This window comes from Streptomyces sp. NPDC037421, from assembly GCF_055602105.1.
The window spans coordinates 30,137-87,076 of record NZ_JBVJWV010000028.1 but is presented as its reverse complement, the minus strand read 5'-3'; the positions used below and the strand labels follow the sequence as shown (position 1 = coordinate 87,076).

The following is a 56,940-nucleotide window of genomic DNA, read 5'->3' as shown; positions in this document are numbered from 1 at the left end:
GCTTGAGCTCCAGCAGCCGGTGCACGGTGGAGGCCTCGGCCCCGGTCAGCTCGGACAGCCGCTTCGCCGCGCGGCCGGTGGGCGCTGCGAGCACCACCTTGGCCTTCTTGGCCCGGGCCAGCTCCACGATGGAGCGCACGGTGAAGGACTTGCCGCAGCCGGGCCCGCCGGTGAGCACCGCCACCCGGCGGGTGAGGGCCAGCCTGACCGCGTCCCGCTGCTCGGGGGCGAGGCTGGCCCCGGTGCGGCCGGCGAGCCAGCCGAGGGCCTTGTCCCAGTCCACGTCCCGGAAGCCGGGCATCCGGTCCTCCTCGGCGTTCAGCAGCCGGCGGACCTGGCCGACCAGCGACAGCTCGGCCCGGTGGAAGGGGACCAGGTACACCGCGGTGAGGGGGTCCGGGCCGCCCTGGGGGTCGGGCACAGGCTCCCGTACGACCCCCTCCGGATCGGCGGCGAGCTCGGCCAGGCACTCGATGACCAGCCCGGTGTCCACCTGGAGCAGCTTCACCCCGTCGGCGATGAGGCGCTCCTCGGGGAGGAAGCAGTGCCCCTGGTCGGTGGACTGGGACAGGGCGTACTGGAGGCCGGCCTTGACCCGCTCGGGGCTGTCGTGCGGGATGCCGACGGCCTGGGCGATGCGGTCGGCGGTGAGGAAGCCGATGCCCCAGACGTCGGCGGCGAGCCGGTACGGCTGGTTCCTCACCACCGAGATGGAGGCGTCCCCGTACTTCTTGTAGATGCGGACCGCGATGGAGGTGGAGACGCCGACGCCCTGGAGGAAGACCATGACCTCCTTGATGGCCTTCTGCTCCTCCCAGGCGGCTCCGATGAGCCTGGTCCGCTTGGGGCCGAGGCCGGGGACCTCGATCAGCCGCTTCGGCTCGCCCTCGATGACGTCGAGGGTGTCGAGGCCGAAGTGCTCGACGATGCGGTCGGCGATCCTCGGGCCGATGCCCTTGATGAGGCCGGAGCCGAGGTAGCGGCGGATGCCCTGGATGGTGGCGGGCAGGACCGTCGAGTAGTTCTCGACGCTGAACTGCCTGCCGTACTGCGGGTGCGAGCCCCAGCGGCCCTCCATGCGCAGGGATTCGCCGGGCTGCGCGCCGAGCAGCGAGCCGACGACGGTCAGCAGGTCTCCGGCGCCCCGGCCGGTGTCGACCCGGGCGACCGTGTAGCCGCTCTCCTCGTTGGCGTAGGTGATGCGCTCCAGCACCCCCTCGACCACCGCCAGTTGCACCGCCCCGTTGTTCACCATGGCAAGAAGCTACAGTCCGCCGCCGACAGGGCGCCGGGGCCTGTGGACAACGGCCGCGGGACCGGCGGGGTCTTCCGGGGAAACGAAAGGGGGTCCGGCCTCGCGGCCGGACCCCCTCACGGTTACCCCTCCCTCGTCGGACTTCCCGATCCCCCCGGATCCCCACCCGGAAGTCCCGACGCAACATACGACCCGCGTGCCGCCCGGAGGGTTGCATGCGGAATCACGGCTTTACCTTTCCGTTACATTCAGCCACCCCGGGAGTACTCCGAGGTGCCATGAAATCGCCGCACAAGTAGCGTTTCCGGCATGAGCGACTCTTCCTTCGAGGACGACGTACTGGGCGAGCTCGGCGACGACAAGCTGAACGAGATCGCCTCCCTGCTCGGCACCGACGCCGACGGCGCCCGCGAGACCGTCACCCAGACCGTCGGGGCGATGACCGGCGGCCTCCAGGAGAAGGCCGAGGCCGACGACGACGAGGTCCGCCAGGCCTTCGCGGAGGTGTCCGAGGCCCCCCTCCAGGGCGTGGCCACCCTCGGCGGCGGCCTCGGCGGCCTGCTCGGCGGCGGGATGATGGCCGGGGTGCTCGCCAAGGTGAGCAAGCCCGTGGCGGAGGCCGTCTCGAAGCGGACCGGCATCCCCGCCGCGACCGTCCTGCGCGTCATCGAGCTGCTGATCCCGGTGCTGATGGCCGTCTTCGCCAAGCGGGCCGCCGCCGGCAAGGGCGCGGGCGCCCCTGCCCCGGGGGGGGGGAGGCGGGGGGGGGGGGGGGGGAGGGAGGGGGGGGGGGGGGGGGTGGGGGGGGGGGGGGGGGGGGGGGGGGGGGGGGGGGGGAGTGCGTACCCCCCCCCCCCCCCCCCCCCCCCCCCCCCCCCCCCCCCCCCCCCCCCCCCCTGCCCCCCCCCCCCCCCCCCCCCCCCCCCCCCCCCCCCGGCGCCGCGGCCCCCGGCGCGGGCGGCCTCGGCGACCTGCTGGGACAGATCCTGGGCGGCGGGAAGAAGTAGCCCCGCCCGGCGGACCGCCCCGCGCTATCCTCGGCAGCCATGGAGACTTCCGGCGCGGCGGTGCGGCTGCGGGATCCCGGGCCCGGCGAGCTGGGCTGGATCGTGCAGCGCCACGGCGCGCTCTACGCCGCCGAGTACGGCTGGAACCAGGAGTTCGAGGGCCTGGTGGCCCGGATCGTCGCGGACTTCGCCGAGGACCACGACCCCCATCTGGAGCGGGTCTGGATCGCCGAGCACGAGGGCGAGCCGGTCGGCTCGGTGATGTGCGTGCGCGAGGACGGCTCGCCCGGCACGGCCCGGCTGCGGCTGCTGCTCGTGGAGCCGGCCGGGCGCGGGCTCGGGGTCGGCACCCTGCTGGTCGACACCGTCGTCGCCTTCGCCCGTTCGGCGGGCTACCGCGAGCTGGTGCTGTGGACCAACGACGTACTGGCCGCGGCCCGTTCGCTCTACGAGCGGGCCGGCTTCACGCTGGTCGCCGAGCGCCCGCACCGCTCGTACGGGGCCTGCCTCACGGGGCAGGACTGGCGGCTGCCGCTGCGCGAGGGCTCCCCGCGCTGACGGTGCCCGTACGGGCCTTCGCGCGCGCGGGTGCCAGCGAGGTCAGGCCCACCCCGCCGACCAGCAGGACCGCCGCCAGCCAGCCCGGCCCGGAGACCCCCTCGCCGAGCACCAGGGCGGCCGAGGACATCCCGAACACCGGCACCAGCAGCGAGAACGGCGCCACGGCCGAGGCCGGGTAGCGGCGCAGCAGGTAGGCCCAGACCCCGAAGCCGAACACCGTGGACACCCAGGCGACGTAGCCGATGACGGCCAGCCCGGACCAGTCCAGGGCGCGCAGCGCGGCCAGGTCCCGCTCGGGTCCCTCCAGCAGCAGCGAGAGCGCGAACAGCGGGACCACCGGGACGACGCACACCCACACCTGGAAGTTCATGGCGTCGGGCGGGGCGGCCTTGCGGGTGAGCACGTTGGACACGCCCCAGCAGGCGGCGGCCGCCACCACCAGGACGAAGCCGGTGACGGGCCCGGACAGGCCCCGGTCCACGGCGGCCACCGCGATCCCGGCCAGCGCCACGGCCATGCCCAGCACCCGCACCCGGCCGGGCCGCTCGCGCAGCACGGCGGCGGCGAGCACGGCGGTGAAGACGGCCTGGATCTGGAGCACGAGCGAGGACAGCCCGGCCGGCATCCCGGCGGCCATCCCCGTGAACAGCAGCCCGAACTTGGCGATGCCGAGGGCGGCCCCGACCCCGAGGATCCACTTCCAGGCGACCTTGGGGCGCCCCACGAAGAACACGGCGGGCAGCGCGGCGACGAGGAAGCGCAGCGCGGACAGCAGCAGCGGCGGGAAGTGGCCGAGGCCGATCTCGATGACGACGAAGTTGAACCCCCAGACGGCGGCGACGAGTACGGCGAGTGCGGTGTGTACGGGACGCATGCTCCGAGCATCGGCGCCCGGACCATGTAGCACCAGCGCGGATCCCTACCGGGATGGATGAAGCAGTGCTTACGATTGGCGGATGCTCGACCTGTCCCGGCTGCGCGCCCTGCACGCCGTCTCCGTCCACGGTTCGGTCGCGGGCGCGGCGGCCGCCCTCGGCTACACCCCCTCCGCGGTCTCGCAGCAGATCGCCAAGCTGGAGCGGGAGACCCGCACCACGCTGCTGGAGCGGCGCGGGCGCGGGGTCGCGCTCACCGAGGAGGCCCGGCACCTGGCCGACACCGCCCGGGAGCTGCTGGCGATCGTGGAGCGGGCGGAGACCACCCTGGAGGAGCGGCGGGGGTGCCCGAGCGGGCTGCTGACGGTGGCCGCCTTCGCCTCGGCGGCGCGCGGGCTGCTGCCGGGGGTGCTGGCCGAGCTGGCGGGCCGTCATCCGGCGCTGGACGTACGCCTCACGGAGGTCGATCCCCACCTGTCGGTGGACCTGGTCGCCCGGGGCGTCACCGACCTGGCGGTGGCCCACGACTGGGACATCGCCCCGCTGCCCGCCCCCGAGGGCGTGGAGCAGGCGGTCATCGGGGACGACCCCTGCGATCTGGTGGTCCCGGCCGGACACCCCTTCACCACGCGGCGGGTGGTGCGCCGGACGGACCTCGGGGGCCAGCGGTGGGTGTGCCAGCCGCCCGGCCGGGTGTGCCACGACTGGCTGGTGCGGACCGTGCGCACGGCCGGGTTCGAGCCCGACATCACGCACACCGCCGAGGAGAACCACACCATCGTCGCGCTGGTCGCGGCCGGCCTCGGGGTCGCGGTCGTGCCCCGGCTGGGTACGGGCGCGCTGCCGCCGGGCGCGGTGGCCGTACCGCTGGAGCCGGGACCGGTACGCAGGCTGTACGCCCTGTGGCGGACGGGAGCGGCCCGCCGGCCCGCGATCACCGAGACCGTACGGACCCTCCGGGAGCACTGGGCGGCGCGGGAGCGTACCTAACGGGCCATTCCCGAGTGTCCGTCAGGCATGGCGCGGGGTACGGCAGTAGGGTCCCACAGGTGCCGAACCACGCCTCCCGCCGGGCCCTGCTCGCCGCCGCCGCCATGGCCGCCGTCACGGCCGCCGGAGCCGCCGGTGCCGCCTCCACGGCCTCCACCGCCGCCCCCCGGACCCCGGACGACTCCCGCGCCCCCGCCGGGCCGCCCGGCCGCCGCCCGGACCGGGAGCGGCTGCGGGCGCTGGTGTCCGGGCTCGGGCTGCCCGAGCTGGTGGGGCAGCTGTTCGTGTCCCGGGCCTACGGGCATTCGGCGACCGACCCCGATCCGGCGGACGCCGAGCTGAACCTGAAGCACTTCGGGGTGCGCACCGCCGCCGAGCTGGTGGCCCGCTACCACCTGGGCGGGGTCGTCTACTTCGCGTGGGCGCACAACACCCGCGCCCCGCACCAGATCGCCGCCCTGTCCAACGGGCTCCAGCGGGCCGCCGCGGACTCGGGGGCGGGGCTCCCGCTGCTGCTGTCGGTGGACCAGGAGCACGGGGCCGTCGCCCGGATCGGCCGGCCGGCGACCCTGCTGCCCGGGGCGATGGCCCTGGGCGCGGCGGGCTCCGCCGAGGGGGCGCACCGGGCGGCCCGGGTCGCGGGGACGGAGCTGGCGGCGCTGGGCATCCGGCAGGACTGGGCGCCGGTGGCCGACGTGAACGTGAACCCGGCCAACCCGGTGATCGGCGTGCGCTCCTTCGGCTCCGACCCGGCCGCCGTCGCGGCCCTGGCCGCGGCCCAGGTGCGCGGTTACCAGGGGGCGGGGGTGGCGGCCGCGGCGAAGCACTTCCCGGGCCACGGGGACACCGAGACCGACAGCCACGTCGGGCTGCCGGTGATGAGGCACACCCGCGCCCAGTGGGAGGAGCTGGACGCACCGCCGTTCCGGGCGGCGGTGCGCGCGGGCGTGGACGTGGTCATGACGGCGCACATCGTCTTCCCCGCGCTCGACCCCTCGGGGGACCCGGCCACCCTCTCGCGGCCCATCGTGACCGGCCTCCTGCGCGAACACCTCGGCTTCGAGGGGGTGGTGGTCACCGACGCCCTCGACATGGCCGGGGTCCGGCAGAAGTACGGGGAAGACCGGGTGCCGGTGCTGGCCCTGAAGGCGGGCTGCGACCTGCTGCTGAACGCGCCGGACCTGGGGCTGGCCCAGCGCAGCGTGCTGGCGGCGGTGGAGTCGGGCGAGCTGGCGCGCGGCCGGATCGAGGAGTCGGTGCTGCGGATCCTGGAGCTGAAGGCCCGCCGGGGCCTGTTCGAGGACCCGTACACCTCCGACGCGGCGGTGGACGCGGTGGTGGGGACCGGCGGGCACCTGGCGGCCGCCGACGCCGTCGCGGCGGGTACGACGACCCTGCTGGCCAATCCGCGCGGGCTGCTGCCACTGGACGCGTCGGCCCGGCCGCGGCTGCTGGTGACGGGCACCGACCCGGTCTCCCCCACGGGCACCACGGGACCCTCCACGGCGGTCCTGGCGCGGGAGCTGACCGCCCTGGGGTGCCGGGCACAGGCGCTCCCGTCCGAGCGGGCGGTGGCGGCCGCCCCGGGGCACGCGGCGGTGCTGGTGTGCACGTACAACGTCCCGGAGGGGGAGAGTCCGCAGCGCACGCTGGTGGCGGAGCTGGCCGCGACGGGCGTCCCGGTGGTGCTGGTGGCGGTCCGCAATCCGTACGATCCGGCGCGGCTGCCCGAGTGCGCGGCCGAGGTGGCCACGTACACCTGGACGGACGTGGAGATGCGGGCGGCGGCCCGGGTGCTGACGGGCGCGAGCCGGCCGTCGGGCCGGCTCCCGGTGCCCGTCCCGGGCCGCTACCCGCTGGGCCACGGGCTGTCGTACTGAGGTACGCGTACCCCGGTACGACAGTCCGTCGGGGCCCCTTACCGGCGCAGCGACTCGCGGCGCAGGTCGGTCTGGTCGAGCACCGGGTCCGGCGCGGCGAGCGGCGCCACCGCCTGCGGGGCGGCCCCCTCGGTGCTGAACACGTTGGCGGCGGGGGCCACTCCGGCCCACTGGAGGATCCGCGCGGTGGCCAGGTTCTTCTCGCCTTCCTGGAGCTTGGCGACGTTCGCCCCGTGGTTGGCGCCCGGAGCGGTCATCACGTGGCTGTCGCGGACCCCGTACCCGAGGCGGAAGGGCTCGGCGCCCCACGGGTCGTTCTGCCCGTACACGAACAGCATCCGGTCGGCGTTGTTGCGGACCCAGGTGTCCACGTCCGCCATGGCCGCCGGCTGGAAGGTCATGGGGATGTCGCGCGGCACGAAGTTGCGCGGCGGCTGGTAGCCGTAGCGGCTCAGGCCCTTCAGGTGCGGCTGCTTGATGTCGGGCGAGCCGAGCTGGGTGCCTGCCTGGTAGTAGTACGGCGTGTACGTCTCAAGACCCTGGTCGGCGTAGGCCGAGAAGCCGGAGATCGTGTCGACCGTGTCCCAGATCTGCTGGTCGGTGGCGGTCTTGGCGTCCGGGATGGCGGCGCAGTCGGAGAGCAGGCTGTACTGCCAGAAGGCCCAGGTGTAGTCGAGGACCACGGCCTCGAAGGCCTTGTCGAGGCTGCCGACGGTGTTGAAGGTCCAGCCGTTCTCGGCGGCGGCGGCCCGGTACTTGGCCTCCAGCGGCTCACGGCGGACCAGGGCCTCGCGCTGGACGCCGCCCAGCTTGTCGCGGCACTCCTTGGTGCCGACCTTGTTCAGGAACCGGTCGTAGGCCGAGTCCTCCTTGTTGACGACGTCGTTGGGCGCCACGTAGGCGACGACACCGTCCATGTCGTGCGGGTAGAAGCGCTCGAAGTACGTCGCCGTCATGCCGCCCTTGCTGGCGCCCGTGGACAGCCAGTTCTTGGGGTAGACCTTCTTCAGAGCGGTGAAGAGGCGGTGCTGGTCGCTGGCGGCCTGCCAGATGTCCAGCTTCGACCAGTCCGCCGGGTCGGGGCGGGACGGGTTGAAGAATCGATACTCCATGGACAGCTGGTTGCCGTCGATTATGGTCGTCGGCTCCGCGCGGCGCGGGTTGGTGTTGACGTTGTAGCCCGAGGTGTGGAACACCGTGGGCCGGGAGACGTCCTTGTGCAGCAGGGTGATGCGCTGCTTGAAGGTGCCCTTCCACGGCTGCCGGTGGTCGACCGGCTGCTCGTAGTTCAGTACGAAGAATCTGTAGCCGGGGTACGGCTTCTCCTCGATCAGGCTCATGCCCGGGATCGCGAGGATCTGGTCCTTGATGTCCGCTGCGGAGCCCTGTCCGGCGGTGGCCTGCGCGGCGGCGGCCGGCTCTGCGGCGGTGGCCGTCTGAGCCGTGAAACCGGCCGTGCCCATGGTGCCGATCAGCACCGCGACGGGCAGCACCCGGCCAAGCGTCTTGCGCATTCACCCTCCCCTTGAGTTCACTGTGGTCGCCCGTGAACCTAGCGGGGTCAACACTCCTGTGAACAGTCCCAGTTGGGACGCGGCCTCAGCACAGGATCCAGCCAGATTCGACGGATCCGGCCGCCACTTCACCCCTTACGTACACACACCGGTTGATCGCGCCCACGGTGACGGGGCCCGCGTACCGGGTGAATTGCCCCACATCGCCCACCGGGACGCCTCCGCGCGGCTGAACGCTCACCGCCATGTGACGGTGCTCCCCGGGATGCAGGGCGACGGTCATCGCGCAGACCTGGGTCCGGCTCTTGAACACCCGCACCTCGGCGCCGGGCAGCGGCATCGTCCTGACCAGCTGCCCCCCGCAGCCGCCGGTCGCCGCCGACGCGGCCGGCGCCGCGAAGACGCCCCCCATCGCGAGCCACAGCGCGCCCCCGAACACCCCCAGCGACACGACCCGCCCCCGCCGCCTGCGGCCCTGCCCCATCCTGCCCCCCCGATCGGTCGTACGTAACACGTACTCACGTACGACGCTCAGTCGCCCCGGAAGGTTGCACTACCCTGGGCGATCGACCGAATGCACAACGTAGCCGTGAAAGGCAGCCGACATGACGACCGATCTGCTCGACCGCAAGCTGGAGCGCGCGTTCGCACACCTGGACGCCGACGACAACGGCGTGATCGACGAGAAGGACATGATCGCGCTCGGGTCGCGGCTGCTGACGGCGCTGTCGGAGCCCGCCGACTCCCCCAAGGCGACCGAGGTGTTCCGCGGACTCACCGACTTCTGGGTGGACCTCTTCAACGAGCTCGGCGTCGGCCAGGACCAGAAGCTGACCCCCGTGCAGTACCGGGACGGCATGACCCGCCTGTACAAGGACGGCGGCCCGGCCTACGAGAAGTCCTTCCGGCCGATGATGAAGGCGATCCTCACGGTCGTCGACACCAACGGCGACGGGCACATCAGCCCCGAGGAGTTCCACAAGGCACAGCTGGCCTTCGACACCCGGCTGGAGCCCGCCGACGCGGACACCCTCTTCGCGAAGATCGACAAGAACCACGACGGCTACCTGTCGGTGGACGAACTCCTCGACGCCGTGCGCGAGTACTACACCGGTGACGACGAGGACGCCCCCGGGAACCTGCTCTTCGGCGAGCTCTGATCCCGGGGGCGCCCCTGTGGCCGCGGCCGCGCGGCTACGCGGCCGCGGCCGCCTCGTCCTCGCCGGAGAAGGTCCGCCACAGCACCGCGTACCGCCCGCCGCGGGCCAGCAGTTCCGCGTGGCTGCCGTCCTCGACGACCCGGCCCCGGTCCATGACCACCACCCGGTCGGCCCGGGCCGCCGTGGTCAGCCGGTGGGCCACCACGAGGGTGGTGCGCTTGCCGGCGAGGCGCTCGGTGGCCTGGTTGACCTGCGCCTCGGTGGCCAGGTCCAGGGCCGCGGTGGCCTCGTCGAGCAGCAGCACGTCCGGGTCGACCAGCTCGGCGCGGGCCAGCGCGATCAGCTGGCGCTGTCCGGCCGAGAGGTTGCGGCCGCGCTCGGCGACGGCGTGCAGGTAGCCGCCGTCGAGGGTGGCGATCATGTCGTGGGCGCCGACCGCGCGGGCGGCGGCCTCCACCTCGGCGTCGCTCGCCCCGGGCCGGCCGTAGGCGATGGCGTCGCGGACCGTCCCCGGGAAGAGGTACGGCTCCTGGGGGACGACGCCGAGCCGGTGGCGGTACGCCGTCAAGTCCAGCTCCCGCAGGTCGGTGCCGTCTGCGGTGACCCGGCCGGAGGTCGGGTCGTAGAACCGGGCCACCATCTTGACCAGCGTGGACTTGCCCGCCCCGGTCTCGCCGACGAAGGCGACGGTCTGCCCGGCGGGTATCCGCAGGCTGATCCCGGCCAGCGCCTCGCCCTTCGTCCCGCGCTCCTCGGCGGTGCCGTACCGGAAGCGCACTCCCTCGAAGGCGATCTCACCGCGCAGCGCGGTGACCTCGCGGGGGTCTGCCGGACGGGGGGTGGTGGTCGGCTCGCGCAGCAGGTCCTGGATCCGGCCGAGGGAGACCGTGGCCTGCTGGTAGCCGTCGAAGACCTGGGAGAGCTGCTGGACCGGGGCGAAGAACAGGTCGATGTAGAGCAGGTACGCCACCAGCGCGCCGGTGGTGAGGGTGGCCGCCTCGACCCGGCCCGCGCCGACGATCAGCACGGCCGCCGCCGCGCCCGAGGAGAGCAGCTGCACGAAGGGGAAGTAGACCGATATCAGCCACTGGCCGCGCACCCGCGCCTCGCGGTACGAATCGCTGCGCTCGGCGAACCGGGCCCGGCCCGCGTCCTGCCGGCGGAAGGCCTGCACCAGCCGGATCCCGGCCACGGACTCCTGGAGGTCCGCGTTGACCAGGCTGACCCGGTCGCGCGCCAGCTCGTACGCGGCCACCGACTTGCGGCGGAACACGATCGTGCCGAGGACCAGCACGGGCAGGGTCGCGAAGACGATCAGCGCGAGCTCGACGTCGAGGACGAGCAGGGCGATCAGGATGCCGAAGAAGGTCAGCACGGAGACGACGGCGGTGACGAGCCCGGTCTGCAGGAAGCTCGACAGGGAGTCCACGTCGGTGGTCATCCGGGTCATGATCTTGCCGGTGAGCTCGCGCTCGTAGTAGTCCAGGCCGAGCCGCTGGAGCTGAGCGAAGATCTTGACGCGCAGGGAGTAGAGCACGCGCTCCCCGGTGCGCCCGGTCATCCGGGTCTCCGCGAACTGCGCGGCCCACTGCCCGACGACCACGGCGAGGGCGAGCAGGGACGCCGCCCACACCGCGCCGAGGGCGGCCTGCTCCACGCCCTGGTCGATGCCGTGCCGGATCAGGACGGGCAGCAGCAGCCCGGAGCCCGCGTCGAGGGCGACCAGGCCCAGGCTGACGGCGAGCGGGGCCCAGAAGCCGCCCAGCAGCCTGCGCAGGCCGTAGCTCTCCTCGGCGGCCGCGGACCGGGCCTCGTCCACCGCGGGCTCGTCGTCGGCGGGCGGCAGCGCGGCCACCTGCGCCAGCAGTTCGGGGGTGGCGCCCGGCACCGGGTCGGCTTCGGACTGCTCCCCGCGGCGCCACAGCTCGGGGGTGACCCCGTCGGCGACGCGCCGCTTGGCGCTCACCTGCTCGGAGTCGATCTCCGCTTCGAGCTCGATGTCCTTCTCCAGGTCCCGCTCGAACTCCGCCATGGACGGCGCGTCGGGGGTGCGAGGCGAGTGCGCCCCGAGGACCTCGGGGTCGGTGAGCAGCCGCCGGTACAGCGGGGAGCGGCGCTCCAGCTCCTCGTGCGTGCCGATGTCGGCGAGCCGCCCGTGCTCCAGTACGGCGATCCGGTCGGCGAGCGCGAGGGTGGAGCGGCGGTGGGCGATCAGCAGGGTGGTGCGGCCGGCCATGACGGCCCGCAGCGCCTCGTGGATCTCGTGCTCCACGCGGGCGTCGACGGCCGAGGTGGCGTCGTCCAGGAGCAGCAGGCGGGGGTCGGTGAGGATGGCGCGGGCGAGCGCGACGCGCTGGCGCTGGCCGCCGGAGAGGGTCAGGCCCTGCTCGCCGACCTTGGTGTCGTAGCCGGCGGGGAGGGCCTCGATGAACCCTTCCGCCTGGGCGGCGCGGGCGGCGGCGCGGATCTCCTCCTCGCCGGCGCCCGGACGTCCGTAGGCGATGTTGGCGCGGATGGTGTCGGAGAAGAGGAACGAGTCCTCGGGCACCAGGCCGATGGCGCCCCGCAGCGAGTCGTAGGTCAGCTCGCGCACGTCGTGGCCGCCGACGCGGACGGTGCCGTGGTCCGCGTCGTAGAAGCGCGGCAGGAGCAGGGAGACGGTGGACTTGCCGCTGCCGGAGGCGCCGACGAGGGCGACGGTCTCGCCCTCGGCCAGGGCGAGGGAGAACCCGTCGAGGACGGGGCGGCCGGGCTCGTAGCCGAAGCGGACGTCCTCGAACTCGACGGTGGCGGGCGCGTCGGCGGGGAGTTCCCTCGTCCCCTCGCGGATCTCGGGCTCGGTGTCGATGAGCTCGAAGACCCGCTCCGCGCCGGCGCGGGCCTGCTGGCCGACGGTGAGCACCATGGCGAGCATGCGGACGGGGCCGACGAGCTGGGCGAGGTAGGTGGAGAAGGCGACGAAGGTGCCGAGGGTGACCTGTCCCCGGGTGGCCATCCAGCCGCCGAGGGCGAGCATGGCGACCTGCGCGAGGGCGGGGACGGCCTGGAGGGCCGGGGTGTAGCGGGAGTTCAGGCGGATGGCGCGCATCCGCCCGCCGAAGAGCCGGCGGCCGGCCGCGCGGAGCTTGCCGGTCTCCTGCTCCTCCTGCCCGAAGCCCTTGACGACGCGTACGCCGGTCACCGCTCCGTCGACGACGGAGGCGACGGCCGCGGCCTGCTGCTGGGCGTACCAGGTGGCGGGGAAGAGCTTCTTGCGGCTGCGCTTGGCGATGAACCAGAGGGCGGGGGCCATCAGCAGCGCGACGAGGGTCAGCAGCGGGGAGAGCCACAGCATGACGCCGAGGGATATCCCGAAGAGGAGGAAGTTCCCGATGGTCATGGGCAGCATGAAGAGCAGCCCCTGGATCAGCTGGAGGTCGCTCGTCGCCCGGCCGACGACCTGACCGGTGGACAGCTCGTCCTGCCGGCGCCCGTCGAGGCGGGCGATGGTGTCGTACATGTCGGTGCGCAGGTCGTGCTGCACGTCGAGGGCGAGGCGCCCGCCGTAGTACCTGCGTATGTAGGTCAGTACGTAGACCAGCAGGGCGGCGCCCAAGAGCATGCCGGCCCAGGGACCCATGGGCTTGCTCTCGTCGCCGATGACGTCGTCGATGATGACCCGGGTCACGAGGGGGACGAGCGCCATGACGGCCATGCCCGCCAGTGAGGACCCGAGCGCGAGGAGCACGTTGGCCTTGTACCGCCAGGTGTAGGCGGCCAGCCGCCTGCCCCACCCCTGTTTCTCCCCAGCCTGCGCCGCCGTCACGTGAGTGCCTCCCCGTCGGTCCTGTCCTGCCGCCTCCCCCAACGCCCCCACCGGCGGATTTCATCCCACCGCAACAATCGCACCGGTGTCCGGGGAGCGCTCGGGGGGCTCGTCCGTCCAGGGGACCGCCGGCCGCTCGACCCTCGCTGGAACGGGCTCGGGCCGGGGAACCGTTGTGCCCCGCGGGCGCTCTAGCCGGGTGCGCACCGGTTGGCGGTGCTCTGGGCTTCTTGGAAGGGTTCGCCGGTTCATGGGACTGACGAGTGGCACGCTCCTGGCGAGCGCCGTGCTGTGCACGGTGCTGGCGTTCGCGGCGACGGTGTGGCTGTGGCCGCGGCTGGGGGGAGGGGGCCGGGGACCGGTCCTGGGGCGCTTCGGGCTGCTGCTCCTGGTCCAGGTGTTCCTGTTGGCCTCCGTCGCGCTCACGGCGAACCGCAGCTTCCTGATCTACGGCTCGTGGGAGGACCTGGCCGCCGGAGCGCCGCGCCAGGAGGCCGTGGCCGGCGGGGCGGCCGTGCAGGTGCTGGGGCGGCAGGCGCCGGACGTGCCGGGCGGGCGCGACCCCCGCACGGGCGGGGTGATCGAGAAGGTGACCCTGCACGGGCAGCGGTCGGGGGTGGCGGCCCAGGCGTACGTGTACCTGCCGCCGGAGTACTTCCAGAAGGGCTCCGAGCAGCGCAGGTTCCCGGCGGCCGTGGTCCTGACGGGCTACCCGGGCACGGCGGAGAACCTGTTGAAGGGGCTGCGGTACCCGAAGACGGCCTGGACGCAGGCCAGGCAGAAGAAGGCCCAGCCGATGATCCTGGTGATGATGCGGCCGGTGGTCGGCCCGACCAACAGCCAGTGCGTCGACGTCCCGGGCGGCGGCCCGCGGAGCGAGACCTTCTTCGGCACGGACGTCCCCAGGACCGTCGCGAGCCACTACCGGGTGGGCACCGCCGCCCGGAACTGGGCGATCATCGGCGACTCGACGGGCGGCTACTGCGCCCTGAAGATGACCCTCCAGCACCCGGAGACGTACGCGGCCGGGGTCGGTCTCTCGGCGGACTACAAGCCGGAGGTCGACGCGGACTCCGGCGACCTCTTCCACGGGAACAAGGACGAGGAGAAACGGTCCGACCTGCTGTGGCACCTGGCCAACCGGCCCCAGCCGAACGCGTCGTTCCTGGTCACCACCTCGCTCCAGGGCGAGGGCAACCTCCGGCCGACCCAGCAGTTCGTCAAGGCCGTGAAGGACCCGGCCCACGTCTCGTCGATCACCCTCGACCGCGGCGGCCACAACTTCAACACCTGGAACCGCGAGATCCCCCCGGCCCTGGAATGGACCAGCGCCCGGCTGAAGGCCGACTGACGGCCAGGACACCCCCTATACGTGCGTCGGGGCGAACATCTTGAGGGTCGCGGGCAGGACCAGGACCGAGGGGCCCGGGGTCTTGAGGGCACGGGCCAGGTCCTCGCGGAGGGTGTCCGGGGTGGTGGCGGCCGCCGGGACGCCGAAGGAGGCCGCCAGGGCGGTGAAGTCGGGACGGGCCAGTTCCGTGGCCGTCGTGCGGCCGCCGAAGGAGGCCGTCATGTACTCGCGCAGGATGCCGTAGCCCCCGTCGTCCACGATCAGCCAGGTGACGTCCAGGCCGTGTTCCTTCGCGGTGGCCAGCTCCGAGAGGGAGTACATCGCCCCGCCGTCGCCGGAGACCGCGAGGACCGGGGTGCCGGGCTCGGCGACCGCCGCGCCCAGGGCCGCCGGGAAGGCGTAGCCGAGGCCGCCCGCGCCCTGCGCCGAGTGCATGGTGTTCGGGTGCTTCGGGTCGAACGCGGACCAGGCCCAGTAGGACAGGATCGTCATGTCCCAGAAGGACGGGGAGCGCGGCGGGAGGGCCTGCCTGATGGAGGCCAGGAGTTCCCGTTCGAGGGTGACGTCCTGCGGGGCGAGGCGGTCCTCGACCGCGGCGAGGAGCGCGCGGACCCGCTCGGGGGCCCCGTCGTCCTCGCGGGGTTCGACCGTCTCCAGGAGCGCCTGGAGGGCGAGGCGGGCGTCGGCGTGGATGCCGAGGGCCGGGTGGTTGGACTCCAGCTTGCCGAGGTCCGCCTCGATCTGGACGACCCGGCCCGTGGGGAAGAACGTGTGGTAGTTCGAGGACAGCTCGCCGAGCCCGGAGCCGACCACCAGCAGGACGTCCGCGTCCTCCAGGAAGTCCGTCGTGTGGCGGTCCTCCAGCCAGGACCGCAGGGACAGCGGGTGGGTCCAGGGGAAGGCGCCCTTGCCGCCGAAGGTGGTGACCACGGGGGCGTTCAGGCGCTCCGCGAGCTGCCGCAGCTTGCCGGCGGCGTCGGCGCGGACCACCCCGCCGCCCGCGATGATCACGGGGCGGGAGGCCTCGGAGAGCCAGTGCGCGGCCAGCGCGGTGAGCTCCGGCCGCGGGGCCAGCTCGTGCGGGGTCGCGTCCATGCCGGTGACCTGCGGGATCAGCGTCTCGGCGCGCAGCACGTCCTCGGGGATCTCCACCCAGACCGGGCCGTGCGGGGCGGTGATCGCCGACTCCCAGGCCTCGGCGACCACGGAGGGGATCTGGGAGGGGGTGCGGGCGGTGTGGACGGACTTCACCACGTCGCGGAAGGACGCGGACTGGTCCCGCAGCTCGTGCAGGTGGCCCCGGCGGCCCCCGCCCAGGCCCGCCGTGGGGACCTGGGAGGAGATCGCGAGGACCGGGGCGGAGGCGGCCGCCGCCTCCGCGAGGGCGGGCAGGGACATCAGTGCCCCGGGCCCGGTGGAGAGCAGCAGCGGCACCGCCTCGCCCGTGAGGCGCCCGTACGCGTCGGCGGCGAAGCCCGCGTTGTTCTCCGTGCGCAGGGTGACCAGGCGCAGGTCGGAGCGGCCGACCGCGTCGAAGAGGCCCAGCGCGTGCTGGCCCGGCAGGCCGAAGACGGTGGTCGCGCCGAGGCCGCGCAGCGTCTCCACGACCAGGTCCCCGCCCGTGCGGCCCGGCGGCGGCGCCAGGGCGGCCGCCGTCTGGGCCTCGGTGGGACGGAGTACCAGGTCGTGGTCGTGCGTCACGGGTGTGTGGTGCCCTTCGTGCTCGGCTGCCGCTCCGTCTTCGCCGCCGTGCCGGGGGTCAGCCCTGGCGGGAGGCGGCGATCTGACGGCTCATGATCGTGGTCAGCTCGTACGCGGTGTGCGAGGCCGCGACCGAGGTGATCTCCGCGTGATCGTACGCCGGGGCGACCTCGACGACGTCGGCCGAAACCAGGTTGCAGGACGACAGGCCGCGGATGATCTCCAGCAGCTCGCGGGAGGTCATGCCGCCCGCCTCCGGCGTGCCGGTGCCGGGCGCGTGGGCCGGGTCGAGCACGTCGATGTCGATGGAGATGTACAGCGGGCGGTCGCCGATGCGCTGGCGCAGCTGGTCGGCGACCTCGTCGGCGCCGCGGCGGTAGACGTCGGCGGAGGTGACGATGCCGAAGCCCATCTTGGCGTCGTCGTCGAGGTCCTGCTTGCCGTACAGCGGGCCGCGGGTGCCGACGTGGGAGAGCGCCTCGGTGTCGAGGATGCCCTCTTCGACGGCGCGGCGGAACGGGGTGCCGTGGGTGTACTCGGCGCCGAAGTAGGTGTCCCAGGTGTCGAGGTGGGCGTCGAAGTGGAGCAGGGCGACGGGGCCGTGCTTCTTCGCGACCGAACGCAGCAGGGGGAGCGCGATGGTGTGGTCGCCGCCGAGGGTCATCAGGCGGGAGCCGGAGGAGAGGAGCTCGTCGGCGGCGGCCTCGACCGTCTCGACGGCCTCGTTGATGTTGAAGGGGTTCACGGCGATGTCACCGGCGTCCGCGACCTGCGCGAGGGCGAACGGGGAGGCGTCCTGGGCCGGGTTGTACGGGCGCAGCAGGCGGGAGGCCTCGCGGATGGCGTTGCCGCCGAAGCGGGCGCCGGGGCGGTAGGAGACGCCGGAGTCGAAGGGCACGCCGACCACGGCGACGTCGGCGGAGCCGACCTCGTCGAGTCGCGGCAGGCGGGCGAAGGTCGCCGGGCCCGCGTAGCGCGGGATGCGGGAGGAGTCGACGGGGCCGCGCGGCTGCGTGCTCATGGGGGGTGCCCTTCTGGTGGTCCTGCTGGTGCGGTCCTTCGAGCGTAAGCGTGCCGCGCGGGGGTGGGGAGGGTACGTTTCATCCATCTGGCAGCACCGAAATGTACGGAGTATCCATGGCCGACGTCCCGGTCCCCCCGAACCCCGGCAACGGGCCGGCGGCGGCGCCCGCCGGGGAGCCGATGACGCCGCCCGTGGGGCTCGCGGGGCTGCTCGGTGAGCGGGGGCTCGGGCTGCGGCACCTCGCGGGACCGGCGGTCGCGGAGGTGCACGGGGTGCACGCCTCCGAGATGGCGGACCCGTCCCCGTACCTGCTGGGCGGCGAGCTCCTGCTGACGGCCGGGGCCGCGCTGACGGAGGCCGGGGCCTCCGCCTACGTCGGCAGGCTCGCCCGCGCCGGGGCCGCCGCGCTCGGCTTCGGGGTGACCCCGGTGCACGAGGTGGTCCCGCCCGGTCTGGCCGAGGCGTGCGAGCGGTACGGCCTCCCGCTCGTCGAGGTCCCGCCCGGGACCCCGTTCACGGCGGTCGCCCGCAGCGTCGGGCGGCTGATGGCGGAGGCGCGTACGCGGGAACTGCGCCGGGTCGCGGAGGCGCAGCAGGCCCTGGCGGCGGCCGCGGCCCGCCCGGATCCGGTCCCGGCGGTGCTGTCCCGGCTGGCGGCGAGCCTGGGCGGGTGGGCCGCGCTGCTCGACCCGGGTGCCGATGCCGCCGGAGCGGCCGGGACGGCCGGAGCCGCCGGCGCCGCCCGGGGCGCCGTCGCGGCCGCGGGGGCGGCTCCCGGCGCGGGCGTGCTCGACGCCGTGGCCGCCCTGGCCCGCCGCGTGGCCCCGGGGGCCGCGGCCACCGCCACGGACGCGCTCGGTGCCGTGAGCCTGGCCGCGTACGCCGTGGGCGGCGGGCGCGTGCTGGCCCTGGCCACCCCGGGGCGGACCCCCGGCGATCACACCATCGCCTCCATCGCCGCCGTCCTGCTGACCCTGGTCACCGCGGAGCGCCCCGCGGGGGACGAGGCGGCGGCCCTGACCCGGCTGCTGCTGGACGGGGATCCGGCCGGGGCCCTCGCCCCCGGGCCCTGGTACGCGGTCCACGCCCGGGGCGGCGGCGACCCGCAGGCCCTCGCCGCCGCGCTGGGCACCGTACTGCTGGACCCGCGCGGGGACGGCGTACGCCTGCTCACCGACCGCGAGCCCGGCCCGCAGCCCGGATGGCGGCTCGGGGTCAGCGCCCCGGCCGCACCCGGCGCCCTGGCCACCGCCGCGGCGCAGGCCCGCCGCGCCCTCACCCGCGCCGAGGCGGCGCGGACCCCGCTGTCCCGGCACACGGACCCCGGCTTCGCGGGGCTGGTCGGCGAGGCGGAGGCGCGGGCCCACGCCGAGGCCCTGCTGGAGCCCCTCTCCCCCGCCCTGCGGGACACCCTGCGCGGCTGGCTGGCCCACCACGGCGGCTGGGACCGCAGCGCGGCGGCCCTGGGCGTGCACCGCAACACGGTCCGCCAGCGCGTCGCCCGCTGCGCGGCGCTGCTGGACCGGGACCTCGACGACCCGGACGTCCGGATGGAGCTGTGGTTCGCGCTGCGCCTGTCCGGCCGGCCGACGCCACCGGCGGCCGGTGTGACCGACCCGCTATGGACAGGATCGACAACCCGCCGGTAACTTAGCTATGAGCAAGCGCTTAGACATGGGCGGCGGACCGCCGCGACGAAGGGAGCCGGCCGTGCGCCGTACGGTGTTCAACGAGGACCACGAGGCGTTCCGCGAGACCCTCCGCGCCTTCATCGAGGCCGAGGTCGTCCCCGTCTACGACGAGTGGTTCCAGGCCGGCCAGGCGCCGCGCGACTTCTACTACAAGCTCGGCGAGCTGGGCATCTTCGGCATCAACGTGCCCGAGGAGTTCGGCGGCGCGGGCCTGGACACCCACAAGTTCGAGGCCGTCCTCTACGAGGAGACCTCCCGCGCGGGCGTCAACTTCGGCGGCTCCGGCGTGCACGTGCTGCTCGCCCTGCCCTACATCAAGATGCTCTCCACCGACGAGCAGAAGAAGCGTTTCCTCCCGAAGTTCGTCTCCGGTGAGGAGATGTGGGCGCTGGCGATGACCGAGCCGGGCACCGGCTCCGACGTCGCGGGCATGAAGACCACCGCCAAGCTCTCCGAGGACGGCACCCACTACGTCCTCAACGGCTCCAAGACCTTCATCACCGGCGGCGTGCACGCCGACCGCGTGATCGTCTGCGCCCGCACCTCCGCCCCGTCGGCCGAGGACCGCCGCTTCGGCATCTCCCTCTTCGCCGTGGACACCAAGTCCGAGGGCTACTCGATCGGCCGCAAGCTCGACAAGCTGGGCCTGAAGACCTCCGACACCGCCGAGCTGGCGTTCGTCGACGTCAAGGTCCCGGTCGAGGACCTGCTCGGCGAGGAGGGCAAGGGCTTCTACTACCTCGGCCACAACCTCGCCTCCGAGCGCTGGGGCATCGCCTTCGGCGCGTACGCCCAGGCCGCCGCGGCCGTCCGGTTCGCCCAGCAGTACGTCACGGACCGCACCGTCTTCGGCAAGCCGGTCGCGCACTTCCAGAACACCAAGTTCGAGCTGGCCGCCTGCCAGGCCGAGGTGGACGCGGCCCAGGCCGTCGCCGACCGCGCCCTGGAGGCCCTGGACGCCGGCGAGCTGACCCCGGCCGAGGCCGCCTCCGCGAAGCTCTTCTGCACCGAGGTCGCGCACCGCGTCATCGACCGCTGCCTCCAGCTGCACGGCGGCTACGGCTACATGAACGAGTACCCGATCGCCCGCCTGTACGCCGACAACCGCGTCAACCGCATCTACGGCGGCACCAGCGAGATCATGAAGTCGATCATCGCCAAGTCGATGGGTCTGTAACCCACTTGGCCGAGTTCGCAAGAGACGCGGCCCTGGCCGACCTCCTCGATCTGCTCGACCTGGAGCAGATCGAGGAGAACATCTTCCGGGGCACGAGCCGCACCTCCCTGGTGCCGCGCGTGTTCGGCGGCCAGGTCGCGGCCCAGGCCCTGGTCGCGGCCGGCCGCACGGTGCCCGCGGACCGGCTGCCGCACTCGCTCCACTCGTACTTCCTGCGCACCGGCGACTCCGGCGCGCCGATCGTGTACTCCGTGGACCGGATCCGCGACGGGCGGTCCTTCACCACCCGCCGCGTGGTCGCCGTCCAGCACGGCCAGCCGATCTTCCACCTCTCCGCGTCCTTCCAGACGTACGAGGAGGGCATGGAGCACCAGGCCGCGATGCCTGCCGCGCCGGACCCCGAGACCCTGCCGACGGCCGCCGAGGCACTGCCGGCGTACCGCTCGATCTTCCGAGACCCCGGCACCGTCGAACGGCTGCTCGAGGCGCGCGGCGCCGTGGACCTGCGGTACGCGACCACCCCGCCGTGGGGGTCGGTCGGCGAACCGCTGGAGCCGCGCTCCCAGGTCTGGTTCCGCACCCGGGGCAAGCTCGCGGACGACCCGCTGCTCCACATCTGCCTGGCCACCTACGTGTCCGACATGACCCTGCTGGACTCGGTGCTGCTCGCGCACGGCCGGGGCGGCTGGGCGGTCGGCGACGTGGTCGGCGCCTCCCTCGACCACGCCATGTGGTTCCACCGGCCCTTCCGCGCCGACGAGTGGCTCCTGTACGACCAGGAGTCCCCTTCGGCGTCCGCCGGCCGGGGCCTGGGCCAGGCCCGCATCTGGACCCAGGACGGCCGCCTGGCGGTCACCGTGATCCAAGAGGGTGTCGTGCGCGTCCCGCGCGGCTGAGCGGACATACCGTCGCCCCATGCCGGTCGAAGCCGATGCCGAAGCCTCGGGCGCGGGGGCGGGATCCGAGAGCGTGACCACGGTGGTCGTCGCCGTGGTCACCAACCTGGCCATCGCCGCCGCGAAGGCCGTCGCCGGGATCGTCAGCGGGTCCAGCGCGATGCTGTCCGAGGCCGCGCACTCGGTGGCCGACACGGTCACCGAGGTGCTGCTGCTGGCCTCCCTGAAGCGCAGCGCCCGGCCCGCCGACGAGGCGCACCCGCTGGGGTACGGGCCCGAGCGCTACATCTGGGCGCTGCTCGCCTCGATCGCCACGTTCGCGGGCGGCGCGGTCTTCGCCTTCTACGACGGCGTCCACACCCTGGTGCACGGGGAGGAGCCCGGCGACCCGGTGTTCTCGTACGCCGTCCTCGCCGTCGCGTTCGTCCTGGAGGGGTACTCGCTGCTGGTGGCCTGGCGGCAGGTGACGGGCGAGGCGGCGCGGATGCGGGCGCCGCTCGGGCTGTACGTGAAGCACACCCCGGACACGGCCGTGAAGGCGGTCCTGCTGGAGAACGCCGCCGCGCTGGCCGGCCTCGCGCTGGCGGCGGGCGGGCTGCTCGGGGCGCAGCTGACGGGGTCGGGCGTCTACGACGGGGTGGCCTCGCTGCTGATCGGGGTGCTGCTGGTGGCGGTGGCGTGGGAGCTGGGGCGCTCGAACGCGCAGTACCTGATCGGGCGGCCGCTGCCCGCGCCGATGCGGGCGGAGGTGCGCGAGGAGCTGCTGTCGGTCCTGCACATCGAGGGGGTGCTGGAGCTGACCACCCTGGTGCAGGGGCCGGACGAGGTGCTGATCGCGGCGAAGGTGGACTTCCACGACCTGGCGTCGGCCCGGCAGGTGGAGGCGGCCTGCGAGGACGCGGAGGACCAGCTGCGGGAGCGGTGGCCGGCGATCCGCCGGGTCTACCTGGACCCGACGCCCACCCCGCCGCCCGCATCCCCCGCGGAACCTTCGGTACCGCCCGGGGCTGTGCAAGGCTGAACGGGTGAACCTGGAGGACCTCGCCCGGCTGCGCCGGGCCCGCGACCTGATGGACCGCAACTACGCGGAGCCGCTCGACGTCGCCGCGCTGGCGCAGGTCGCCCTGATGTCGGCGGGGCACTTCTCGCGCAGCTTCCGCGCCGCGTACGGGGAGACCCCGTACAGCTACCTGATGACGCGCCGGATCGAGCGGGCCAAGGCGCTGCTGCGGCGGGGCGACCAGTCGGTGACGGAGGTCTGCTTCGCGGTGGGCTGCACCTCGCTGGGGTCCTTCAGCGCGCGGTTCACGGAGCTGGTGGGCGAGAGCCCGAGCGCGTACCGGGCCCGCGACCACGAGGCCGACGCGGCCCTGCCGGCCTGCCTGTCGAAGATCCACACGCGGCCGGTCAGGAACGGCCCCAACGCCGGCTGACCGGTCCCGTCCTCAGTCCCACCAGAAGGACCAGTGGGCCTGGCCCACCAGCGCCTCCTCGGCGTACGCGCGGACGGTGCCGGAGCCCTGCCAGACGTTGTCGGGGCAGAACGCGAAGTGCTCGGCGGCGACCGGGAGGGCCTCGGCGAGCGTCCGGGGCGGGGCCGCCACCGACAGGTCGAGCGTGGCGAAGCCGAGCGAGAGGACGCGGGCGCCGAAGCGGTCCTCCCAGGAGCGCAGGACGGCACTGATGCGGGCGGTGTCGTTCTCGTGGTTGGCGGGGCCGCACCAGCCGATCGCGGCCGGTATGTCCGCCCCGCGTCCGGCGGGGACCAGTGCGAGCCTGGGGCCGTCGCCCAGCCACCCCTGCGCGAGCAGTTCGCCCGCCACCGCGGCGGCGGCCGCCGCGGGCTCGGCGGCCGGGGTGCCGGGCCAGGCGGTCCCGGGCCAGGACCGGCCGAAGGGGGCGATGAGCTCCTCGCCCTCCTCCCCCTCCTCGGGGTCGGGGACGACCGCGTCCCAGTACTCCCGCAGCACGGTCTCGGCGTCGTGGTCGTCCGGGTCCGAGCAGCGCGCCGGCTCCGCGTAGTCCTCGTCCTCCCACCACCGCTCGGGCCCGTGCCGGTCGTGCAGCAGTACGCCCCGCAGCCCGGCGGGTGCGGGGTACGCGGCGGCCGGGGCGTCCACCGGCCCGTCGGAGAGCCACAGCAGCGGCTCCCGGCGCGTCCGCCGCAGCCGTCCGCGCACCGCGCGGGTGATCAGCCCGCCCGGCGGCAGCCCGGGAACGGCGGTACCGGAGTCCAGTGCGGACAGGGGGTTCGCGGCGTCGGTCACACGGCCGACCGTAGGCGGGGCCACTGACAACGCCCCCGCCCGCGGGCACCCGCCGCCCGAGACCGGGGGCCGGGGCTACAACAGGCCCGCCGCCGAGAGGAGGTACGCCACCATCGGGTCGTAGTAGCGCGGGTCGCGGACGTGGTCGTCCAGCGGGACGGCGACCTGGAGGGTGCCTTCCGCCTCGCCGAGGAACAGCGCCGGGTCGTTGCAGTCCGCGTACCCCACCGCGTCCAGCCCGCGCTGCGCCGCGCAGCCCGCCCAGCCGTGGTCGGCGACGACCAGGTCCGGCTGCGGGCGGCCCTCCGCCGCGAGACCGTCCAGGATCGCGGCCATCGGGGCCGGGGAGTGGGTGTGCCACAGGGTCGCGCCCCGCTCCAGCACGGCCACGTCCGCGAACTGCCACACCGAGCCCTCGTCGGCGATCAGGCCGGCCGGGATCCGGACGATCTCGCAGCCCGCGGCGCGCAGCGCGTCGGCGGTGGCGCGGTGGACGTCGAGCAGGCCGCCGGGATGGCCGGTGGCCAGCAGCACGCTGTGCCGGTCCAGGGCGGCCTTGTGCAGCCGGGCCGCCATCCGGTCCAGGCCCGCGACGGTCAGTTCCGGGTCGATGGTGTCCTGGCCGGCCCGGTGGGCCGGGTCGTCGACCACGCCGACGCGCTCGGCCATCACGGCCAGTACGTCCTGCTCGTCGGCCCAGCGGTCGCCCAGTTCCAGGCCGAGCCAGTAGTGCCGGTCGCCGTTGGCGAGCTTGCGGTAGTGGGAGAGGTTGTTCTCGCGCGGGGTGGCCACCTGCCCCGCGATCCGCGTGCGGACCAGGTGGTCGACGAGTTCGGCGCGGCTGGGTACGGGCGTCTCTATCGGCTTCGGCATGCGGCCCATTCTGCCGCCGCCCACCCGGAGGCGTCCGTTCCGCCAAGTGCCGCTCAAGCCGCGCCTCACCCCGACAACGCCCCGAAGGCCCCGTTCGCCAGCCTGCGCAGCAGCGACTCGGTGGCCTCGCGGCCCGGCGCGCCCAGGTGGGGGGTGGAGTTCAGCAGGCCGAAGACGGCGTGCACGGCCACCCGTACCTCCGCCTCGCCGACCTCGGGGTGCAGCTCCCGTACGACCGCCACCCACAGCTCGACGTACTGCCGCTGGAGCTGGCGCACGAGCTTGCGGTCGGCCTCGCGCAGCCGGTCGAGTTCGCGGTCGTGCAGGGTGATCAGCGCCCGGTCGTCCAGGGCGAAGTCGATGTGGCCCTCGACGAGGGAGGCGAGGATCGCCTCCGGGTCCCCGGCCGCCTCCTCGACGCGCCGCCGGCCGCCGGTCAGCAGCCGCTCGCTGATCCCGACGAGCAGCTCGGCCAGCATGGCGTCCTTGCCGGCGAAGTGCCGGTACAGGCCGGGGCCGCTGATGCCGACCGCCGCCCCTATCTCGTCCACGCCGACGCCGTGGAAGCCGCGCTCCGCGAAAAGACGAGCGGCCTCACTGAGGATCTGCTCGCGACGGGTCGGGGTGGCCGCTCTGGTGCTCATGGAAATCCATTCTAGACAGGGCGGTTAGCGCTCGTTAACCTGAGACCCGAACGCGTTAACGGTCATTAACAAAGCGTGCACGAGCAAGGGAGCTCGACCGATGCAGCAGGCACCAGTGCTGACGAGCGCCGCGGACCCGGCGTCCGAGGCCTGGCGGACCAATGAGGCCGCCCACCGCGAACTCGCCGAAGGCCTGCGCGCCCGGCTCGACGCGGCTCGCCTCGGCGGCGGCGAGAAGGCCCGCGCCCGCCACACGGCGCGCGGGAAGCTGCTCCCCCGCGACCGCGTGGACACCCTCCTCGACCCCGGTTCGCCCTTCCTGGAGCTGGCCCCGCTGGCCGCCGAGGGCATGTACGGGGGCGCCGCCCCCGCCGCCGGGGTGATCGCGGGCATCGGCCGGGTCAGCGGGCGCGAGTGCGTGATCGTCGCGAACGACGCCACCGTCAAGGGCGGCACGTACTACCCGATGACCGTGAAGAAGCACCTGCGCGCCCAGGAGGTGGCCCTGGAGAACCGTCTCCCCTGCCTCTACCTGGTCGACTCCGGCGGCGCCTTCCTCCCCATGCAGGACGAGGTCTTCCCCGACCGGGAGCACTTCGGCCGGATCTTCTACAACCAGGCCCGCATGTCCGGGGCCGGCATCCCGCAGATCGCCGCCGTCCTCGGCTCCTGCACGGCCGGCGGCGCGTACGTGCCGGCGATGAGCGACGAGGCCGTCATCGTCCGCAACCAGGGCACGATCTTCCTCGGCGGCCCGCCGCTGGTGAAGGCCGCCACGGGTGAGGTGGTCACGGCCGAGGAGCTCGGCGGCGGCGAGGTCCACTCCCGCGTCTCCGGCGTGACCGACCACCTCGCGGAGGACGACGCGCACGCGCTGCGGATCGTACGGAACATCGTGGCGACCCTGCCCGCGCGCGGGGCCCTGCCCTGGTCGGTCGAGGCTCCCGAGGAGCCCAAGGTGGACCCGGACGGCCTGTACGGCGCGGTCCCCGTCGACTCCCGCACCCCCTACGACGCCCGCGAGATCATCGCCCGGATCGTGGACGGCTCCCGCTTCCAGGAGTTCAAGGCGGAGTTCGGGCAGACCCTGGTCACCGGTTTCGCCAAGATCCACGGCCACCCCGTCGGCATCATCGCGAACAACGGCATCCTGTTCGCCGAGTCCGCGCAGAAGGGCGCCCACTTCATCGAGCTGTGCGACCAGCGCGGCATCCCGCTCCTCTTCCTCCAGAACATCTCCGGCTTCATGGTCGGCCGGGACTACGAGGCGGGCGGCATCGCCAAGCACGGCGCGAAGATGGTCACGGCGGTGGCCTGCGCCCGGGTCCCGAAGCTGACCGTGGTCGTCGGCGGCAGCTACGGCGCGGGCAACTACTCGATGTGCGGCCGGGCGTACTCGCCGCGGTTCCTGTGGATGTGGCCCAACGCCAAGATCTCGGTGATGGGCGGCGAGCAGGCCGCCTCGGTGCTGGCGACCGTCAAGCGGGACCAGATCGAGGGCGCGGGCCAGGAGTGGCCGGCCGAGGACGAGGAGGCCTTCAAGGCCCCGGTCCGCGCGCAGTACGAGGAGCAGGGCAACGCCTACTACGCCACCGCGCGGCTGTGGGACGACGGGGTCATCGACCCGATGGAGACCCGGCAGGTGCTGGGACTGGCCCTGACCGCGTGCGCGAACGCCCCGCTGGGCGACTCGGGCTTCGGCATCTTCCGTATGTGACGTGTGACGTGAGGACCTCACTGATGTTCAGCACTGTTCTGGTCGCCAACCGCGGCGAGATCGCGGTACGGGTCATCCGCACCCTGCGGGAGCTCGGCATCCGCTCCGTGGCCGTCTTCAGCGACGCCGACGCCGACGCCCGCCACGTACGGGAGGCCGACACGGCCGTCCGGATCGGCCCGGCGGCCGCCGCCGAGAGCTACCTGTCGGTGGACCGGCTCCTGGACGCCGCGAAGCGCACGGGAGCCGAGGCCGTCCACCCCGGCTACGGCTTCCTCGCCGAGAACGCGGCCTTCGCCCAGGCGTGCGCGGACGCCGGGCTGGCCTTCATCGGGCCGCCCGCCTCCGCCATCTCCCTGATGGGCGACAAGATCACGGCCAAGGAGACGGTCCGGGCGGCCGGCGTCCCGGTGGTCCCCGGCTCCTCCGGCAGCGGCCTGACCGACGCCGAACTGGCCGCGGCCGCCTCGGAGATCGGCATGCCGGTGCTGCTGAAGCCCTCGGCGGGCGGCGGCGGCAAGGGCATGCGGCTGGTGCGGGACGAGGCGGTGCTGGCCGAGGAGATCGCGGCCGCCCGCCGCGAGGCGAAGTCCTCCTTCGGCGACGACACCCTGCTCGTGGAGCGGTGGGTCGACCGGCCCCGGCACATCGAGATCCAGGTCCTGGCCGACGCCCACGGGAACGTGGTGCACCTGGGCGAGCGCGAGTGCTCCCTCCAGCGGCGCCACCAGAAGGTCATCGAGGAGGCCCCCTCGGTCCTGCTGGACGAGAAGACCCGCGCGGCGATGGGCGCGGCGGCCGTGGAGGCGGCGCGCTCCTGCGGGTACGTCGGCGCGGGCACGGTGGAGTTCATCGTCCCGGGCGGGGACCCGTCCTCTTACTACTTCATGGAGATGAACACCCGCCTCCAGGTGGAGCACCCGGTGACCGAGCTGGTCACGGGCCTGGACCTGGTGGAGCAGCAGCTGCGGGTCGCCGCCGGCGAGGCCCTGCCCGTCACCCAGGACGAGATCCGGCTGACCGGGCACGCGATCGAGGCCCGCGTCTGCGCGGAGGACCCGGCGCGCGGGTTCCTGCCGTCGGGCGGAACGGTGCTGGCGCTGTCGGAGCCGCAGGGCGGGTCGGTGCGCACCGACTCCGGGCTGACGGCGGGCGTCCCGGTGGGCTCCACGTACGACCCGATGCTGTCGAAGGTCATCGCGTACGGGCCCGACCGGGCCAGTGCCCTGCGGGTACTGCGGGGGGCCCTGGCCGACACGGTGATCCTGGGCGTCCAGACCAATGCGGGCTTCCTGCGCCGTCTGCTCGCGCACCCGGAGGTGGTGTCCGGCGACATGGACACCGGCCTGGTGGAGCGGGACCTCCCGTCCCTCCTCCCGGAGGGCGTCCCGGCCGAGGTGTACGCGGCGGCGGCGCTGCTGGCGCGCACTGCGGCGGCGGGCCCGGCCGGGGCCGCCGGGGCGGGGCCGGACGGCGCCGGCTGGGCCGACCCGTTCGACTCCGGCAACGGCTGGCGCCTGGGCGGCACCCCCGCCTGGACGGTGCACCACCTGCGCCTCCCGGGTCAGGACCCGGTGGAGGTCCGCACCCGGCAGCGGGGAACGGAGCAGGAGGTCCTGCTGCCCTCAGCCGACGGCGGCGCCGCAGCAGATCCAGCGCCGGGGTTTGAGGCGCGGGGTCTGGGGCAGGGCACCACCGCACCGGCGCGGGCCCGCGTCGTGGCCCTCACCCCCGACACCGTCACCGTCGAACTGGACGGCGTCACGCACCGGTTCAGCCACGCCACCTCCCCGGAGGGGACCTGGCTCGGCCGCGACGGGGACAGCTGGCACGTCCAGCACCACGACCCCGTCACGGCGTCCCTCAGCGGCAGCGGCAGGGCGGGGGCCGACACCCTCGCCGCCCCCATGCCCGGCACCGTCACCGTCGTCAAGGTGGCCGTCGGCGACAAGGTCACGACGGGGCAGAGCCTGCTGGTCGTCGAGGCGATGAAGATGGAGCACGTCATCTCCGCCCCGCACGCCGGCACCGTCACCGAACTCGACGTCACCCCGGGCACCACCGTGGCCATGGACCAGGTCCTGGCCGTGGTCACCCCCGACGAAGAGGAGGAGGCCGCGTGAACGGGCTGCCCATGACCGTCCCGGCCCCCGCCGGGCTCCCGCCGCGCGTGCGCATCCACGAGGTCGGCGCGCGCGACGGGCTGCAGAACGAGAAGACGGCCGTACCGACCGAAGTGAAGGCCGAGTTCGTCCACCGGCTCGCCGCGGCCGGCCTCACCACCATCGAGGCCACCAGCTTCGTCCACCCCAAGTGGGTCCCCCAGCTGGCGGACGCCGAGCAGCTCTTCCCCCTGCTCTCCGACGTCGGGGCGCGGCTCCCGGTCCTGGTCCCCAACGAACGGGGCCTGGACCGGGCACTCGCCCTGGGGGCCACGCGCATCGCCGTGTTCGGCTCGGCCACCGAGACCTTCGCCGCCCGCAACCTGAACCGCACCGTCGCCGAGTCCCTCGCCATGTTCGAGCCCGTCGTGGCCCGCGCCAAGGCGGAGGGGGCGCACGTGCGCGGGTACCTCTCGATGTGCTTCGGGGATCCCTGGGAGGGGCCGGTCCCGGTCCACCAGGTGGTCTCCGTCGCCAAGGCCCTGCTCGACCTCGGCTGTGACGAGCTGAGCCTCGGCGACACCATCGGCGTCGCCACGCCCGGCCACGTACAGGTCCTGCTGTCCGCGCTGAACGAGGAGGGCGTGGGGACCGACCGGATCGGCGTGCACTTCCACGACACCTACGGCCAGGCGCTCTCCAACACCCTCGCCGCGCTCCAGCACGGCGTGACCACGGTCGACGCCTCCGCCGGCGGCCTCGGCGGCTGCCCGTACGCGAAGAGCGCCACGGGCAACCTCGCCACCGAGGACCTGGTGTGGATGCTCGACGGCCTCGGCATCGAGACCGGGGTCGACCTGGCCGCCCTCACCGCCACGAGCGTGTGGATGGCCGAACGGCTGGGGCGCCCCAGCCCCTCCCGCACCGTCCGCGCCCTCTCCCACAAGGAGTAGTCACACCATGTCCCTCGACCACCGGCTCACCCCCGAGCACGAGGAACTCCGCCGCACCGTCGAGGCGTTCGCGCACGACGTCGTCGCGCCGAAGATCGGCGACCTGTACGAGCGGCACGAGTTCCCGTACGAGATCGTCCGCGAGATGGGCCGCATGGGCCTGTTCGGCCTGCCCTTCCCGGAGGAGTACGGCGGCATGGGCGGCGACTACCTCGCCCTCGGCATCGCCCTGGAGGAGCTGGCCCGCGTCGACTCCTCGGTCGCGATCACCCTCGAGGCGGGCGTCTCCCTGGGCGCCATGCCCCTGTACCTGTTCGGCTCCGAGGAGCAGAAGCGGGAGTGGCTGCCGAAGCTGTGCTCGGGCGAGGTGCTCGGCGCCTTCGGCCTGACCGAGCCCGGCGCGGGCAGCGACGCGGGCGGCACCCGCACCACCGCCGTGCGCGACGGCGACGAGTGGGTCGTCAACGGCTCCAAGTGCTTCATCACCAACTCCGGTACGGACATCACGGGCCTGGTCACCGTCACGGCCGTGACGGGCCGCAAGGCGGACGGCCGTCCCGAGATCTCCTCGATCATCGTCCCGTCCGGCACCCCGGGCTTCACGGTGGCCGCGCCGTACTCCAAGGTCGGCTGGAACTCCTCCGACACCCGCGAGCTGTCCTTCGACGACGTACGGGTGCCGCTCGCCAACCTGGTGGGCCAGGAGGGCCGCGGCTACGCCCAGTTCCTGCGGATCCTCGACGAGGGCCGCATCGCCATCGCGGCCCTGGCCACGGGGCTCGCGCAGGGCTGTGTCGACGAGTCGGTGAAGTACGCCAAGGAGCGGCAGGCCTTCGGCAAGCCGATCGGCGACAACCAGGCCATCCAGTTCAAGCTGGCCGACATGGAGACCCGCGCCCACATGGCCCGCATCGGCTGGCGCGACGCGGCCTCCCGGCTGGTGCACGGGGAGCCGTTCAAGAAGGAGGCGGCGATCGCGAAGCTGTACTCCTCGACGGTCGCCGTCGACAACGCCCGGGACGCCACGCAGATCCACGGCGGCTACGGCTTCATGAACGAGTACCCGGTGGCCCGTATGTGGCGGGACTCCAAGATCCTGGAGATCGGCGAGGGCACGAGCGAGGTCCAGCGCATGCTGATCGCCCGCGAACTGGGCTTCGCCGGCTGACGGACCCCCCGCGCCGCGTGCGGGGAGCGATGAGGGGACCCGAGAAAATAAGGGTCCCCTTACCGTTTTCGGCCAAGGTTAGGCTAACCTTCCCACCGAACGGCCTCGGGTCCCCCGGCCGCCCCTGCACGTACGAAAGCGGACTTCGCCATGCCCAAGCCCAGCTCCACGTTCCTCTCCCGCCGCGGCCTCGTCGCGGCCGGCGGCGCCCTCGGCCTCGTCGCGGCACTCACCGCGTGCGGCGGCAACGACAAGGCGAAGGACGCTGAGGGTGACAAGGGCAGCACGGCCGCCGCCTCGGGCGCGTGGAGCTTCAAGGACGACCTCGACAAGACCGCCGGCGCGAAGTCCACGCCGAAGAACATCGTGGCCTACACCGGCACCGCGGCCGCGCTGTACGACTACGGCGTGCAGGTCAAGGGCGTGTTCGGCCCGACCAAGCTGGCCGACGGCAAGCCGGACCCGATGGCCGGCTCGATGGACATCTCCAAGGTCGAGATCCTCGGCAACGTCTACGACGAGTTCAACGTCGAGAAGTACGCGGCCCTGAAGCCCGAGCTGCTCGCCACCAACACCTGGGACGGCACGTACTGGTACGTCCCCGAGGCCTCCAAGGACAAGATCCTGAAGCTGGCCCCGGCCGCCGCGATCGGCGTGGGCGACAAGGCCTCCATGGACAAGGCCCTGGAGCGCACGGCGGACCTCGCCAAGTCCCTCGGCGCCGACCTGAACTCCAAGAAGGCCGCCGACGCCAAGGCCCGCTTCGACGCCGCCTCCGCCAAGGTCCGCGAGGCCGTCAAGGCCAACCCGGGCATCAAGGTGCTCGTCGGCTCCGGCGCCGACCAGCTCTTCTACGTCTCCACCCCGAAGACCTCGGCCGACCTGAAGTACTTCGAGTCCCTGGGCGTCGAGTTCGTCGCCCCGGAGCAGGACAAGCTGGACCCGCAGGGCTTCTACGAGAGCCTGAGCTGGGAGAACGCCGGCAAGTACAAGGCCGACGTCGTCCTGCTCGACAACCGTACCCAGGCCCTGCAGCCCGAGGCCCTGAAGGCCAAGCCGACCTGGAACGAGCTGCCCGCCGTCAAGGCCGGCCAGGTCGCCCCGCGCGTGACCGAGCCGATCTACTCGTACGAGAAGTGCGCGCAGATCCTCGAGGACCTCGCCAAGACCATCCAGAACGCCAAGAAGGTCTCCTGACCCTCTTCCGCCGGTCCTGAAACGCCGGGCCCGGGCCACCGCCCGCGGCCCGGCTTCCGGCACTGACCGCCCGGCACCACACCCGCCGCCGGCGCCCATTCGAATCCCAGGGGGGACTCGCGCATGACCGCCACCGCGTCCGAGGCCGAACAGGCCGTGGCACACTTCCGCTTCTTCACGATGGAAGTGCTGCGCACGCGCCGCCTCGGCCACTCGTTCCTGCGCGTCACCTTCGGCGGCGAGTCCCTGGCGGACTTCAGATCCGGCGGGTACGACCAGAGCCTCTCGCTCTTCCTGCCGCCGGCGCACGCCGAGCACACCGAACTGCCGTCCACGGACGAGGACACCTGGTTCGGGGCCTGGCGCGGGATGCCGGACGAGGACCGCCCGGTGATGCGCTCGTACACCGTGCGCGAGCAGCGGCGCACGGACGAGGGCGTGGACGAGGTCGACATCGACTTCGTCCTCCACGGCACAGGGACATCAGCCGCTGCCGCGGCGGGCTCCCCGGCCTCCGGCTGGGCGGGCAGGGCGGTCACCGGCCGCCGGATCATGGCGATCGGGCCGGCCGTCCCGGAGAACAAGTCCGTGCGCTTCCAGCCCCCGGCCGCCACCGACGCCTTCCTGATGTACGCGGACGAGACGGCCCTGCCCGCCGCGGCCGCGATCCTGGGCCGGCTCCCGGCCGGGACGAGGGTCAAGGCCTGGTTCGAGGTCCCGCACGCGGACGACCGGCTCGGCCTGCACACCCCCGCCGACGCGGACATCACCTGGATCGTGCGCGAGAAGGGCGCGTCCGGCCCCGAGCGGGCGGGCCGCGTGGTGGAGGAGATGCGGGCGGCGGAACTGCCCGACGCCGAAGCCCCGTACGCCTGGCTCGCGGGCGAGGCGGGCACGATCCGCGCGGTACGCCGCCATCTGGTGCAGGAACGTTCCATCGACCGGCGCGCGGTGCGCTTCACCGGCTACTGGCGGCTCGGCGCGAGCGAGGAGCAGCTGCTCGCCGAGGCGTACGCGGGCCAGGCCCCGAGCGAGGACCCGGCGTCCGAGCTGTAGCCAACACCTGCGCTGAGCAGGGAATTCATGGAGGAGGGCCCCGGCTGAAGCCGGGGCCCTCCTCCATTTGTGATGGAAGTAAGGTTAGGCTAACCTAACTCTCACACCCCACCCCTGCCCCGCTCTCCCCAGCTCACGCTGGGCGGTGCCCCCACCTGCCCGGAGGAAAGTTGATGCGCTCGCATCTGCTGAACGAGACGACCGCGGACCTCTACCGGCGCTCCGTCACCGAGGGCGTCGACCGCGTCGCCGCCAAACTCGCCACGACCGAGCGGCCCCACACCGGCATATCCGTCGACGAACTCGCCCCGGTCATCAACGGGATCGACCTCGACAAGCCGCTGGCCGACGCCGCCGCCGCCCTCGACGAGCTGGAGGACGTCTACCTCCGCGACGCCGTCTACTTCCACCACCCGCGCTACCTGGGCCACCTCAACTGCCCGGTCGTCATCCCCGCGGTGGTCGGCGAAGCCGTCCTGTCTGCCGTCAACTCCTCCCTCGACACCTGGGACCAGTCCATCGGCGGCACGCTCATCGAGCGCCGCCTGATCGACTGGACCGCCCGCCGCATCGGCCTCGGCGAAGGCGCGGACGGCATCTTCACCTCCGGCGGCAGCCAGTCGAACTTCCACGCGCTGCTCCTCGCCCGCGACGAGGCCTGCCGGACCGTGATGAAGCGCGCCCTCGACGCCGGCACCGAGCCCACCAAGGCCGAACTGCTGCCGAAGCTCCGCATCTTCACCTCCGAGGCCAGCCACTTCAGCGTCCAGAAGTCCGCCGCCATGCTGGGCCTCGGCTACGAAGCCGTCATCTCGGTACCGGTCGACCGCAACCGCCGCATGGACACCTCGGTCCTGGCCCTGGAGCTGGAGAGCTGCGCCGCCGAGGGCCTCTTCCCGATGGCCGTCGTCGCCACCGCCGGCACCACCGACTTCGGGTCCATCGACCCGCTCCCCGAGATCGCCCGCCTGGCCGACGAGCACTCCGCGTGGATGCACGTGGACGCCGCCTACGGCTGCGGACTGCTGGTCTCCCCCACCCGCCGGCACCTCCTCGACGGCATCGAGAAGGCCGACTCGGTCACCGTCGACTACCACAAGTCGTTCTTCCAGCCCGTGAGCTCCAGCGCGATGCTGGTCCGCGACCGCGACACCCTCAAGCACGCCACGTACCACGCGGACTACCTCAACCCGCGCCGGATGGCCGAGGAGCGGATCCCGAACCAGGTCGACAAGTCCATCCAGACCACGCGCCGCTTCGACGCCCTCAAGCTCTGGATGACCCTGCGCGTCATGGGCGCCGACGGCGTCGGCTCGCTCTTCGACCAGGTCGTCGACCTCGCCGCCGCCGGCTACGAGGTCATCACGGCCGACCCGCGCTTCGAGGTCGTCGTCGAGCCGCAGATCTCCACCCTCGTCTTCCGCTACCTGCCCGCCGGCGAGACGCGCCCCGACCTCGTCGACGAGGCCCAGCTGCACGCCCGCAAGGCCCTGTTCGCCTCCGGTGAGGCCGTCGTCGCCGGCACCAAGGTGGACGGCAAGCAGTACCTGAAGTTCACCCTCCTCAACCCGCAGACCACGACGGCCGACATCGCGGCCGTCCTCGACCTCCTCGCCGCACACGCCGAGCAGTTCCTGGGAGAATCCCTTGCCGTCCACCGCTAAGCCCCACGACTTCATCGGCATCGGCCTGGGTCCCTTCAACCTGGGACTCGCCTGCCTGACCGCGCCGATCGACGAGCTCGACGGGCTGTTCATCGAGTCGAAGCCGCACTTCGAGTGGCACGCCGGAATGTTCCTGGACGGCGCGCACCTGCAGACGCCGTTCATGTCGGACCTGGTCACCCTCGCCGACCCGACCTCGCCCTTCTCCTTCCTGAACTACCTGAAGGACAAGGACCGGCTGTACTCCTTCTACATCCGGGAGAACTTCTACCCGCTGCGCGCCGAGTACAACGACTACTGCCGCTGGGCCGCCGACCGGCTCGACAACGTCCTGTACTCCACCTCCGTCACCGAGGTGACGTACGACGAGGCCGCCGGCGTGTACGAGGTCCACACGGACCGCGGCGAGACCCACCGGGCCCGCCGCCTGGTCCTGGGCACCGGCACCCCGCCGCACATCCCGGCGTCCTGCGAGGACCTCGGCGGGGACTTCCTGCACAACTCCTCGTACATGCAGCACAAGGAGTCCCTCCAGAAGAAGAAGTCGATCACCCTGGTCGGCTCGGGCCAGAGCGCGGCCGAGATCTACTACGACCTCCTCGCCGAGATCGACGTACACGGCTACCAGCTCAACTGGGTGACCCGCTCCCCGCGCTTCTTCCCCCTCGAATACACCAAGCTCACGCTGGAGATGACCTCGCCGGAGTACGTGGACTACTTCCACGCCCTCCCCGAGGAGACCCGCTACCGGCTGGAGACCCAGCAGAAGAACCTCTTCAAGGGCATCGACGGCGACCTCGTCAACGCCATCTTCGACCTGCTCTACCAGAAGAAGATCACCATGCCGGGCGCGGTCCCCACGACCCTCCTGACCAACACATCCCTGAACAGCACGGCGTACGACACCACCACGGGCACGTACACCCTCGGGCTGCGCCAGGAGGAGCAGGAGCGGGACTTCTCCCTCGCCACGGAGGGCCTGGTCCTGGCCACGGGCTACAAGTACCGGATCCCGGAGTTCCTGGCCCCGGTCCACGGCCGGCTGAACTTCGACGGCCACGGCCGCCTCGACGCCGGCCGCAACTACGCCGTCGACGTCACCGGCCGCGGGGTGTACCTCCAGAACGGCACCACCCACAACCACTCCCTCACCTCGCCCGACCTGGGCATGGCCGCGTACCGCAACGCGTACATCGTCGGTGAGCTGCTCGGCCGCGAGCACTACAAGGTCGAGAAGTCCATCGCGTTCCAGCAGTTCGCGGCCCCGGAAGGCATCCACGCATGAGCACCACCCCTGAACTCCTCTTCGCCCGCACCGACGCGGCCCTCGGGACCTTCTCCATCCGCCCCCTGGACCCCTTCTCGGACGCGGAACTCCTGCACGGCTGGGTCACGCACCCGAAGGCCGCGTTCTGGATGATGCAGGACGCCTCCCTCACCGAGGTCGAGCGCGAGTACGTGCGCATCACCACGCACGAGCACCACAACGCCTTCATCGGCCTTCACGAGGGCCGCCCGGCCTTCCTGATGGAGAGCTACGACCCGTCGCAGCTGGAGCTGGTCGGCCTGTACGACGCCCGGCCCGGCGACGTCGGCATGCACTTCCTGGTCGCCCCGACGGACACCCCCGTCCCCGGCTTCACCCGCGCGGTGATCACGACGGTCATGGCCTCCCTCTTCGAGGACCCGGCGACGGCCCGTGTGGTCGTCGAACCGGACGTCCGCAACAAGGCGGTCCACACCCTGAACGAGGCGGTCGGCTTCGTTCCCGAGCGCGAGGTCCGGAAGCCCGAGAAGGTCGCCCTGCTCAGCTTCTGCACCCGCGAGCAGTTCGAGGCCACCCAGCAGGAGTCGATATGAGCCTGGCCGACGCCATCTCCCACCTCTCCCCCGAACTGTGGGCGCGCGCCAACCGCGCCCTGGTCCGCAAGGCCCTCGCGGAGTTCTCCCACGAGCGCCTGCTGACCCCGAAGCCGCTCGGCGGTGACCTCTACTCGGTCCTCAGCGACGACGGCACGGTCGAGTACCGCTTCCGCGCCGAGCTCCACGCCCTGGACCACTGGGCGGTGGACGAGGACTCCGTCACCCGCCACGGCAACGGCATCGAGCTCCCGCTCGACGCCCTGGACTTCCACATCGAACTCCGCCAGACCCTGGGTCTGAGCGCGGAGGTCCTGCCGGTCTACCTGGAGGAGATCTCCTCCACCCTGGCCGGCACGGGCTTCAAGTACACGAAGCCGCAGCTCGGCTCGTCCGCCCTCGCGAAGTCCACCTTCCAGGACATCGAGACGGGCATGACGGAGGGCCACCCCTGCTTCGTGGCCAACAACGGCCGCCTGGGCTTCGGCGTGCACGAGTACCTCTCGTACGCCCCGGAGACGGCGAGCCCGGTCCACCTGGTGTGGGTCGCCGCCCGCAAGGACGTCTCCACCTTCACGGCGGGCGCGGGCCTGGACCACGACTCGTTCATGCGCGAGGAACTGGGCGAGGACGCCCTCACCCTCTTCGCGGGGAAGATGACCTCCCTGGGCCTGGACCTGGCGGACTACCACCTCCTGCCGGTCCACCCCTGGCAGTGGTGGAACAAGACCACGGTCACCTTCGCGGCAGAGATCGCCAACCGCCGCCTGGTCCTGCTGGGCGAAGGCTCCGACGCCTACCTCGCGCAGCAGTCGATCCGCACCTTCTTCAACACCACCACCCCCACGAAGCACTACGTCAAGACGGCCATATCGGTCCTCAACATGGGCTTCATGCGCGGCCTGTCCGCCGCCTACATGGAGGCCACCCCGGCCATCAACGACTGGCTGCACCAGCTGATCGAGTCGGACGAGGTCCTCCGGTCGGTCGACTTCTCGATCATCCGCGAGCGCGCGGCGATCGGCTACCACCACCGCCAGTACGAGCGCGCGACGGACCGCTACTCGCCGTACCGCAAGATGCTGGCGGCGCTGTGGCGCGAGTCCCCGGTCAACTCCCTGCGCGACGGCGAGCGCCTGGCCACCATGGCCTCGCTCCTCCACGTGGACGCGGACGGCAAGTCCTTCGTCGGCGCCCTGATCGCCGAATCGGGCCTCACCCCGGCGGAATGGCTGAAGCCCTACCTCCGCGCCTACCTGCTCCCCCTCCTGCACTGCTTCTACCAGTACGACCTGGCGTACATGCCGCACGGCGAGAACACCATCCTGGTGATCAAGGACGGCGTGGTGCAGCGGGCGATCTTCAAGGACATCGCCGAGGAGATCGTGGTCATGGACCCGGACGCGGTCCTCCCGCCGGCCGTGGAGCGCGTCAGGGCCGACATCCCGGAGGACATGAAGCTCCTGTCGATCTTCACGGACGTCTTCGACTGCTTCTTCCGCTTCCTGAACTCGATCCTGGTGTCGGAAGGCATCTGCGACGAATCCGCCTTCTGGCGGGCGGTGGCCGACTGCGCCCACGACTACCAGGACTCGATCCCCGCCCTCGCGGACCGCTTCGCCCGCTACGACCTGTTCGCGGAGGAGTTCCAGCTGTCCTGCCTGAACCGCCTCCAGCTGCGGAACAACAAGCAGATGGTCGACCTCGCCGACCCGGCGGCGGCCCTCCAGCTGATCGGCACCCTCAAGAACCCCGTCGCGCCCTTCGCCCGGCGCTGACGGCCCGGGGGCGGTCGCGGCTTCGAATACGGTCCCTCGACGCCGCGCCCGCCCCTCCGCCCTGACGCCGGGGCCGCGAAGCCCAAGGCCCTCTTCGCGGTCCCGGCGCCACGGCCCGGACGGCCTTCACCGGTAACGGACCACCCGGACCCCGGACTCCCGGAGCCCGTCCAGGCTCTTGAACTCCTCCGCGGAGCCGTCCACGAGCCCCACGAAGCCGGCCTCGGAGCGCAGACCGGTGAGCAGCAGGCCGGTGGATTCCCGCCCCCGCCCGTCCAGCCGGCGTACCCACACCAGGGCGCGGCCGCCGGCCGGCAGCGCTGCGAGCGCCTGGACGGAAGCTGCGACGGTCGGGAACTCGGACACCTGCATGACGGGCCCCAACTGACCCATCGTGGAGGCGAACCAGTCGGCCTTCCCCGGCTCGGGCGTGGGCCCCGGGGCCTCACCCGCGTCCCAGCGGGCGAGGAACCCCCAGGGATCGGAGTTGGGCAGCAGGAAAGGCGCCCCGGTCCCCTTCGGCACGACCAGAGCGGCATCCAGCATCGAGTGCCGCCAGTCCCCCGTCTTCAGCGCGGCCGTGGTCTGGCAGGCGAACAGCCAGCCCCGGGCCGTCTCGTCCGCCGGGTCCGGCGCCACCAGCTCGACGGCCTCCTCGTACGTCCGCTCCAGCCACGCCTCGGCCTTGGCCCGGGCGGCCTCCAACCCGTCGACCGCGGGGTGTTCTTCGAGCTTCACCCGGGCAAACACCAGCTCCAGCACACCATCAGTGTCCAGCCGCGCCAGGCCGCCGGTCATCCCGTCGAGGAACACGGCCTCGCCGTCGCTGTTGTGCGCATGGATCAGATGTCCGCTGGCCTCGGCCCCACCGATCGTCCTGCGAACCCAGACAACGCCTTGGGTGCCCGGTCCGGTCTCCCGGACCCGCCGGATCACCTCGCTCCAACTCGCGCACCGTAGCTGCTCCGCATGGGGGAAGTATCGCCGGAGAAGCAACTCCCACCACCCCGGCGCCTCATGCGCCGGCTGCCAGGGCAACGGCATCGAAGGCGCCCCGGCAATCGCAGAGGCCACTGACGCCACGCACCCGCGTGAGTTCAGCCGCCGCGCCTGCGTTTCCGGGTCCGGCGCTTGCCGAGTCCGGGTATACGCCGCCGCGTCGCCCCACGGGTCGTCCGCCGCCGGATGAAACGGGAGTCCTCCGTCTTTGGGCACCACCACGGATGCGGCCAGCATCGGCGTCCGAGGATATCCGGGCTGCTCAACGGTCCGACAGGCGAACAACCACGTCCCAGCGTCCTCCGCCACCGGATTCGGCTCTGCCAGCTCGACGAGCCCTCGGTACGTACCGAAGAGCCATTGCAGCGCAATGCCCCGAGGTTCGATCATCAGGCGAGCTCAATCCTTGGTCGGGGGCCATTCGCCCGCTGCGAGTTGGTCAAGATACGCGGCCACGGGAAGGTGAGTGGGCGGGAAATGAGGGGCCTCGCCGTTCTTCGGAACAACCACCACACGAGTGAACGGGGCCAGGGCCAGGTTCCCCGTATCGAGATGCTCCTGCGAATCGAAACGAACACACCAGGCGAAGTCGTGTTCGAACGACAAGTCAGGCTGCATGACGACCGTCAACCCAGACCTCCCCGAAAACGCCTGCTCCAAGAACCTATGGGCGCTGGCATGCGCTTCCATCCGGGATACCGACATCATTTCCCTCCACCATACGGAATATGGCCGATATACGACACATCTTCCAGAGTAGCCAATTTTCCGACCTGCCCATCGATGAACACCACCCCATGCTCCGTGTTCAGGGCATTGAACACGTGAGCACTGCCATCCGCCCGCTGAATGTACACAACACTTCTGGCATCGGGCCCACGTGCCTCAATGTCGCGGATTATGTCATCATAGCCGTGAACCCAGTCATATTCACCGACCGCCCTGTCTTTGAGTCCGAGCGCCTCCGGAGGGACATGCGCCCCTTCCGCCCTCGGAGCAGCCGACACCTCAACCCCCTGCAGCCTCTGCTCCACCGTCACCGCATTGTGTGAACAATTCATGGTATAGCCGGCACTGCCGGTAGGATTGATCTCCTCAAGCCACGGGAACTTGTGCTCCAGGAACTTCTTGGCATCCGCCTCGGAAACCGAATCCGCATGAATGGATTTCTCGGGGATCTTTTCCGTCGGCTTCGCCAGATCTTTCCAATCGAAGGACTCGACTGGTGTAACTCCGGGCTTTGCCGCATTTTTCCCTGTCTGCTTTGCCGAGTTTTCCACGCCTTCTTCGGCAAGGCGTACGCCGGCGCCGGCGCCGCTCATGCCCTTGGTGCCCAGCAGCTCCGGCACCAGGCGGCCGAGTCCCTCGCTGGGGTCGTCCTTGATGGGGTCGAGGAGCGCACCCGGGACGCGTTCGGGGTGGGCTGCCGTGGAGACGAGGCCCGCCAGGGTCATGTTGACGTGCCGGGCGTACTCGGCCGGGTGCGTGAGGTTGTACGGGTCGTACGGGTTGAGACCGCGGGCGAAGTCGATGGTGCCCGCCGTGCCCTTGAGCACGCCGCCCACGAAGTGGTTCAGCTCCACCACCTGGCCGGCCTCGTAGTCGACGAAGCTGCCCCAGGCCCGGTCCGACGCCGACGGCATCGCCGGGGCCTTCTCGGTGGCCGCGTCCACGGCCCGCTGGGCCGTACCGGCGGCCTCGTCGCGCTGGCGGCGGGCCTCCGCGAGGATCTCCTGCGCGCGCCCCCGCGCCGCCTCGCCCGGGTCGGCGCCCGGTGCCGGGCAGGGACCCGGGTCGCCGCCGGCCCTGGCCGCGGCCTCGTACGCGTCGGCCTTGGCCCTGTAGGCGTCTGCCGCCTCCTTCGTGGCCCTCACGCCCTGCCGGTAGAGGTCGATGGCCTGGGCGGCCTGCTTCTGGGCCCATTCCACGGTGTCCGCGTAGTGCTTCAGCGCGTTGGCTCCCGCCTCGCACGCGTCGGACGCGTGGAACCAGTCCGTCGGGTGCATCGCGAACTTCTCGCGGAACGCGTCGGCCGCGGCCCCCTTCCACTGGCCGGAGTCCAGGGCCTTCATGCCCTGGCCGACCTTGTCGAAGGCGGAGTGGAAGTCCGTGAGGTGCGCGGCCGCCGCCCGTATCGCCGCCGGCTTGCCGTGAACGAGCTCGTCGGCCTGGTCCGACTGGCCGAGCTGCTGCTCCCCCACGGAAGCGCCGAGGTTCGAGGCGACGCCGTCACCCCAGTCGTCGACCTTGTCCGCCCAGCCGTGCGCACCCACCTGGTCCAGGACGTCGCCGACCCCGTGAGCGGCCCCGCTCACTCCCTCGCCGACCGCCTTCTTGGTGGCGTCCCAGCCGTCCTCCAGCTTCTCCAGCCCCCGGTCGACCAGACCTTCCCAGTCCGGCATCAGCGCTCACCGTCCTTGCCCGGCTCGGGTGCGGGACCGAACCTGGCCTCCACGGCCCTGTCCATCTCGTCGCGCAGACCGGCGGCGTTCAGCAGCTGGTTGTGGAGCATGGTGTCGGAGCTGTTCACGTCCCGTACGGCGCCCTTCCAGGCCTCCTTGCTGTTCTCGTTGGCCCGCAGGACGGACTCCGCGCTGTAGTCCGCGTCCCTGATCTGCGTGTACGGGTTGTCGGCCAGGACCTCTCCCCAGCCCTTCCCGGTGATGTCGCCCTCGGAGGCGTACGGATTGCCCATGGCCGAGTTGGCCAGCACCTTGAAGCCGCCCTGGACGTACTGGTCCTGCTCGTGCACCAGGCCGGCCGACAGGCCGACCTTGGCGGCGAAGTCGTTGCCCTGCTGGACGAGGGAGCGCACACCCCACTCCCAGCGCTCACAGAACGCGTTGAAGGAGGACGTCAGGCCGTCGTGCCCCGTCTCCACCCCCGAAAGCGACAGGTCCGAGAAACCCCGGCCCGTACTGGCCGTGCCGGCCATGCCGAGCTCCTTCAGCTCGGCCAGTGTCTTCGTGATCCCGTCGGCTATCTGGCCCAGTGCCTGTTTCGACGCCTCCAGGTCGGCCCCGTCCCCGCTCACGCCGCCACCTCCCCGTCCAGCGCCACCGCGTCCGGCACGATCCCGCGCAGCGGCGGGAACACCGCCCGGTCGGGGCCGGCCGCGTCCAGGGCGACTCCGACCGGGAAGTCCAGTTCCGGGATCACCTCGTCCAACAGCCGCGCGCCGGCCACCCGCCGGAACTCCCACTCCAGCCCCGCCTCGCCCCGCGCCTCGGCGAACCTGGCCAGGGCCTCCTCCCCGGAGAAGGCGCAGATCCAGTCCACGCCGCCAAGCCCAGCGGTCCACAGCCCGCCCCGCGCGTCCAGCGGAACCAGCACCACCCGCGCACGGAACCCGGCCAGCCGCGCCTCGGCCGCCTCCCGTGCCGCACCGAGCGGATCCACAGGCCCTCCGGCAGCCACCGGGACCGGTGACACGGGGGTCCCCGCAGCCAGCCGCTCGGCCGCGGCCGCCCGCGACTCGGCCCACTCCTCGTCAAATCCCATACAGGATTACCCCCTTGGCTCCCGTCGACCGGCCTCCCCCAGCCCGACAGATCGTTGCACGGACCTGCGACAGCCCAGCCGTCGGCGCCTACTCCCACGGCACCTCCGGCGCCCGGTAGTACGCCGTGTCCTGCGCGTCCAGGCGGGGGGCCTGGGAGGCCAGGCGGGGGCGGTACGCGGTCCAGTCCAGGGACGCGGCCGGGGACCAGCCGAGTTCCGCGAGGCCGAGGAGGCGGGGGAAGGCCATCAGCTCCCAGTCGGCGCGGGTCGCGATGGTCTCCGTCCACAGGGGGGCTTCCACGCCGAGGACGGCGGATTCCGGGACGCCGGAGAGGTAGGCGCCCGGGTTCCAGGAGTAGGAGCGCTGCACCGGGACGTAGCCGGCCCAGGCCAGGCCCGGCTTCGTCGCCTTGTCGTACTTCATGTCCAGGTAGGCGCGGTCCGCCGGGGAGAGGATGAGGGGGTGGCCCGAACGGGCCGCCGCCGCGACCGCGGACTTCTCCGCGGCCGCCGTCTTGTCGTGTCCCCAGTACTGGAGGACCGCGCCCGGTGCCGGGCGGGCGTTCGCGAGCTGGTGCCAGGCCACCACCGTCTTGCCGTGCTTGGCCACCACCGCCTGGGCCCGGTCCATGAAGGCCGCGTAGTCCGCCGCCGGGGTGGAGTGGGCCTCGTCGCCGCCGATGTGGAGGTAGCGGCCCGGGGTGAGGGCGGCCAGTTCGCCGAGGACGTCGTCGATGAACTCGTACGTGCGCTCCTTGCCCACGCACAGCGAGCTGAAGCCCACCTTGATCCCGGTGTAGCGCTCGGGGGCCTTGCCGTCACAGTTCAGCTCCGCGTACGAGGCCAGGGCGGCGTTGACGTGGCCCGGCATGTCGATCTCCGGGACCACGTCGACGTAGCGGCGCGCCGCGTAGGCGACCAGGTCCCGGTACTCGGCCTTGGTCCAGTGGCCGCCGGGCCCGCCGCCGACCTCGCTCGCGCCGCCGTACGTGGCCAGGCGCGGCCAGGAGTCGATGGCGATGCGCCAGCCCTGGTCGTCGCTGAGGTGCACGTGCAGGGTGTTGATCTTGTACTGGGCGAGCTGGTCGACGTACCGCTTGACCTGTTCGAGAGGGAAGTGGTGGCGGGCGATGTCGACCATCGCCCCGCGGTACGCGAAGCGCGGGGCATCCGTGACGTCGCCGCCCGGGACCTCTCCCGCGCCCCGCACCGGCAGCAGCTGCCGCAGCGTCTGCCCGCCGCGGAAGAGGCCCGCCGGGGTGTGCGCGGTCAGGGTGACCCCGGAGGGGGCGGTCCGCAGCCGGTAGCCCTCCGCGCCCAGCTCCCGGGCCCGGTCGTCCAGCCGCAGCCGGATCCCGTCCCCCTCCTCCCCGTCGACCACCGGCAGCGGCAGCCCGCTGGGCCCGCGCAGCTGCTCCGCGAGGAGCTCGCCGACCCGCCGCACCTCCTCCGGGGAGCCCGGCCCGGTACGGATCACCGTGCCCGCGCCGAAGGCGTACCCGGCGCCGCCCGAGGCCCGCGCGGAGGCCGGCGCCGGCAGGAGCCGTTCGTAGGGGGCGAGGGCGGCGGGCCGGCCGGTGCCGGGTCTGGCGTCGTCGCCGCGGGCCGCGGTGCAGGAGACGGCGGCGGCGAGGACCAGGAGGGCGGCGAGCGTGCGACACGGGGCTCTCATGCGCCCAGGTATAGGCCAAACGGCCCTCTCTCGGGCCCCACATCACGGTGGGAGAATCACCGGATGGCGGAAATCATCCAGAAGGACGGTACTTGGACCTTCGACGGGGACGCGGTGCGCATCGTGCCGGGCCGCGACAAGGGGGTGGGGCTGCTCCGGCAGCACCTGGGCGAGGTGGTCGTGCCGCTGCGCGCCATCGGGGGGATCAGTTACGAGCCGGGGCGCAAGGCGGGCCGGCTGCGGCTCCGGCTGCGCGACGGGGCGGACCCGCTGGTACAGGTGACGGGAGGCCGGCTGCCGGAGTCTTCGGACCCGTACCGGCTGTCGGTGGAGTCGGACCGCAGCGGCGTCGCGGAGTACTTCGTGGACGAGGTGCGCAACGCCCTGCTGCTGGACCAGGTGGATCCGGGCCCGTGCGACGCGTACCTGATGCCGGGGCCGGCGGTGCCGATCGCGTTCGGCGCGGGTGACGCGACGGCCTCCTTCGACGGCGACCGGGTGGTGCTGGACTGGAACTGGACCACGGAGGAGGCCAAGCGCTCGGGGGGTCCGTGCGAGTTCCGGGTCGCGGACGTGCGCGCGGTGGACTGGTCCCCCTCGAAGGGCCTGGACAACGGCTGGCTGCGGTTCACCCTGGAGGGTGCCCCGCCGGCGTCCGCGCCCAAGTACGACCGCTGCACGGTGGAGCTCTTCGGCTTCAAGAAGGACCCGCTGATGGCGCTGGTCGCGGCGGCCGTGGCCGTACGGATGCCCCATCCGGCGGCGCCCGCGCCCGAGCCGGACCGGCCGCTGCCGCTCGCGGAGTCGGCACCGGCGCTGGCGGGCGAGGCCGCGGACCACGACACCCTGCTGCGGCGGCTGCGCGAGGTGGGCGAGCTGCACCAGTCGGGGATCCTCACCGCCGATGAGTTCTCGGCGGCGAAGGCGGCGATTTTGGGCCGTTTCTGACCACGGAGGACCGGAATCTCCCATTCCCTGGTCCAGACCAGCGAGATCCTGCCCGATATCGGGCAGGATCTTTGCGTTTCACTCCTTGGACAGTCAATATCTACTGGTGCTCGACCGCCGCCCGTCGCATGACGACCTCGTCGACCACCTGGTGCGCAGCACCGCGCTACAGCGCGGAGAAGCCGCCCGGGTGGTGCTGGACGTGCTCGCGTACTTCAACGAGACGACGGAGGAGTTCGTCCGCCGCCGTCACCGGGAGTTGCAGTCGGGCGGCGCGGTCAACGCGGAGATCTTCGAGCGGATCGCGGCCGAACTGCCGCACCGCGCCGTGGCGCCACCGGAGCTCTCGCTCCGGCAGCTGCGCCGCATCGTCTACGGCTGACAGGGGCCCGTACGGCCGCGCGCGGACGAGCAGGAACACTGGACTTCAGGAGGGGCAAGACCGTATGTGTGGAATCGTCGGTTACATCGGCAAGCGTGACGTGGCACCGCTGCTGCTCGAAGGCCTGGCACGACTGGAGTACCGCGGGTACGACTCCGCCGGCATCGTCGTCAACAGCCCGAAGGCCGCCGCGCTGAAGATGGTCAAGGCCAAGGGCCGCGTCCGCGACCTGGAGGCCCGCGTCCCCAAGCGCTTCGCCGGCACCACCGGCATCGCCCACACCCGCTGGGCCACCCACGGCGCCCCGAGCGACATCAACTCGCACCCGCACCTGGACCCTGAGAACAAGGTCGCCGTCGTCCACAACGGCATCGTCGACAACGCCGCCGAGCTGCGCGTCAAGCTGGAGGCCGAGGGCGTCGTCTTCGCGTCCGAGACCGACACCGAGGTGATCACCCACCTGATCGCCCGCTCCCAGGCCGACAGCCTGGAGGAGAAGGTCCGCGAGGCGCTCAAGGTCATCGAGGGCACCTACGGCATCGCCGTGATGCACGCCGACTTCGCCGACCGCATCGTCGTCGCCCGCAACGGCTCCCCGGTCATCCTCGGCATCGGCGAGAAGGAGATGCTCGTCGCCTCCGACGTGGCCGCGCTGATCGCGCACACCCGCCAGGTCGTGACCCTCAACGACGGCGAGATGGCCACCCTCAAGGCCGACGACTTCCGCACTTACACCACCAGCGGTACGACGACCACCGCCACCCCGGAGACCGTGGAGTGGGAGGCCGCCTCCTTCGACATGGGCGGCCACGACACCTACATGCACAAGGAGATCTCCGAGCAGCCCGACGCGGTCGACCGCGTGCTGCGCGGCCGGATCGACGACCGCTTCAACACCGTCCACCTCGGTGGTCTGAACCTGGACCCGCGCGAGGCGCGCGGCATCCGCCGGGTCAAGATCCTGGGCTGCGGCACCTCCTACCACGCGGGTCTGATCGGCGCAGGGCTGATCGAGAGCATGGCCCGCATCCCCGCCGACGCCGAGCCTGCCTCGGAGTTCCGCTACCGCAACCCGGTCGTGGACCCCGACACCCTCTACATCGCCGTCTCCCAGTCGGGTGAGACGTACGACGTGCTGGCGGCCGTCCAGGAGCTCAAGCGCAAGGGCGCCCGCGTCCTCGGCGTGGTCAACGTGGTCGGCTCCGCGATCGCCCGCGAGGCCGACGGCGGCGTGTACGTGCACGCCGGCCCCGAGGTCTGCGTCGTCTCCACCAAGTGCTTCACCAACACGGTGGTGGCCTTCGCGCTGCTCGCCGTGCACCTCGGCCGGATCCGGGACCTGTCGGTCACCGACGGCAAGCGGATCATCGACGGCCTGCGCAAGCTCCCGGCGCAGATCGAGGAGATCCTCAAGGGCGAGGAGGACATCAAGCGCCTCGCCGCCGAGTACGCCGAAGCCAAGTCGATGATGTTCATCGGCCGAGTCCGCGGCTACCCGGTGGCCCTGGAGGCCTCCCTCAAGCTGAAGGAGATCTCCTACATCCACGCCGAGGCCTACCCGGCCTCCGAGCTGAAGCACGGCCCGCTCGCCCTCATCGAGCCGGCGATGCCGACGGTCGCGATCGTCCCGGACGACGACCTGCTGGAGAAGAACCGCGCGGCGCTGGAGGAGATCAAGGCCCGCAGCGGCCGGATCCTGGCCGTCGCCCACCGCGAGCAGGAGAAGGCCGACCACACGATCCTCGTGCCCAAGAACGAGGACGAACTGGACCCGATCCTGATGGGCATCCCGCTCCAGCTGCTGGCGTACCACACCGCCCTGGCCCTGGGCCGGGACATCGACAAGCCGCGCAACCTGGCGAAGTCCGTCACGGTCGAGTAGTCACCACGGCGCACGCGCAGGCAGGGCACGCGTAAGGGGTGCCACCGGAACTCCGGTGGCACCCCTTCGCGTTGTCCCGCGGTCCGGGCCCGTCAGCCCGCGGCGACCGCCCGCCCGGAGCCCTTGCCCAGCGCCATCGGCCACTTGGCCAGCGCGGCCGTGGCCCCGTACCAGGCCAGCAGCCCGGACACGGCCGCGACCCAGCCGCCCGCCTTCGCCATACCGGCGCTGTCCGCGAAGGCGGCTATGGCCAGCAGGAGGAGGGAGAGGGTCAGCAGGGCGTAGACGCCCTGGCCGAACAGCCCGCTCGACGCGGCGAGCGTCAGGGTCAGCGCGAGCATCGCGAAGAGGACGAGAAACGTTCCGGCTGCCTCGTCGGAGACCGAGGCCCCCGCACCCTTGGCCCAGGTGAACCAGAAGATGCCGAGGCCCGCGAAGGCGGTGCCGTTGAATCCGTTGCCGCCGCGGTATTCGAGGAGGCCGAGGAGGAAGAGGGCCGCGCCGCCGACGTACATCGCGAGCGACACGGAGTTGGCGGCGGTCACACCGGAGAGGACACCCGTGTGGCCGATACCGAACGCGAGAAGGGTGAGACCCAGGGCGATGTTCCCCAGGGTCGAAGTCGAGGCCGTGCTTCCCGCAGAGACACCATTGTCCACGGCGGGCTCCCTTCGATCTGCAGTTGTTTGCTGCGTCCCAGCAGCATTTATCTACCCTTTACAAGGGGGTTCACAACCGCACAATCGCAATACAGTGGGTTACGGAATGACAACAACGGGTCGCTGCGCCCGCTTCGCCAGCCGCCCCGCGACCGAGCCGAAGATCCGGCCGACGATCCCGTGGGTGGAACCCACCACGATGGCGTCCGCCGAGTACTCCCGGCCGACCTCCTCCAGCTCGTGGCAGATGTCACCCCCGCGCTCGACGAGGATCCACGGCACCTCGGACAGGTAGTCCGCGCAGGCCAGTTCCAGGCCGAGCACCTCGGTGCGGTGGTCGGGGACGTCCACGAAGACGGGAGGCTCGCAGCCGGCCCACACCGTGGTGGGCAGCCGGTTCGCCACATGGACGATGATCAGACCGGAACCGGAGCGCCGGGCCATGCCGATCGCGTAGGCCAGGGCGCGCTCACTGGACGTGGAGCCGTCGAAGCCCACCACCACGCCGTGCCGGAAGGCCGGGTCGCAGGGGTGACGTGTCTGTTCCACCGCGCGCAGGTCGCTCGATACGGAATCGGCGAGGTGCTTGCGCTTGCGGTCCGCGGGTTCGGAGAATTCGTGACCGGCCATGGATGTCTCGGGGAAGAGTCCTCGGGGGAAGCGACAGGGACGGTTTCGGCGACTCGGATCTTCTGACGACGGGGGCCCTGGCCACGAGCGTTTTTGACGACACAGCGTGACCGGGCTCTGTCCTGGAAGCATCTTTCCAAGCCCTTACCCACCAGGGTACGGCGACACTCCTGTCCTGCACAGGGCATGCCGCCCTTGGAGAGCGTCCCAGGGAGCATGCCGGAGCGCGAGCGCCTTGGCAATGGCAGCTGTCCCCTACAGCCAGTGACGAGAGACCCTTGCGCCACCCGTGCGCGCAGTGACCGAGGCCCGTACCGGGGCGTTGGACAAGAGTCCGACCGTCCAGGAAGAGCCCGCAGGGAGTACGCCGTGCCCGGCCATCCGGTTCACCCCGTCCAGCCCGTCCAGCCCGCTCCGATGACGCGGTCCGCCCGGTCCGCCCGCTCCGCGCCGTCCTCCGCGCGCGCTCCGCTTCACCCGTCCGTGCAGTCCGCCGGACGGGTCCACGACGACCCGGCGGGTGACGTGGTGCGCTGGGCCGCCTTCAGCTGCCTGCTCGTGCCGGTCGTCCTGGTGGTCTACGGGACCTCGTACGGCGGGGCCGCCGTGGCGACCCTGGGGCTGGCCGCCGTCACGGCCGCCTGCCGGGTGCTGCTGCGGCACTCGGAGAAGACCGAGCGGGCCGCGGCCCGCGTGCTGTCGGAGGATCCGCTTCCGTCCGGCCACCGCGGCCGGCACTCCCGCACCGGGGCCGGTTCGCACCGCGGTTGCCACGGTTCCGGTGGCACGTCCCCTCACGACTGACCGATTCGCACGTACACACCCGGTTGTTTTCAGCCAACTTCCGGACCCTGCGCTTCCCTTGCCGGAATGTCCCCCCGCCCCCCCCACCACCAGCGACTACGGGCGGCAGGGGGCGTTTCGACCCCATGAGTACTGGCCACGGCCGGATCGCGGGCTTCCCCGTCGGGTAGCGGAGTGGAACGCTTCCTGATCGAATGCTTTTCGCCAAGTTGCCAAGTCGACATAGCGCTGCGTGCTGAACTTGTCACGCCGACACCACGGGACGCAGTAGATTCGATCATGTATTTACGGCGGGGGATCCACGTGCAAGGCCGAGGGGAAACGTGCAGGTGCGACCAGACCAAGGAGTCGCGACACCCAAGGGGGGCTTAGCGCCATGAGCCAGGATTCCACCGCCGCTGTCGTCGCAGACGCGGGCCGGAAGCTCGCGGGGCGTCGCCGCAGGGAGATCGTCGCCGTGCTGCTGTTCAGCGGCGGGCCGATCTTCGAGAGTTCAATTCCGCTGTCCGTGTTCGGGATCGACCGGCAGGACGCGGGAGTTCCACGCTACCGACTGCTCGTGTGCGCCGGGGAGGACGGTCCGCTGCGGACCACCGGCGGACTCGAACTGACCGCGCCATACGGGTTGGAGGCGATCGCCCGGGCAGGCACGGTCGTCGTTCCGGCCTGGCGCTCCATCACCTCTCCTCCGCCGCCGGAAGCGCTCGACGCGCTGCGCCTGGCGCACGAGGAGGGGGCCCGGATCGTCGGCCTGTGCACGGGAGCCTTCGTGCTCGCCGCCGCCGGGCTGCTGGACGGCCGGCCCGCGACGACGCACTGGATGTACGCGCCGACGCTGGCCAAGCGCTACCCGTCCGTCCACGTCGACCCGCGCGAGCTGTTCGTCGACGACGGCGACGTGCTGACGTCCGCGGGCACCGCGGCCGGAATCGACCTGTGCCTCCACATCGTGCGCACGGACCACGGCAGCGAGGCGGCCGGGGCACTGGCCCGCCGGCTCGTCGTCCCGCCGCGCCGCACGGGCGGCCAGGAGCGCTACCTCGACCGGTCGCTGCCCGAGGAGATCGGCGCCGACCCGCTCGCCGAGGTCGTCGCCTGGGCGCTGGAGCACCTCCACGAGCAGTTCGACGTGGAGACGCTGGCCGCCCGCGCCTACATGAGCAGGCGCACCTTCGACCGGCGGTTCCGCTCGCTCACCGGCAGCGCGCCGCTCCAGTGGCTGATCACCCAGCGGGTGCTCCAGGCACAGCGGCTCCTGGAGACCTCCGACTACTCCGTCGACGAGGTCGCCGGACGCTGCGGCTTCCGCTCGCCGGTCGCCCTGCGCGGCCATTTCCGGCGGCAGCTGGGGTCCTCCCCGGCCGCCTACCGTTCCGCCTACCGTGCGCGCCGGCCGCAGGCCGACGTGTCCCCGGTGTCGGAGATGCAGGGCTCGCCGGTGCCGCACCAGCGCACCCCGCAGCCCCAGCGGGCCGCGGCGGCCCTGGCCGCCTCCGGTCCGAGCGTGACCGAGCTGTACGCCCCGAGCCGGGTGCTGCGCGAGCACGCGTAGCGGTCCCCGCACGAGCGAGGAGGTCCCCCGCACCAGTCGAGCACCGGTGCGGGGGACCTTCGGCATAAGGTGGGGCGCATGAACGATCGCATGGTGTGGATCGACTGCGAGATGACCGGGCTCTCGCTGACGGACGACGCACTTATCGAGGTGGCCGCGCTGGTCACCGACTCGGAGCTCAACGTGCTCGGCGAAGGCGTGGACATCGTGATCCGCCCGCCGGACGCGGCCCTGGAGACCATGCCGGACGTGGTGCGCGAGATGCACACCGCCTCCGGCCTGCTCGACGAGCTGGCCGCGGGCACGACCCTCGCCGACGCCGAGGCGCAGGTCCTGGCGTACGTACGGGAACACGTGAAGGAGCCGCGCAAGGCCCCGCTGTGCGGAAACTCCGTCGGCACCGACCGCGGGTTCCTCTCGCGTGACATGCCCGCGCTGGAGGGCCACCTGCACTACCGGATCGTGGACGTGTCCTCGGTGAAGGAGCTGGCGCGCCGCTGGTACCCGCGCGCGTACTTCAACAGCCCGCCGAAGAACGGCAACCACCGGGCGCTCGCGGACATCAAGGAGTCCATCGCCGAGCTGCGCTACTACCGGGAGGCGGTCTTCGTGCCGCAGCCCGGACCCGACTCGGACACCGCCCGGACCATCGCCGCCAAGCACGTGGTGGCGGACGAGTAGACCCTCCGGAGGGGGGCGCGGGGGAAAGGTGGAGCGAGCACCCTCCCGGACCCTGTACCCTTTTCTTCGGCCGGTCGTTCTGCGACCGGACATGGTGGGTGTAGCTCAGCTGGTAGAGCACCTGGTTGTGGTCCAGGTGGCCGCGGGTTCAAGTCCCGTCACTCACCCTGTGGGAAGGCCCCGGTACGCGAAAGCGGACCGGGGCCTTCTGCGTTCCCGGCTGCGCGGCCTCACGTCGATGCGGCCTCACGTCGATGCGGCCTCACGTCGATGCGGCCTCACGTCGATGCGGCCTCACGTCTCCGCGGCTTCACGTCGACCCGCGGACGATCGGTTCCGTGGGCAGGACCACCTCCTCCCGCTCCGCGCCGCCCCCGCCCGAGATCCGGGCCAGCAGGAGCCGCGCCATGGTCCGGCCCAGCTCCTCCGCCGGCGGCCGCACGCTGGTCAGCGGCGGGTCCAGGTGCCGGGCCAGCGCCGAGTCGCCGAAGCCCACCAGCGCCACGTCCTGCGGCACCCGGCGCCCGGCCGCGCGCAGCTCCCGCATGGCCCGCCGGCCCCCGTCCTCGCCCGGGGCCCCGACCGCGACGAGCCGTTCGTCCGGCGGGTGCCCGGCGGCGGCCAGGGCCCGGCGGTAGCCCTCCAGGCGGCGCCGGGCCCCCTCGTCCCCGGGCGGGCCCGCGATGGCGGCTATCGCGCCCGCCGGCCCCGCCCCAGCAGGTGGCGCACCGCCTCCGCGGCGCCCCCCAGGTGGTCGCAGTCCACGCTCGGCAGCGTCCCGGCGCCCGCCCCGCGTCCACCGGCCACCACCGGGATCCCCGGCGGCGGCTCCACCGCGCCCGCCGCCGGCAGCAGCACCCCGTCGACCCGGTGCCCGGACAGCGCCGGCGCACCGCCGCCGAGGGCGAGGACCAGCTCCACCCCGGCCCCGGCCAGCGTCTCGGCGGCCCCGCGCAGCACTCCGGCGAAGCAGGGTTCCGTGAGGAAGGGCGACTGCGGCTCGGGCAGCACCAGGGCGACGGCGCCGGCCCGGTCGGCGGCCGGCGCCCGGGCCGCGCGGTCGGGGACGTACCCCAGCTCGACGACGGCGGCCTCGACGGCCGCCCGGGTGCGCTCGCTGACCCCCGGCGAGCCGTTGACCACCCGGGAGACGGTGCCGCGCCCGACGCCGGCCCGCAGGGCGACCTCCTCCAGGGTCGGCCGTCCCCGCCCGCGCCCGTGACCGTTCATGGCTGCCTCCCGCGGCGAATCTACCGCTTGGCAGAGGCAGGGGGGCCACCACGAGCGGGGGCTTCCGAAGCGGGCGTTCCACGGCTAGCGTCCGCCCGACGGGCAACGGTGCGCGCCGGAGAAACGGGAGGGTCGGCGTGCGGCTGGAGGTTGCCCCCATGTCCCGTACCACCGCGTCCCGGCCCACGGCCGGGGCGGCTCCCGCAGGGTTCCGCGGGGTGTTCGCCCTCGGCGGCCGCGCCCTGCCCGTCCACGCGTTCCTGGCCCGGCTGCCCGCCGCGCTCTGCCCCATCGGGACGCTGCTGCTGATCAACGACCGCGACGGCATCGGCGACGCCGGCGCCGTCGCGTCGGCGCTCTGGCTGGGCCAGGCCCTCGGCGGCCCGGTCATCGGGAGGCTGGCCGACCGGCGCGGCCACCGCCCGGTGCTGCTCGTCGCCTGCGCCGCGAACGCCGCCGTGCTGTGCGCTCTGGTCGCCGCCGTCCTGGCCGGGCTGCCGCTGGCCGCCCGCATGGCGCTGGCCGTCGCGGCCGGGCTGACCGTCCCGCAGGTCGGCCCGCTGGCACGGGCCCGCTGGGCGCGGCTGGCCGGGGAGGACCGGGCCCTGCTGGGCTCCGCGCTGTCCTTCGACACCACCCTCGACGAGGTCGGGTTCGTGGTGGGGCCCGCGCTGGCCGGGATCCTCGCCGTGACCGTGCACCCGGCCTCGGCGCTGGTGCTGGCGGCACTGCTGATCCTGGTGTCGGGGACGCTGTTCGCCCTGCACCCGAGCGCGCCCGGGCCGGCCGGAGCGGCGGGCGCGCGGGCCGGCGTACGGCTGTGGTCGCCGGGGCTGGTCCTGCTGTTCACGATGGCCGTGCTCCAGGGGGCCGCGTTCAGCGGGGCCAATACGGGGGTCAACGCGCTGGCGGGCTCGCTCGGCGAGGGCGGCGCGGCCGGGCTGATATGGGCCGGGATGGCGGTGACCAGCTCCGTCGCCGGTCTGGTGGCCGTGGCCCGGCCCGGGAGCGCGGACCTGCCGGTGCGGCTGCGGTGGACGGTCGGGGTCCAGGCACTGCTCACCCTGCCGCTGCTCGCGGTGTCGGGGCTGTGGGGTGCGGCGGCGGCCGTCGCCGGGATCGGGCTGGCCGTGGCCCCGCACCTGATCGCGCTGTTCGGGCTGGTCGAGCGGACCGGCCCGGCGGAGCGGATGGGCGAGGCCATGACCGTGCTGGGCAGCGGCCTGATCGCCGGTCAGGCCCTCGCCGCGGCGGCGGCCGGACCGCTGGCCGCCGCGTACGGGTACCGGGCCGCGTTCGCCGTGTCGTGCGCGGCGGTGGCCGCGTCGGCCGTGCTGGGGGTGGCGGCGTCGGGACGGGTCCGGTTCGGGCCGGCCGCTCCGGCGGCGACCGCCGTCACGAGGACCGCAACGCCCCCAGCGCCTTCGCCAGGTCCTCCGCGGTCATGACCGGGCCGACCTCGATCTCGGCGTTGAAGTCGTGGAACAGGTCCCAGGTCAGCGCCGGCATCTGCGTGCTGTCCTGGAGGTCGAAGACGATCCAGCAGGAGCGCACGCCCTCGTGGAGGCCGAAATAGGCCGCCTCCGGCTTGACCTTGTCCATCAGCTTCTTGACCGCCTGGGGCAGGCCCCCCGTCGTGATGCCCTCGTTGGTGGCCGCCGTGTCCATGTGGGCCCTGAGCATGACTCTCATGCGTGGCTCCTTCCGTCACCGCCACCCTCCGCGCGGTACGGGGGCGCGGCAACATTTGCGCCCCCGTCCGGCGGAGCCGGGTCACGGTCAGGCGGAGGGGTCGGCCGCCTGGATGTGGAAGTTGAACTCCGAGTGCCCCAGGGCGCCCATCACGCGCAGCCACACCGGCAGCAGCATCTCGGTGCCGCGCGCGGTCTCGATGCCCCCGAGGTCGAGGATGGCGCGGTCCGGCCAGCCGAAGGAGCCCAGCAGGCCGTGGACGGTCTTCTTCGCGTCGGCGTCCTCGCCGGAGAGGAAGACGGTGTGCTCGCCCGGCACCCGGGCCGGGTCCACCATGATCTGGCAGTTCATGGTGTTGAGGGTCTTGACCACGCGCAGCCGCGGGAAGGTCCGCTGGATCAGCTCGCCGAGGCTGTCGTCGTTGGCCGGGTCCAGGACGGGCGGGAAGCCCTTGGAGAAGTCCAGCGGGTTCGCGATGTCGATCAGGATCTTGCCGTCCAGGTCGGCCGCGTCGGCCTCCCCCAGGACGTCGACGCTGACCCGCCCGCCCGTGGCGTTGACCAGGACCTCGCCGCCCCGCGCGGCCTCCGGGAAGCCCGCGAGGCCGACCGCCGGGTGGGCCGCCTGCCATTCGGCGTACTCGGCGCGGGCGAGGGTGGACTCGGGGTCGCGGGTGCCGATGACCACCTCGTGGCCCAGGGAAACCAGCCGGGCGGCCACCGTACGGCCGACGACGCCGGTGCCGAGAACTGCGTAACGCATGCGGATGTCCCATCAGGATCGGTTCTGCACGTGCCGGGCGCGGGATGCGGCCGCACGGGGACCGGCGTGTGCCGGACCCCAACTGGCGCGATCCGTACGGTATTCCACGGCACGGCGGAACGTCCCGGTCCAGGATCCCGGGGCCGGCCGTCCGGGTGGGGCACGCGGGTCAGGCGCCGCGGCGCCTGCGGCGGGCGCGGCGGCCACGCGCACCGCGCTCGCCGCTCCGGGCCCGGTCGTCCAGCGCGATCCACACCCGCACCTCGGTCCCGCCGAGCACCGAGCGCCCGAGCCGTACGTCGCCGCCGGTGGACTCGGCGACCCGCCGCACGATGTCCAGGCCCAGCCCCGTCGAACCGTCCCGGGCTCCGTCGTTGCCGCGCCGCAGGGCGGCGTCCGGGTCGGCGATGCCGGGGCCGCCGTCCGAGACGAGGACGATCACGGCGTCCCCGGCGTCGTGCACGTCCACCGCGAAGGGGGTGGCCTCCGGGGTGTGCCGGAAGACGTTGCCGAGCATGGCGTCGAGGGCTGCCGCCAGCTCGGGGCGGGCCACCGGAATGCGCACGGTGCGGTCCACGCCCGCGAGCCGGACCTCGCGGCCCTCGTCCTCCGCCAGCGCCGACCAGAAGGCCATCCGGTCGCGGATCACCTCGGAGGCGTCGCAGCCGGCGGTGGCGGTGCTGGCGGGCGGGCGCTGTTCGCGGGCGGTACGGATGATCGTGTCGACCTCCCGTTCCAGCTGCTCCACCGCCGCCCGGGTGTGCTCGGCGGCCGGACCGTCCCCGAGGGAGGCCGCGTTGAGGCGCAGCACGGTCAGGGGCGTGCGCAGCCGGTGCGAGAGGTCGGCGGCGAGCTCCCGCTCGTTGGCGAGGAGTTCCACGACCTGGTCCGCCATCGAGTTGAACGCGACGGCCGCCGAACGGAGTTCCTTGGGGCCGTCCTCCGGCACCCGCGCCCCGAGCCTGCCCTCCCCCAGCTGGTGCGCGGCGTCCGCGAGCCGTTCGGCGGGGCGCACCAGGCGGGCGCCGAGCCGGTCCGCGACGGCCACCGAGCCGATGACGAGGGCGAGTCCGACGCCGCCGAGGACCAGCCAGGCGGTGGTGACCCCGTTGCTGACCTCGCTCTCCGGGACGTAGATCTCGATGACCGCGATGTCCCCCGAGCCGAGGGCGATGGGCTGGAGCAGCGCCGAACCCCCGCCGGGGACGCGGGCGGTGGTCGCCCGCCCCAGGGAGCGGGTCTCGGCCACCGCGTGCGCCCCGGCGCGGCCCTCGCCGATGTCCACGGCGGCGGGGGGGGGGGGGGGGGGGGGGGGGGGGGGGGGGGGGGGGGGGGGGGGGGGGGGGGGGGGGGGGGAGGCGCAGGGGGGCTGGGGGGGGT

46 protein-coding genes, 1 tRNA gene and 4 pseudogenes (1 of these 51 running past the window's edge) are annotated in these 56,940 nt (G+C 72.7%); 29 read left to right on the top strand and 22 right to left on the bottom strand.

Annotated features, from left to right (window positions below):
• Positions 1–1,255, bottom strand: the 5' portion of a protein-coding gene (gene recD2 / locus ACZ7IF_RS30365; RefSeq protein WP_470977862.1) for an SF1B family DNA helicase RecD2. 992 nt of this gene lie to the left of the window's left edge; the window shows 1,255 of its 2,247 coding nt (coding positions 1–1,255); the start codon lies at positions 1,253–1,255; its stop codon lies beyond the left edge, outside the window.
• 309 nt (positions 1,256–1,564) lie between these two features.
• Between recD2 and ACZ7IF_RS30360 the strand changes: the two are divergent.
• A pseudogene (locus ACZ7IF_RS30360) lies at positions 1,565–1,906 on the top strand (DUF937 domain-containing protein); the annotation flags it as partial.
• Positions 1,907–2,322: 416 nt separating this feature from the next.
• A pseudogene (locus tag ACZ7IF_RS30355) lies at positions 2,323–2,820 on the top strand (GNAT family N-acetyltransferase); the annotation flags it as partial.
• On the opposite strand, the gene ACZ7IF_RS30350 reads toward ACZ7IF_RS30355, so the two are convergent.
• A complete protein-coding gene (locus tag ACZ7IF_RS30350) occupies positions 2,771–3,697 on the bottom strand; it encodes an EamA family transporter (RefSeq protein ID WP_470977859.1) in 927 nt (308 codons plus the stop codon). The pseudogene ACZ7IF_RS30355 and the gene ACZ7IF_RS30350 sit on opposite strands and share 50 nt — an antisense overlap.
• Positions 3,698–3,779: 82 nt before the next feature.
• Here ACZ7IF_RS30350 and ACZ7IF_RS30345 point away from each other — a divergent pair, with 82 nt between their 5' ends.
• Entirely contained in the window at positions 3,780–4,688 is a 909-nt protein-coding gene (locus ACZ7IF_RS30345) for a LysR family transcriptional regulator (RefSeq protein ID WP_470977857.1), read from the top strand.
• 59 nt (positions 4,689–4,747) lie between these two features.
• The gene (locus ACZ7IF_RS30340) at positions 4,748–6,568 is read left to right on the top strand and encodes a glycoside hydrolase family 3 protein (RefSeq protein ID WP_470977855.1); all 1,821 of its coding nucleotides are present in this window, start codon (positions 4,748–4,750) and stop codon (positions 6,566–6,568) included.
• A gap of 38 nt (positions 6,569–6,606) precedes the next feature.
• Here ACZ7IF_RS30340 and ACZ7IF_RS30335 read toward each other — a convergent pair whose 3' ends face one another.
• Positions 6,607–8,082 (bottom strand): aminopeptidase, encoded by a 1,476-nt coding sequence (locus ACZ7IF_RS30335; RefSeq protein ID WP_470977852.1) that lies wholly within the window; start codon positions 8,080–8,082, stop codon positions 6,607–6,609.
• Between the two features lie 85 nt (positions 8,083–8,167).
• On the bottom strand, positions 8,168–8,533 hold the full coding sequence (locus ACZ7IF_RS30330) for a hypothetical protein (RefSeq protein WP_470977850.1): 366 nt from the start codon (positions 8,531–8,533) through the stop codon (positions 8,168–8,170).
• Between the two features lie 154 nt (positions 8,534–8,687).
• On the opposite strand from ACZ7IF_RS30330, the gene ACZ7IF_RS30325 reads away from it, so the two are divergent.
• Entirely contained in the window at positions 8,688–9,242 is a 555-nt protein-coding gene (locus ACZ7IF_RS30325; RefSeq protein WP_362461690.1) for an EF-hand domain-containing protein, read from the top strand.
• A 34-nt stretch (positions 9,243–9,276) separates the two neighbouring features.
• On the opposite strand, the gene ACZ7IF_RS30320 is transcribed toward ACZ7IF_RS30325, so the two are convergent.
• A complete protein-coding gene (locus ACZ7IF_RS30320) occupies positions 9,277–13,047 on the bottom strand; it encodes an ABC transporter ATP-binding protein (protein ID WP_470977848.1) in 3,771 nt (1,256 codons plus the stop codon).
• Positions 13,048–13,297: 250 nt separating this feature from the next.
• Between ACZ7IF_RS30320 and ACZ7IF_RS30315 the strand changes: the two genes are divergently transcribed.
• On the top strand, positions 13,298–14,398 hold the full coding sequence (locus tag ACZ7IF_RS30315; protein ID WP_470977845.1) for an alpha/beta hydrolase: 1,101 nt from the start codon (positions 13,298–13,300) through the stop codon (positions 14,396–14,398).
• Positions 14,399–14,413: 15 nt separating this feature from the next.
• Here the strand turns inward: ACZ7IF_RS30315 and ACZ7IF_RS30310 are convergent, their stop codons facing one another.
• Positions 14,414–16,099, bottom strand: coding sequence for a thiamine pyrophosphate-binding protein (locus ACZ7IF_RS30310; protein WP_470977843.1), 1,686 nt, complete (start codon positions 16,097–16,099; stop codon positions 14,414–14,416).
• A 58-nt stretch (positions 16,100–16,157) separates the two neighbouring features.
• A complete protein-coding gene (gene speB, locus ACZ7IF_RS30305; RefSeq protein ID WP_125595322.1) occupies positions 16,158–17,120 on the bottom strand; it encodes an agmatinase in 963 nt (320 codons plus the stop codon).
• 116 nt (positions 17,121–17,236) lie between these two features.
• Between speB and ACZ7IF_RS30300 the strand changes: the two genes are divergently transcribed.
• From ACZ7IF_RS30300 to ACZ7IF_RS30280, 5 genes are all read left to right on the top strand, one after another.
• The gene (locus ACZ7IF_RS30300) at positions 17,237–18,772 is read left to right on the top strand and encodes a PucR family transcriptional regulator (RefSeq protein WP_470977840.1); all 1,536 of its coding nucleotides are present in this window, start codon (positions 17,237–17,239) and stop codon (positions 18,770–18,772) included.
• A 61-nt stretch (positions 18,773–18,833) separates the two neighbouring features.
• On the top strand, positions 18,834–19,991 hold the full coding sequence (locus tag ACZ7IF_RS30295) for an acyl-CoA dehydrogenase family protein (protein WP_470977838.1): 1,158 nt from the start codon (positions 18,834–18,836) through the stop codon (positions 19,989–19,991).
• Between the two features lie 5 nt (positions 19,992–19,996).
• Complete coding sequence (tesB, locus tag ACZ7IF_RS30290; RefSeq protein WP_470977836.1) at positions 19,997–20,887, top strand: acyl-CoA thioesterase II; 891 nt, start codon at positions 19,997–19,999, stop codon at positions 20,885–20,887.
• 19 nt (positions 20,888–20,906) lie between these two features.
• A complete protein-coding gene (locus ACZ7IF_RS30285) occupies positions 20,907–21,908 on the top strand; it encodes a cation diffusion facilitator family transporter (RefSeq protein WP_470977834.1) in 1,002 nt (333 codons plus the stop codon).
• Positions 21,909–21,912: 4 nt separating this feature from the next.
• Positions 21,913–22,320 carry a helix-turn-helix domain-containing protein gene (locus ACZ7IF_RS30280; protein ID WP_470977832.1) on the top strand — a complete coding sequence of 136 codons (408 nt, stop codon included), beginning with the start codon at positions 21,913–21,915 and terminating at the stop codon, positions 22,318–22,320.
• A gap of 12 nt (positions 22,321–22,332) precedes the next feature.
• Here ACZ7IF_RS30280 and ACZ7IF_RS30275 read toward each other — a convergent pair whose 3' ends face one another.
• The 3 genes from ACZ7IF_RS30275 to ACZ7IF_RS30265 all read right to left on the bottom strand — a co-directional run bounded on the left by ACZ7IF_RS30275 (position 22,333) and on the right by ACZ7IF_RS30265 (position 24,671).
• A complete protein-coding gene (locus ACZ7IF_RS30275; RefSeq protein ID WP_470977831.1) occupies positions 22,333–23,154 on the bottom strand; it encodes a DUF4253 domain-containing protein in 822 nt (273 codons plus the stop codon).
• 75 nt (positions 23,155–23,229) lie between these two features.
• The gene (locus ACZ7IF_RS30270) at positions 23,230–24,036 is read right to left on the bottom strand and encodes a phosphatase (protein ID WP_470977828.1); all 807 of its coding nucleotides are present in this window, start codon (positions 24,034–24,036) and stop codon (positions 23,230–23,232) included.
• A gap of 56 nt (positions 24,037–24,092) precedes the next feature.
• On the bottom strand, positions 24,093–24,671 hold the full coding sequence (locus ACZ7IF_RS30265) for an SACE_7040 family transcriptional regulator (RefSeq protein ID WP_470977826.1): 579 nt from the start codon (positions 24,669–24,671) through the stop codon (positions 24,093–24,095).
• A gap of 100 nt (positions 24,672–24,771) precedes the next feature.
• Between ACZ7IF_RS30265 and ACZ7IF_RS30260 the strand changes: the two genes are divergently transcribed.
• The 10 genes from ACZ7IF_RS30260 to ACZ7IF_RS30215 all read left to right on the top strand — a co-directional run bounded on the left by ACZ7IF_RS30260 (position 24,772) and on the right by ACZ7IF_RS30215 (position 38,166).
• Positions 24,772–26,388, top strand: a complete 1,617-nt coding sequence (locus ACZ7IF_RS30260; RefSeq protein WP_470977824.1) for a carboxyl transferase domain-containing protein — start codon at positions 24,772–24,774, stop codon at positions 26,386–26,388.
• Positions 26,389–26,411: 23 nt separating this feature from the next.
• On the top strand, positions 26,412–28,511 hold the full coding sequence (locus ACZ7IF_RS30255) for an acetyl/propionyl/methylcrotonyl-CoA carboxylase subunit alpha (protein WP_470977822.1): 2,100 nt from the start codon (positions 26,412–26,414) through the stop codon (positions 28,509–28,511).
• A gap of 11 nt (positions 28,512–28,522) precedes the next feature.
• Positions 28,523–29,443, top strand: a complete 921-nt coding sequence (locus tag ACZ7IF_RS30250) for a hydroxymethylglutaryl-CoA lyase (RefSeq protein ID WP_470977902.1) — start codon at positions 28,523–28,525, stop codon at positions 29,441–29,443.
• A gap of 7 nt (positions 29,444–29,450) precedes the next feature.
• The gene (locus ACZ7IF_RS30245) at positions 29,451–30,611 is read left to right on the top strand and encodes an acyl-CoA dehydrogenase family protein (RefSeq protein ID WP_470977821.1); all 1,161 of its coding nucleotides are present in this window, start codon (positions 29,451–29,453) and stop codon (positions 30,609–30,611) included.
• Between the two features lie 150 nt (positions 30,612–30,761).
• Positions 30,762–31,808, top strand: coding sequence for an ABC transporter substrate-binding protein (locus ACZ7IF_RS30240; RefSeq protein WP_470977819.1), 1,047 nt, complete (start codon positions 30,762–30,764; stop codon positions 31,806–31,808).
• A gap of 123 nt (positions 31,809–31,931) precedes the next feature.
• Positions 31,932–32,864, top strand: coding sequence for a siderophore-interacting protein (locus tag ACZ7IF_RS30235; RefSeq protein ID WP_470977816.1), 933 nt, complete (start codon positions 31,932–31,934; stop codon positions 32,862–32,864).
• Between the two features lie 173 nt (positions 32,865–33,037).
• Positions 33,038–34,528, top strand: a complete 1,491-nt coding sequence (locus ACZ7IF_RS30230; RefSeq protein ID WP_470977814.1) for a pyridoxal phosphate-dependent decarboxylase family protein — start codon at positions 33,038–33,040, stop codon at positions 34,526–34,528.
• A complete protein-coding gene (locus tag ACZ7IF_RS30225; RefSeq protein WP_470977811.1) occupies positions 34,512–35,813 on the top strand; it encodes a lysine N(6)-hydroxylase/L-ornithine N(5)-oxygenase family protein in 1,302 nt (433 codons plus the stop codon). Before ACZ7IF_RS30230 ends, ACZ7IF_RS30225 begins: the two co-directional genes overlap by 17 nt.
• On the top strand, positions 35,810–36,388 hold the full coding sequence (locus ACZ7IF_RS30220; protein ID WP_470977809.1) for a GNAT family N-acetyltransferase: 579 nt from the start codon (positions 35,810–35,812) through the stop codon (positions 36,386–36,388). Before ACZ7IF_RS30225 ends, ACZ7IF_RS30220 begins: the two co-directional genes overlap by 4 nt.
• Positions 36,385–38,166, top strand: a complete 1,782-nt coding sequence (locus ACZ7IF_RS30215; protein WP_470977806.1) for an IucA/IucC family protein — start codon at positions 36,385–36,387, stop codon at positions 38,164–38,166. The genes ACZ7IF_RS30220 and ACZ7IF_RS30215 overlap by 4 nt, the downstream gene beginning before the upstream one ends.
• A gap of 126 nt (positions 38,167–38,292) precedes the next feature.
• Here the strand turns inward: ACZ7IF_RS30215 and ACZ7IF_RS30210 are convergent, their stop codons facing one another.
• From ACZ7IF_RS30210 to ACZ7IF_RS30185, 6 genes are all read right to left on the bottom strand, one after another.
• Positions 38,293–39,402: a YrhB domain-containing protein gene (locus tag ACZ7IF_RS30210; RefSeq protein WP_470977900.1), complete on the bottom strand. Its 1,110-nt coding sequence runs from the start codon at positions 39,400–39,402 to the stop codon at positions 38,293–38,295.
• A gap of 162 nt (positions 39,403–39,564) precedes the next feature.
• Positions 39,565–39,855 (bottom strand): YrhB domain-containing protein, encoded by a 291-nt coding sequence (locus ACZ7IF_RS30205; protein ID WP_470977899.1) that lies wholly within the window; start codon positions 39,853–39,855, stop codon positions 39,565–39,567.
• Between the two features lie 14 nt (positions 39,856–39,869).
• Positions 39,870–41,567, bottom strand: a complete 1,698-nt coding sequence (locus tag ACZ7IF_RS30200; RefSeq protein WP_470977804.1) for a putative T7SS-secreted protein — start codon at positions 41,565–41,567, stop codon at positions 39,870–39,872.
• Positions 41,567–42,199 (bottom strand): hypothetical protein, encoded by a 633-nt coding sequence (locus ACZ7IF_RS30195; protein WP_470977802.1) that lies wholly within the window; start codon positions 42,197–42,199, stop codon positions 41,567–41,569. The genes ACZ7IF_RS30200 and ACZ7IF_RS30195 overlap by 1 nt, the downstream gene beginning before the upstream one ends.
• Positions 42,196–42,666: an SseB family protein gene (locus ACZ7IF_RS30190; RefSeq protein WP_470977799.1), complete on the bottom strand. Its 471-nt coding sequence runs from the start codon at positions 42,664–42,666 to the stop codon at positions 42,196–42,198. The genes ACZ7IF_RS30195 and ACZ7IF_RS30190 overlap by 4 nt, the downstream gene beginning before the upstream one ends.
• 88 nt (positions 42,667–42,754) lie before the next feature.
• Positions 42,755–44,338, bottom strand: a complete 1,584-nt coding sequence (locus ACZ7IF_RS30185; protein ID WP_470977797.1) for a beta-N-acetylhexosaminidase — start codon at positions 44,336–44,338, stop codon at positions 42,755–42,757.
• 63 nt (positions 44,339–44,401) lie between these two features.
• Here ACZ7IF_RS30185 and ACZ7IF_RS30180 point away from each other — a divergent pair, with 63 nt between their 5' ends.
• From ACZ7IF_RS30180 to glmS, 3 genes are all read left to right on the top strand, one after another.
• Positions 44,402–45,286: a DUF4429 domain-containing protein gene (locus tag ACZ7IF_RS30180; RefSeq protein WP_470977794.1), complete on the top strand. Its 885-nt coding sequence runs from the start codon at positions 44,402–44,404 to the stop codon at positions 45,284–45,286.
• A 106-nt stretch (positions 45,287–45,392) separates the two neighbouring features.
• Complete coding sequence (locus ACZ7IF_RS30175) at positions 45,393–45,668, top strand: hypothetical protein (RefSeq protein ID WP_007264192.1); 276 nt, start codon at positions 45,393–45,395, stop codon at positions 45,666–45,668.
• A gap of 64 nt (positions 45,669–45,732) precedes the next feature.
• The gene (glmS, locus tag ACZ7IF_RS30170; RefSeq protein ID WP_470977791.1) at positions 45,733–47,550 is read left to right on the top strand and encodes a glutamine--fructose-6-phosphate transaminase (isomerizing); all 1,818 of its coding nucleotides are present in this window, start codon (positions 45,733–45,735) and stop codon (positions 47,548–47,550) included.
• 92 nt (positions 47,551–47,642) lie between these two features.
• Here glmS and ACZ7IF_RS30165 read toward each other — a convergent pair whose 3' ends face one another.
• Positions 47,643–48,209 (bottom strand): GPR1/FUN34/YaaH family transporter, encoded by a 567-nt coding sequence (locus tag ACZ7IF_RS30165; RefSeq protein ID WP_470977790.1) that lies wholly within the window; start codon positions 48,207–48,209, stop codon positions 47,643–47,645.
• A gap of 99 nt (positions 48,210–48,308) precedes the next feature.
• A complete protein-coding gene (locus tag ACZ7IF_RS30160) occupies positions 48,309–48,839 on the bottom strand; it encodes a universal stress protein (protein ID WP_362461766.1) in 531 nt (176 codons plus the stop codon).
• A gap of 417 nt (positions 48,840–49,256) precedes the next feature.
• Between ACZ7IF_RS30160 and ACZ7IF_RS30155 the strand changes: the two genes are divergently transcribed.
• The 4 genes from ACZ7IF_RS30155 to ACZ7IF_RS30140 all read left to right on the top strand — a co-directional run bounded on the left by ACZ7IF_RS30155 (position 49,257) and on the right by ACZ7IF_RS30140 (position 52,043).
• Positions 49,257–49,643, top strand: coding sequence for a hypothetical protein (locus tag ACZ7IF_RS30155; RefSeq protein ID WP_470977898.1), 387 nt, complete (start codon positions 49,257–49,259; stop codon positions 49,641–49,643).
• Between the two features lie 376 nt (positions 49,644–50,019).
• Complete coding sequence (locus tag ACZ7IF_RS30150; protein ID WP_125817271.1) at positions 50,020–51,195, top strand: helix-turn-helix domain-containing protein; 1,176 nt, start codon at positions 50,020–50,022, stop codon at positions 51,193–51,195.
• 78 nt (positions 51,196–51,273) lie between these two features.
• Positions 51,274–51,876, top strand: coding sequence for an oligoribonuclease (gene orn, locus ACZ7IF_RS30145; protein WP_469114287.1), 603 nt, complete (start codon positions 51,274–51,276; stop codon positions 51,874–51,876).
• Between the two features lie 94 nt (positions 51,877–51,970).
• Positions 51,971–52,043, top strand: a tRNA-His gene (locus tag ACZ7IF_RS30140).
• A gap of 143 nt (positions 52,044–52,186) precedes the next feature.
• Here ACZ7IF_RS30140 and ACZ7IF_RS30135 read toward each other — a convergent pair.
• Positions 52,187–53,106 (bottom strand): annotated as a pseudogene (locus tag ACZ7IF_RS30135) (LacI family DNA-binding transcriptional regulator).
• Between the two features lie 158 nt (positions 53,107–53,264).
• Here ACZ7IF_RS30135 and ACZ7IF_RS30130 point away from each other — a divergent pair.
• Positions 53,265–54,554 (top strand): MFS transporter, encoded by a 1,290-nt coding sequence (locus tag ACZ7IF_RS30130; protein ID WP_470977788.1) that lies wholly within the window; start codon positions 53,265–53,267, stop codon positions 54,552–54,554.
• On the opposite strand, the gene ACZ7IF_RS30125 is transcribed toward ACZ7IF_RS30130, so the two are convergent.
• From ACZ7IF_RS30125 to ACZ7IF_RS30115, 3 genes and pseudogenes are all read right to left on the bottom strand, one after another.
• Positions 54,502–54,798, bottom strand: coding sequence for a DUF3303 family protein (locus tag ACZ7IF_RS30125; RefSeq protein WP_470977786.1), 297 nt, complete (start codon positions 54,796–54,798; stop codon positions 54,502–54,504). The genes ACZ7IF_RS30130 and ACZ7IF_RS30125 overlap by 53 nt on opposite strands.
• Before the next feature lie 87 nt (positions 54,799–54,885).
• The gene (locus ACZ7IF_RS30120; protein WP_470977785.1) at positions 54,886–55,560 is read right to left on the bottom strand and encodes an NADPH-dependent F420 reductase; all 675 of its coding nucleotides are present in this window, start codon (positions 55,558–55,560) and stop codon (positions 54,886–54,888) included.
• Positions 55,561–55,729: 169 nt separating this feature from the next.
• Positions 55,730–56,848: pseudogene (locus ACZ7IF_RS30115) on the bottom strand (sensor histidine kinase); the annotation flags it as partial.
• Positions 56,849–56,940: the final 92 nt, after the last annotated feature.

Bases quoted from the DNA above. Each gene is read 5' to 3' on its own strand.
- ACZ7IF_RS30350 (WP_470977859.1), bottom strand. From the start codon at position 3,697: ATGCGTCCCGTACACACCGCACTCGCCGTACTCGTCGCCGCCGTCTGG.
- ACZ7IF_RS30345 (WP_470977857.1), top strand. From the start codon at position 3,780: ATGCTCGACCTGTCCCGGCTGCGCGCCCTGCACGCCGTCTCCGTCCAC.
- ACZ7IF_RS30335 (WP_470977852.1), bottom strand. From the start codon at position 8,082: ATGCGCAAGACGCTTGGCCGGGTGCTGCCCGTCGCGGTGCTGATCGGC.
- ACZ7IF_RS30325 (WP_362461690.1), top strand. From the start codon at position 8,688: ATGACGACCGATCTGCTCGACCGCAAGCTGGAGCGCGCGTTCGCACAC.
- ACZ7IF_RS30315 (WP_470977845.1), top strand. From the start codon at position 13,298: ATGGGACTGACGAGTGGCACGCTCCTGGCGAGCGCCGTGCTGTGCACG.
- speB (WP_125595322.1), bottom strand. From the start codon at position 17,120: ATGAGCACGCAGCCGCGCGGCCCCGTCGACTCCTCCCGCATCCCGCGC.
- ACZ7IF_RS30300 (WP_470977840.1), top strand. From the start codon at position 17,237: ATGGCCGACGTCCCGGTCCCCCCGAACCCCGGCAACGGGCCGGCGGCG.
- ACZ7IF_RS30285 (WP_470977834.1), top strand. From the start codon at position 20,907: ATGCCGGTCGAAGCCGATGCCGAAGCCTCGGGCGCGGGGGCGGGATCC.
- ACZ7IF_RS30270 (WP_470977828.1), bottom strand. From the start codon at position 24,036: ATGGGCCGCATGCCGAAGCCGATAGAGACGCCCGTACCCAGCCGCGCC.
- ACZ7IF_RS30265 (WP_470977826.1), bottom strand. From the start codon at position 24,671: ATGAGCACCAGAGCGGCCACCCCGACCCGTCGCGAGCAGATCCTCAGT.
- ACZ7IF_RS30260 (WP_470977824.1), top strand. From the start codon at position 24,772: ATGCAGCAGGCACCAGTGCTGACGAGCGCCGCGGACCCGGCGTCCGAG.
- ACZ7IF_RS30255 (WP_470977822.1), top strand. From the start codon at position 26,412: ATGTTCAGCACTGTTCTGGTCGCCAACCGCGGCGAGATCGCGGTACGG.
- ACZ7IF_RS30250 (WP_470977902.1), top strand. From the start codon at position 28,523: ATGACCGTCCCGGCCCCCGCCGGGCTCCCGCCGCGCGTGCGCATCCAC.
- ACZ7IF_RS30245 (WP_470977821.1), top strand. From the start codon at position 29,451: ATGTCCCTCGACCACCGGCTCACCCCCGAGCACGAGGAACTCCGCCGC.
- ACZ7IF_RS30240 (WP_470977819.1), top strand. From the start codon at position 30,762: ATGCCCAAGCCCAGCTCCACGTTCCTCTCCCGCCGCGGCCTCGTCGCG.
- ACZ7IF_RS30235 (WP_470977816.1), top strand. From the start codon at position 31,932: ATGACCGCCACCGCGTCCGAGGCCGAACAGGCCGTGGCACACTTCCGC.
- ACZ7IF_RS30230 (WP_470977814.1), top strand. From the start codon at position 33,038: ATGCGCTCGCATCTGCTGAACGAGACGACCGCGGACCTCTACCGGCGC.
- ACZ7IF_RS30220 (WP_470977809.1), top strand. From the start codon at position 35,810: ATGAGCACCACCCCTGAACTCCTCTTCGCCCGCACCGACGCGGCCCTC.
- ACZ7IF_RS30215 (WP_470977806.1), top strand. From the start codon at position 36,385: ATGAGCCTGGCCGACGCCATCTCCCACCTCTCCCCCGAACTGTGGGCG.
- ACZ7IF_RS30210 (WP_470977900.1), bottom strand. From the start codon at position 39,402: ATGCTGGCCGCATCCGTGGTGGTGCCCAAAGACGGAGGACTCCCGTTT.
- ACZ7IF_RS30205 (WP_470977899.1), bottom strand. From the start codon at position 39,855: ATGGAAGCGCATGCCAGCGCCCATAGGTTCTTGGAGCAGGCGTTTTCG.
- ACZ7IF_RS30200 (WP_470977804.1), bottom strand. From the start codon at position 41,567: ATGCCGGACTGGGAAGGTCTGGTCGACCGGGGGCTGGAGAAGCTGGAG.
- ACZ7IF_RS30190 (WP_470977799.1), bottom strand. From the start codon at position 42,666: ATGGGATTTGACGAGGAGTGGGCCGAGTCGCGGGCGGCCGCGGCCGAG.
- ACZ7IF_RS30185 (WP_470977797.1), bottom strand. From the start codon at position 44,338: ATGAGAGCCCCGTGTCGCACGCTCGCCGCCCTCCTGGTCCTCGCCGCC.
- ACZ7IF_RS30180 (WP_470977794.1), top strand. From the start codon at position 44,402: ATGGCGGAAATCATCCAGAAGGACGGTACTTGGACCTTCGACGGGGAC.
- glmS (WP_470977791.1), top strand. From the start codon at position 45,733: ATGTGTGGAATCGTCGGTTACATCGGCAAGCGTGACGTGGCACCGCTG.
- ACZ7IF_RS30160 (WP_362461766.1), bottom strand. From the start codon at position 48,839: ATGGCCGGTCACGAATTCTCCGAACCCGCGGACCGCAAGCGCAAGCAC.
- ACZ7IF_RS30155 (WP_470977898.1), top strand. From the start codon at position 49,257: ATGACGCGGTCCGCCCGGTCCGCCCGCTCCGCGCCGTCCTCCGCGCGC.
- ACZ7IF_RS30150 (WP_125817271.1), top strand. From the start codon at position 50,020: ATGAGCCAGGATTCCACCGCCGCTGTCGTCGCAGACGCGGGCCGGAAG.
- orn (WP_469114287.1), top strand. From the start codon at position 51,274: ATGAACGATCGCATGGTGTGGATCGACTGCGAGATGACCGGGCTCTCG.
- ACZ7IF_RS30130 (WP_470977788.1), top strand. From the start codon at position 53,265: ATGTCCCGTACCACCGCGTCCCGGCCCACGGCCGGGGCGGCTCCCGCA.
- ACZ7IF_RS30125 (WP_470977786.1), bottom strand. From the start codon at position 54,798: ATGAGAGTCATGCTCAGGGCCCACATGGACACGGCGGCCACCAACGAG.
- ACZ7IF_RS30120 (WP_470977785.1), bottom strand. From the start codon at position 55,560: ATGCGTTACGCAGTTCTCGGCACCGGCGTCGTCGGCCGTACGGTGGCC.